Genomic DNA, 55,976 nt, shown 5'->3' with positions numbered 1-55,976 from the left:
ACCGTCGACAGCACCTCGTGACCATCGTCCAGTGGTCGGTCGCTCTCCTCCAGTCGTTCCTCGATCTTGGTACGTTCCTCCCGCACTGCCCGGATCTTGGCCGTCAGCTTCTCCTTGGGCCAGTCGGGATCGCCGACCAAGTCGAGCAGACCGTCCTCCCGGGTGTTCAGCTCCTTGAGCTTCCGGTCGTACTGCGTGCGGAGGCGCCGGGTCGCGTCGGTGGTGCTGGCCATGGCGTCATCCAGGCGTGTCTGGACGGCAGTACGGAAGTCGCTGGATAGCTGGACGTTGGCGTAGTGACCTTCAATGGCCGCCTCGACCTTGCTGACCGCCATGTACGGCAGGTCGCACTTGTGGTCGAGCCGCCCCTGGCAGATGAAGTAGAAGTACCGCACCCCGCTGTGGCTCTTGCCGGGCATGATGATCAGCCGCCGCCGGCAGCGGTGGCACCAGATCAAGCCCTTCAGGTAGTGTTGGTGGGTTCGGTGGCGGGTGCCGGCCCGGCGCTCGGCGTAGAGCACCCGCTGCGCCCGGTCGAAGAGCTCCTGGGAGATCAGCGGCTCATGGCGGCCCTGGTACTCCTCGCCGTCGTAGCGGACGTACCCGAGGTAATAGCGATCTTGCAGCATCTCGCCAATCTTGTTGATCGAAATCGGGCGAGTACCCCAGCGCCTAGTGGGCCTGGTGCGGAAGCCCGCCTCAGTCAGCGCCTCCTGCAAGCTGCGGAAGGTGTACTTGCCGGTGGCGTACAGCTCGAAGCCCAGCACCACAAACGGTGCCCGCATCGGGTCCAGCGCCACGGTGCGTACCTCGCGGCCCTCGAACTGCTCGCGGACGTTCAGGTAGCCCAACGGCGCTTGGTGGAGCGTGCCGCCGGTCTTGGCCTTGTGAGCCATCTTGACCTTGATGTCTTCGCCGCTCACCCCGACCTGGTACTCGTTGAAGACCGCGATCATGCCGTGCATGGCCCGGCCGGCAGGCGTGGTGTCGAGGTTCTTCTCGGTGGCCGAGTGCAGTTGTACGCCCAACCGTTCGAGCGTCATCATCATGATCGCGTCGTCGTAGCGGTTCCGGGCGAACCGCGACAGCGCGTAGACGAAGACGTGACCGATACTCCGGTCTTGCCGAACTCGGGCGATCATCTCCTGGAACGCCGGCCGCTGGTCGATCGTCTTGCCACTCTTCCCGGGGTCGATGTACTCGTCCACCAGGACGACGCCCAACTCACGGGCACGCCCGTTACAGGCCACGCGCTGGGCCGGCAGCGAGATGCCCTCCGGGTCATAGTCGGTGTTGACCTGTCCGGCCGACGAGACGCGGTAGTAGGCAATGGCCTGCTCGCCTCGCACCGCGCTTGATTTCTTATTACTCACCTCTTCTCCTTTCTTATTTACGCCGCCATATTCGGGCAGTCAAATCCAAACCCCAGGGACGACCCGTCGAGCCGGAAGTACTCCGACACCGGCCGCTCAGCTTCGTCGGTCAGACCAAGGTACTTGAGCCGGATTTGCATGGCCGACATGGAAACCTTGAATTGTTCGGCGAGCGGTTCGAGGTCCTGGAGGCCGCCCATCCAAAAGCGCTTGAGCACGCTGCGCGGCATCAGGAAGCAGGCCGCAAAGTGATCACAGATCCGCTCAATCTGACGTGCCCGGTAGTCTTCACTCCCGTAGCCGAGCTTGACATAGGCTGTCTTGACAATGGGGTCGTCGAGCAGGTGCTTGAGTTCGTGCGCCAAGCTGAAGCGGCGCCGGCCAACCGGGTCCTCGCGGTTGATCGTAAACACCGTCCTGCCGTCGGGCATGACTTGTGTGACGCCGCCAATCTCCGAGGTCTCGGGCAGTGCAGCTATCTCCGGCATCTCATGCCGTGGCTTTACCCGTACCTCGATGTTCGGCAGCTCACTAATCCGGAGGACGTCGACCGGAACCTCTCGAATATCAAGCATTCTCATAAGCAGCGACGCCTGTCGTTCCGCCAAGATCAGGGCTTCGCCCTGGGTTATCGCACGTGCCGGGATGACCTCCCGAACTTTGGTTAGAATATTGTCGTTGGTAGCCAAGGCGTACCCCCTTCCTGGTGTGCCTTACGTGTTGCATGCGGAGCAGATGGGAAATCTAGTAGCGGTCGACCTCGTACCTTTCTGCGATCTGGACGACCGCGTCTTCGGCCTCCCGAAGCGCTTCGTCTGGTAGGGCCGGGTAGGTCGTCCGGAGATAGGTACGGAGTGGCGGTGTAGCCCGAGGTACGGTCAGCCCGAGGTAGGCCAGTAGGTCAGCCTGGTCGACGTCCAGGGCGCGGGCGAGGCGCTGCAACAGCCCAGGAGTGGGGGACGCCGTTTCGCCGCTCTCGATACGGGAGATGTTGGAGGGATGGACGCCAGCACGCCGGGCGAGCTGTGCGCCTGAAAGCTGCCGGGCAAGGCGCGCCTGGCGGATGAAGGCACCCAGCGACCGTGGCCGCATCGCTTCTTCCATAGCCCTATCCCTCCTTTTACTCTGCCAGTATCCCTCAGTCATTGCGCGCTTGCAATACAGTTCATCAAGGTTTAATCATTCCCGCAGCACTTCCACCAGATACCCAACCGCCGAATTGAAGGGAATCGCCGCAAATAGCCGGTCGGTTGGCGGTGGAAGGCGAGCCAGTACGGCGCGGACGTCCTGGAGGCGCCGCTCGTGCGGCACCGTTACCAGGACCCGCGGCGTCACGCCGTCCGGCCCGAGCTGCCCGGCGCGGGCGAAGTCGACGTACCGGACCAGCTTCCGCCGCAGCGTCTCCGGCGACTCGGTCGCCCGGTCGACCTCCACGAACCACGAGTCCTCGAACTCGCCGAGGGCCACGCAGACCGAGGCGTCCGGCTTTAGGAGACCGCCACCGCCGTCCGGCCACCAGGCCGCCGGTTCGGCCTCGAAGCGGCCGAGCGTCAGCAGCCCGGCGCGGCACAGCTCCGTGAGCTGGACGTACAACTCGGAGATCGCCAGCGTGTGCTTGAGGAAGAGCTGGCCGGGCGTCCACGGGCGCCGCGCCCGAGCAGTCAAGCCCCCTCCGGTCTCCGCCGCAGCGTCGAGCAGCGCCAGCACACGCTGGCCGACGACGCCGAGGGCATAGACGTGACCCGAGCTGCCGGCCCGCACGCCACCGACGGTCCGCTCCAACCGCGACACGAGATCCAGCTCGGCCAGGCGAGCCAGCACACGTCGCCGGGTGCGGTCACGCGAGGTGGCGGCGAGATCGTGGAAATGGAGGCGGGTCAGATGGTCGCCGGTCAAAACTCGGACCCGGGCCAAGTCGACTAGTACGGAGCGGTCCCGCAGGCTCAGCTGGTCGACGAGCCGCTCGACAGCGGCCTGAGAGTGACGGGGGGCCGTCATGGCAGACCTCCACTGCGAAGGTCATCATGAGTCGTTGGACGCACAGGCAGCCGGTAGCGCCCTGACCAGGACAAACGGCGGGCGCCACTCGACGCGAGCGGGTGGGCGACCGGTGATGCGGCCGGGTGGGTAGTCATGCGGCGCCTCCACGCTTGCGGCGGCCAATGGCTGGCCCCATGCCGGGCTCGGCAGCCTGGTCAACCCGGGCGCGCAGGGCGGCCTCGACGTCCGCACGGGCCGTGCCGTAACGCTCGCGGCTCTGTTCGGCCAGCAGCCGGCCGTCGCGGTGCGCGTCCGGCAAGGGCAGCGTCATGCCGGTCACCGGGTGCAAGGTCGTGTTGCCGACGTTGAGTCGCAAGGCGACCTCGTAGGCCGCCAGGCCCATGAGATCTTCGCGGGTGAGCGGCCCGAAGCGCTGGGCCATCTTCTGGGCGTCGTCGTAGTCGAGCTGGAAGACGACCGACGAACGGGCGGTGCCGAGCACCGCAGCCTTAACTGCCTCGGACAACTGGCCGAGCTGCTGGTGGGCCAGCGTCAGCCCGACCCCCAGGCCGCGAGCCTGGGCCAGCATGTCGGCCACGTCGAGCGGCAGGCGCAGGACGTCCTGGAATTCATCGAGGTAGACCATGACCGGCCGCCGCTGGTCGGGCGGCACCGCGGCGCGAGCCAGCGTGGCCTGCCAGAGCGAGGCCACCAGCAGTGCCCCGAGCAGCTGCGCGGTGTCGGTGCCGATCACGCCCTTAGACAGCGGTACCAGCACGATGCGCTGCTTCGTGAACAGCTCCGACAGATCGAAGCCGCGGCTCTGGCCGAGCATCAGGCGCAGCGACGACCGCGTCAGGATGGCTCGGAGCTTGTTCATCGCCGGCCCGATCACCTGGAGCCGCTGGACGTCGCCCATCTCCTCGTAGGCATGCCAGAACGGCCTAACGCCCTCGGGCACGCCGGGCTGCGCGGTCACACGACGGCGGAAACTGGGATTGGTGAGCAGCTCGGGCACTTCAGCGAGGGTGAACGCTGAGCCGTCCGCGGCCGTCGTGTGAGTCAGCGTCAGCAGCGAGTTGCGCAGCACGTCGGTGGTTCGCGGCCCGAACGAGGTATGCCACAGCTCGGCCATGATGTGCACGACGTTGTCGACGACCAGCTCTTTGTCCTGCTCGGCTCGCAGCCCGCCGATGAGGTTGAAACCCACCGGCCGGTCGGTGGCTGAGGGGTCGAGCACGACGACGTCCTGGAGGCGGCCTTCGGGCAGCCGGGCCAAGACGTCCTCGACGAGATCGCTCTTGGGGTCGATGAGCAGCAGGCCCAAGCCGGCGGCAGCGTCCTGCAGCACCAGGTTGGCGATCAGGGTGGACTTACCGACACCGGTCGGGCCCAGCAGGTAGAGGTGGCGCAGCCGGTCCGGCGTCCGCAAAGCCAGCGGCACCTGCTCCATGCCCGGGTAGTTGCTGCGAGCCAGGACGGTGCCGGAGCGGGCCATGGCCGGCGAGGGCGCCACCAGACGACTGGCGGCCTTTGGCAACCCGGGCAACGACACCGCTCCCAGCAGGAAACCAAGCAGGCTGGGCAACTCCACCGTGCTCAGCAGCAATGGCCACCGCAGCAGCGGCAGCGCACGCCGCTCCATGCGCCGCGCCACGACCGAGGCGGGCAGCCAGCGGCGTACCAGCCTGACGCCCGGGGCATTCGGTCCGTGCAGGGCCGGCCAGGTGCGGCCGAACAGTGCCAGTGCCCGCGGCCGACTCGACGCCACAACCCCAACGCGTGCAACTCCATGGAGCAGCGGATTGGCTTCCTTGACCCGCTGGGCGCGGATGGCTTCGGCGTCGGTTGGCAGCGCTCCATCTACGAGGTAGGTGCTCCACCAAGTGTCCGCAGCTTTGGGTGAGGCGCTGTGCACGGGCAGCGTCGTGCCGGCACTGGTCAGCGCCCACTGCAGCCGCACCTCCTCCCTGGCGCCCAACGGCTGAAGCGACGCCAGAAGACCAGCAGCCAGGCTCTCGGCCCGGTCGGTCGCGAGCGGTCGGCGGCGTGAGGTCAAGGTCAGCTCGGCAGCGATCCGGACACGCGGCCGGTTCCGCAGGAACTCCGGGGCCGGCTCAATCCGCGTGCTGGGCAGGCCCGCCCTGAGCGTGCTCAGCAGCTTGGCTTCCGCGTTCTTCGGCAGCAGCACGTAGTGCGCGATGCCGCGCTCCGTGGCCACGATCTCCAAGCCCAGCGGCGGCATGACCAGCAGCGACCAGCGCGGCGGGTGCGTCGCGGCGGCCACCAGGGCAAGCCACTGAGCGACGTCGTCCGGCTTCAGACCGCTGGGCAGCGTCAGCCGGTAGGGCACGAGCGTGGCGCGCCACTGGCGCGCCTCCAGGGCACGAATGCCGACGACCGCAGCCAGCATCACGAGGACGCCAGCGACGACGGCGAACAGGACCATCACTGGCCGGCCTCCACGGCCAGTTGACGAGCGGGTTCGGTGGCTGCGTCCTCCTGGCTCGCGATCACCAGGGCCTGAATGAACTGGTCCAGGTCGATCTTCTTTTTGGGTGCACCGAACACCCGAATAACCCCATGTCCCGCCATGCGATTTCTCCCGATTACCTTGTCAGAAGAGCGTCGCGACGGCGGCAGGTGTGCCGAGGGCGGGCCAGGTACTGGCCCGCAATGATGGCGACGAAGCCTCTTCTTTTCCTTATGCATAAGCGCGACCATTTTGTCAAGCCCCAAATAAGAGGCGCGCCGACAGTCACCTCTGAAAATCCGTAGCGCATAACACAACAGTCTTCGACTATGTCCCGTTCGCAGCGCGGAGCTGCTGAACCAGCTGACCGGCCAGCGCATTGGAGACGCGCAGTTGCGCCCGGAGTTCGTCCCGGGTGATTGGCCGCCCGGTCGCCTTGCGGTGCGCGGCGTCGGCCTGGCGAGCTGCCTTCACGAGCCCGGACGGGAGTGCCGTCCCTGCATCGGGACGGTCCGCGCGGCGGCCTGGGACCGTCCCCGGGCCGTCCGGGACGATCTGCTGACCGTCCGCCGGAGCGTCCGGGACGGTGGACTGGTGCAGCAGCACCAAGAGACGCGGGGCGACCTCGCTCCAGCCAATCAGGAGCGTGGGGGCGACGGCATCGAAGCAGGCCCGTCCCCAGGCGCCGGTCAGCAGCGACATGGCGGTGTTGAGGGCGAAGGTCATGAGGCCGCACAGCACCAGGAGCATTCGCGCGCCGGTCAATCGGTCTTCGACGCCCTGGGCGCGCAGGTACTGCGTGACCGCCAGCAGCGCCATGACCGACAGGTCGACCGCTGGCGCAACCAAGGGCGCAATCCACGTCGCCACGCCGAGCCGGACGCCCAGGGCGAGGCCATTGCCGAACCCGAAAGCGAACGCCAGCAGGGCGATGACGAACACCACCGTTGTCGTCATGCGCCGCACGAGCACCGCGGCTCGGCCTGTGAACGGGCCGCCGGAGCTACCAGCCATGTGCTACCTCCGGCGCCGCAGTACCAGCGACGACAGCCCGAGCAGCAGGAGTACGACCAGCGCGGGCATGAGGAGCGGCCGGGCCGTCTCGTAGGCGAGTCGCGTGCCGAGGCTGACTGCCACCAAGAGCACGACGGCTTCTACCAGTTTGTTGCGCCAGCTCTGCACAGTCGTTCCTTCCTCGCAGGGCGTCTTCACTCGGCAGGCGGGGCGTCGTCGGCTTCGCTGTCCGGTGCCTGGGGTTCGGCCGGCGTCGAGTCGCGGGGCAGGTCCTCGCTAATGGCGACCAAGACCTGCGCCACCAGGTCGACGTCCACGTCGGACCGCTGCGACCCGTACACGCGGATACGCCGCCACGGCGATGCGGCCGGACGCCGCTTCACAGCGCCACATCGCTGTCGACCTCGTTGCCCCAGACGTGCCAGCCGGGACGGCGGCGCCGGGCGAACAGCTCTAGGTACGGTCCGGGCGAGCAGCGCTCGATGATCGCGAACTGCTCCTCCGGTTTGTGGCTGTGCTCCTGGAGCGGCGCATAGAACCAGCTGCCCTGACCACGGAAGCGGATGGGCGCACTGCCGCGCGTGCCAAGCAGGAGGTGTTCGGTCTGGTTCCGCAGGTAGATGCCGAGGCCGAACCGCGGCTTGATCCACGTCAGGATCGAGCGGTAGGTGAAGCCCCAGGCCGTCAGCACGTCTTGGCCGACGTGCACCGTGGCGTTGGTGACCCACAGCCAGCAGTGGGCACGGTCCTGCGCCAGCCGCCCGACCGGCAGCGTCTTGATCGCGTCCAGCGCCATGACCGGGTAGTGCCGGATCGCGCCGCGGGCGCCCTTCTGGAGGGTGTCCCAAGGCGGGTCGGCCAGGATCGTGGCATAACGATGGCCGTCGGCCGCGGGTGTTGCCGTGTTCGCTGGCACCGGTTCCTCCGATGCCCTGAAATGCGGAATGTGGAACTCGTTTCTCCTGGCGGCAGGCATGGCTACCGCCAGCCTGCCGCCAGGTAGGTGATTGGGAATTGGAGCGACCGCCGGCTACTCCGGCCGGTGGTCCTCATGGTTTGCATCGACCAGCGGGAACAGGTCGACGCCGTCGAGCGCCGCCCGCAGCCGCGCGGCGGCCAGCTCACGGCGCTTCTTCTCTTCGCCGTAGCAGGTCATGAAGAGCTGCTGGAAGTGATCCGTGAGGATCGAGATGGTCTCGGATCGGAGGGCGACCAGCGGCAGCCGGACGGCTACCTGGTCGGCCGTGTGTCGGGTCACTGCTGCCACGGGGTCTGATTGGTCATCCGGCGCATCTGCTCCTCAGCGTCCTGGCGCCGAGCACGGATGCCGTCGATGACCTGGCCCTCGTCGTAGCCGAACTGGCTCACGAGGTCACGAGCCCGCAGCTCGGACACCCGGTAGCACAGCCAGCCAACCACCAGGCCGAGTAGCAGCACGATGCACAGCAGGGCGATGGTCATCAGCCGAGCGTCTCCCCAAAGTAGGCCACACTGCGGGCGATGGCGTGCACAGTGGTGTTGGCGATGAGCGCCAGCGCCTCGCCGAGCTCTGGGTTGCCCATCTCCAGCTGCCGCTGGGTGCCCTTCAGGAACGCGATCTCGTACATGGCGCTCTCGCCGACACGGGCCTTGGCCCGAATCACGGCCTGGTTGGCCACGACCGACTCACCGACCTGCACGACGGCGCGCATGGTCGCCCGGGAGACGGGCTGACCAACAGTCGCGCGCCGCATGAGTTCACCGGCCACGAATCCTCCTTCGATTTGTACCTGAATGACCTATTAGCCCGGGAAACAACGGAGGGGTCCAGGCCGCCGCTCCGGGTGCCCGATCACGGGGATTACGCTGTTTCGTGTCGATCCCGTTCACTCGGGCTGGCACGACTCCACCAGGCAGGCCAACCCGACGGTCAGAAGTGGGACGGAACTGGGGTTCCGATCTTGGGAGGCCGACATACCCAGGCGACAAGGTCGCAGTGGCGAGCCAGACCTCGTCACCGACCTGATCTGGCTGCGCAAGGGCGCAGGCGCGACGCTCCCCCGGCTCGCCCAGGCCGGAGCCGTCGTCGCAGCCTGCGGCGGCGCAGACCAGCCCATTGAGTCGATCCACGAGCGGTTCATCGCGGCACTGCGATCGATGCACGACACTGAGGGCGGACGGGCGCTCTGGGCGGCGTATGGCATCGACGCCAGCGAGCCCGGTCTCCTGAAGGAGCGCCGGGCGGCGTACGCAGAAACGGTCGGACGGTCAGCTGACACGGTGCTCGACTGGGAAGAGCAGGCCGTCCACGAGTTGGCGCTGCGGCTACTCAGCGCGTTCTACGCGGGAGCGCCGACACCGGCGCAGCTGCCAATCCCCCACGGCGGCTACCTCCTGAGCAGCCTGGAGGTGGTCTGTGTCATCCAGGACCGCCGGTTCGTCGAGTCCCGGCAGGCCCGCACGGTCATCTCGCTGGTGGACGGCGCGCCGCACTTCACCTACGGCACCTACAGCCCGACCGAGCTGAGTCAGATTGAGGGCGGCACGCTCGCGCTGTCCAAGCGGATGCCGGGAGGCGTGCTCCACCGCATCGACTTCCCGGAGCCGCTGCGCCGCGGACAGATGCACAGGTTCAGCTTCCGGGAGAAGGTGCCAGAGGCCGAGCCGGAGCCGGTTGGCGACCAAGACTTCTCCGGGCAGTCGTTCGAGAGTCCGACGCTGCGCTACCGGGTGCTGGTGCACTTCATTGGAGACCAACCAGTGGTGGTCTGGGGGTACGACAAGCTGACGCGGATCGAGCGGCCGGGTGAGCCGAACGACGGGATCTTGCTGAAACCTATCGACGGTCGGGTCTCCGCTGAGTTTGCCGATCTGTATGGGGGCTTGTGCGCGGGGGTGGCGTGGAGGTGGACGTAAAATCTCGACCTCACGCAACATAATGCACCGACAGCGGTCGATCCCACAGAGAAAACTACCTCGCGCACCGTCACTCGCCCGCCTCACCTCTATCTCAGAACCGATTCCACCCGGGCAAAGACAAGATCAAAGGATAGGTTCCCCAACCTCTGGCCGCCATCCCCCTCTTCCAAGATATATCTCCGAGCCGTTAACACCGCCGTCTCGCTCCGGATGAACCTCCACAACGTAGCCTTCCCCCAGAAAAGGCAACCGGCCCAACTTCCGGCACCTACATCTCTCGTGCACATCAGGACAGGAGCTAGCGCAACTGCTCCAAACGGTCTACACATGACAGAAGCGAGCGGCGGCGCTCCGTCGCCACAGCCGCATCCAACCTGGAGGTGACGACAGGAGCCTCGGGCCCGGCCGTTACTGGCAGCCATAAGGCAACTACGCGATGACCTCACTCGTGCGACAACGACAGGCGGCGCCACGGCGACCCAGCCCGCACCCGCGCGCGAGCCGACAGGCTCTCATCGCATTGCGTCTCGACCCGACCTCGCCGGACAGGACCCCGTCCCTCAGGACCACGACCATTTGTCAAGCCGATCTTCGATTTGGGGATCCGGAGCCTAGGAACATCCGTGGAAGCCCTAAACGTAATCGCAACACTCTTAGCATCACTAACTGCTCTGTATGTCGCCGTCCTACAACCACGCCTTCGGCGGCCAAGTCTCTCTCTTCTTTCCGCCCGAGCCGATACCGCAGCAGTTACTATTCTCAACCGGCCGGAGACCGGAACTCAAGCATGGCTACGAATACGAGTAGAAAACAGGAGATCACGACGAGTCGCCGAAGACGTGCAGGTCCTCGTCGTAAGTGCAGCCGTATACGAGGCAGGATGGCGTAGCCTTGAACTCCTCGCAGGCCGATCGTTGAAATGGTCCGAGTACGCCACGAACCTGATCGCGATTCCCCCTGGAATGGCGCGTCGCATTGACCTACTAGAGATCGCAGTGACACATTCTGGTTCCGACACGCCCCGCGGACGCCCAACACTTCGACTACCCATCTACCCGCAGCCACAGACCGATCGTAACGTCCTAGGAACGATCGACACCTTGGGCCTAGTAGTCGCAATCTGCTCGAAGGATGCGCCCGCCATCTTTTACAGGATCAACCTTACCATAGATCTGTCCTGGTCAGGCGACAGGACGGATACGCTCCCTGCCTCCGTATCGGATTTTAACCGTATTCGCAGACTCTAGTATTCACGGCCGCTCCGACCCCTCTCCTCTGTGCACCTCAGATCCAAGCGATAGCATCCTCCGTTGTACTATCCCTTCCGGAAACGACTGATAACGCCAAAGGTAGCCACTGAATGGATCCAAAGAAGAGTCGCGACCATCGCCGCCACCACGTCGACGGCGGCCTCCTCTTCGAGGTAGACAATCAAACCTCTCAGGAGCTCGGGGACAGTGGTCTGGCCGAACTCGCTGCCAATCTCTGGCCGGTAGACTGCCAAACGTGTGGTCAGTCCCTGGCCGCTACGCGGCCTACCGTTGTTATCAATGAATTCGACGATTTTGCAGTAGCAAGCCTCCACCATCGCCGCTGCCGCGCATCTGGATGGCAGTTTGGAGGTCCTGTTACTACCGAGGCATTCCTATCTTACGACCTCACAGCGCTTGCGCTTGAGGCTCGATTTACTGACCACCATCAAGCGAAGCACGCACTCGTCCTCCTGAATCCATCATTGGAGCAGGTCACTCGGCGGAATCAAGCGGTCATGGCGACACATGACTTTCCAGCAGCTCGGTAAAGACCTCGAGCGGCGTCGCCCATTTGAGCGTCTGCCGTGGCCGCCCATTCAGCTGCGTGGCCACCATATCAAGTTCTTCCTGCGTGTGCAAGGACAGGTCGGTGCCCTTCGGGAAGTACTGGCGCAGCAACCCGTTGGTGTTCTCGTTCGAGCCGCGCTGCCACGGTGAGTGCGGGTCGCAGAAATACACGGGAATACCGGTGCGGACGGTGAAATCGGCGTGCCGGGCCATCTCCTTTCCCTGGTCCCAGGTCACCGAGTTCCGCATGAACTCGGGCAGGGTCTCCATCTTCTTGCCCAGCAGGTAGGCGACCTTGTCGGCGTTACGGTCGTACGGTATTCGCACCAACATCACGAACCGGGTCGTGCGCTCGACCAGCGTGGCGATCTGCGACTTGTTGCCCTTCCCGATGATCAGGTCGCCCTCCCAGAAACCGGGGACGGCGCGGTCCTCGGCCTCCTTCGGCCGCTCGCTGATGTTGACCATGCCGACGATCCCGCCCCTGGTCAGGGTGCTGCGCGACCGGTTGACCCGCCTGGCCCGGCCCTTACGCAGCGCGATCTTCAGTTCCGTCCGCAGCTCGCCGCGCGCCTGGAGGTAGAGGCACTCGTAGATTGTTTCGTGGCTCACGCGCATGCTCTCGTCGTCGGGAAAGTCCGTGCGCAGTCTCTCGCTGATCTGCTTCGGCGACCACTTCTCGACCAGGCCGGTGTTCACCGCGTCGTGCAGCTCCTTCGACGCGACGAGTTTCCGTTCCTTCGGGCGGGCGCACATCAGATCACACCGTGCCTGCGCATCCACCGCCCGATACGCCGCGGCACCGCCGTTACGCTCGATCTCCCGGGAGATCCCCGAATGATGACGACCGAGCACAGCGGCGATATACCGAGCCGAACGCTCCTGACTCAACTCCCGCGAGATGACCTCGCGGTCCTCCACCGTCAACCGCTCCCGTACGCCCATCCACCATCCAGCCCCTCGACACCATCGCGATCATCCTATCGGGGCGTCGCTATGACCGTTTGATGCCGCCCTCTAACGCGTGAACCGCTCGGCTGGCGTGTAAGCACCGTCGATGTATGGCAACGCCTCGGCCTTCACCATCCACCCACCGATCCAGTCACTTATCTACCTGTTCCGGACTTCACAGCCAGAATAGCGGACGACCAGATAAGCGTCACCTCGGCAACCATACGGCAGACTTGGACGACGTATTGCGATGCGAAGCTCCAAGAGACCGCCCGACACAACCGAAGCATCCTCTTCGGCGTCTCGACCGCCGTCATACCTAGCGAGCCTCAGAGCGCACATCAACTACCAGTCCTGATGCAAACCGGGGAGATCACCATGGCGTGGGTGGCCCTCGCCTAAACTTCAACACTCACGCGCCATCGCCGGCCGCCGTAAAAACGCCCTCAGTACAGCCACCGCTCGATATCTAGAGTGACCAGCTTGTGCGGCAACGCACCAGTCATCGACCTCTGGGCCTCGCGACCGCCCTGTGTACCAGCCCGCGACCGGACCGTCGCCTCCCCATCTTCGCCGCCCAGGGGACTGGACCGTCCGAACTAGTTGGCGTCCACGACCACCGCTCGCACTTTTCCAGCCGGACCCGTAGTCACAGAACCGATCCGATCGGGCCTCCCAACACGTCAGCGTCTACAACCCGAAGCAACACCAATCCAATTCGCGCATCACGTTCAGGTATCCAGGGCGTGCGTCCGTTAGACGACCAAAATACCCCGCACCAGAAGACTTCCAACAACTACACCGCGATCTTCCCTACCACCCAGACGAACTCGACCGAAACCAATCTATCGTCTGCATAAGACCTTTCTCCAATCCAACAGCCGGTATCCATCCCAAATATTCCCTGGCGAACGCTATATCGGGCTGACGCCGACTCGGATCCTCGCGCGGGCGCTCCACAAAGGAAAGGCTCAGGTCGCCACCGACGAGAGCACGGATCAGATTTGCAAGTTCGAGAACCGAGACCTCGTGGGGGTTACCTAGGTTGACCGGGCCCGACAGGCTATCGAGGGCCATCTTAAGAAAGGCATTGATCATATCATCCACATAACAAAATGATCTAGTCTGCTCGCCCCTTCCTGCTATCGTGAGTGCGTCACCCCGCAATGCCTGCGAAACAAATGTCGGAATAACTCTCCCGTCATCTGACCTCATTCGAGGACCGTACGTGTTGAAGATTCTAACAATGCCAGCATCAACACCTGCGGTTCGCCGATACGCTACCGTTAAGGCTTCAGCAAATCTCTTTGCCTCATCATACATTGACCGCGGGCCCACTGGGTTCACATTGCCCCAATAGTCCTCGGTCTGTGGGTGCATCAAAGGCTCGCCGTATACCTCCGAGGTAGACGCGAGGACAAAACGGGCTCTCCGTTCTCTTGCGAGTTCCAGCGCGTTCATCGTCCCAATGGCACCGACCTTCAGCGTCGCAATAGGAGACCTCGTATAGTCGACGGGCGAAGCCGGTGACGCACAGTGGAAGACAAGACTAACTTCGCCGTCGATCGCAACCGGATTTACGAGATCGCCACAAATTGCAGTGAAAGATCCAGCATCCATCAAATGACCGATGTTTTCGAAACGACCGCTCGAATAGTTATCAATCGAAACGACCTCGAATCCTTCGACCAGCAACCGTTCGCAAAGGTGGGAACCCAGGAAACCGGCTCCACCAGTTACCACCGCTCTCTGTCTAGACACGACGGGCCCCGTTCCCTTGTCGACGCGCTACCGACAATCACGACCACTCGCAATGCGGTTTACTACATACGGTATACAGCCAAGGCCAATACGCGACGCTAGCTTTTCGGCGGCGACGCCCATCGCCTACACAGAGTTGCCTCCGGTGTCCACTATTAACCTCCTACCTTGCCTTCGCGACAAGGCAGTGGCGTTCAGCTTGCGCGACGAGACAGGACCCGACACGACACATTCCAATGTCTCCTCGAAAGCATCAATCAGACTCACCGCTTCGCGCAGTTGAGCCAGCGTATACATGTAGTGATATGTGACTGTCACTTCACGTCTAAAGAAATCATAACTACCCCCGGTTTCCTTCCGCCAATCCGGGTTTCCTAGATCCATCCCCACTAGAAGGATTTGCCCACCCGGTTCGACAATCGTTTGAGCTATCCTCAGTGCTTCAACGCTACCAGAAGCGACAATCACTGCCGGAAACGACAAGGGCCGAGCCGATTCAAGGCGTGCAGTACCGAGACCGGTCCGAATTGCTAGGCCCTCCTGCCACTCGTGCCGGACAAAGGCCGTCACTTGCACCCTTCGCGTGCAAGCCGCCAATGCAGCGCCGATTCCGACCGCACCAAGGCCTATGACTGCAACCCGATCGGACGCAACTGAAGCACTCGCAGCCACTCCGGCGGCGGCCGGTTCTGCCAATGCGTATAGAAAGGGCCTCGTTGTCGCCGGCATCGGTATCAAGAACGTCTCGTTCGCAAGGCCTACGACTCCCCCAAGGCCTCCATGGCCACCCCATGAGAGGCTCGGACACTCGACCTCGATGCAACGTGAAAACAAACCAGCGGTACACGCTAAGCAGTCCCCACAAACCACGAACGGCGCCAAGACCGCCAGCACACCTCCGGCCTCAACGACCAGCTCATGCCCCAGGCCTACACCCCAGTCAGGAGCAAGTTGCTCCTCAGAAGGACATACGCTCGCAAACCTCACCTTCAGCAACTGTCCAACACCTGCTACGTCAACCTCCTCCCTAACTAACTCGCCTCGTCGCCACCTGATGATCGGCATCCGGGCCGACGTAGCTGGGTCACGTGCCGAGCGCGCGTCCACTACATCTCCCAGAAGGTCATAGCAATACGCAACGCCGACGACCTATTCGAGACTCTCCCGGCATTCGCCACATTCTGGAAGCTAACCGTCTCCACAAAGGAGTCCGCGGCGCTAAAGCCGACGAGGGCATCGATCGCTGCAGCATGATCGGTCGGCGGAGAATGCAGCCATATGGGCGTATCGTCTCCAGCCAGGCTCCGAACCGCGTCCAAGGGCCAGTCAGGATGCGTCAAGCAATAGACCCGTTCGGCCTTCCTTAACCAGTCAGCCAAGCTCGATCGCGACAGCGAACCAGTCGAGGACGCGCAGATCACTGTGTCGCCCCTTTCTATTTCGGCAGTCTGCCTGAACTCACAGCGCTGCACGGTCCTTGCCGCGATACCGATGCGCTGCATGTTCGGATCAACGCCCACCAGTTGATCGCGCCCGCTTAGGGACAATCCCCACAGCGTTCCCAGGCCGAGTGCCCCTAGGCCCACAACAACGATTCGTCCCTCCGTCTCCTGTAGCTGTCTGGCAAGGCCAAATCCCGGAGCGAATGAGTCCGCCAAGATGAATCGCGGTGCATAATACGGAATCGCTATCAGTGCCCAGTCCTCGACAATGCACATGGACCCCCAGCCACCATGGGATGTTTCTGAAAGCCCCATACAGCCGTAGGCTCCCGAACTTCTGCGCTCAGCGGGTATAACTGCGAAGAAGTCTTCAGCTGCACCCGGTGCGCCTAAACTCTGCACAATCACTTCGTGCCCGAGCGAGTTACACTGGCCCGCATCGCTCAGGCTTGGCGGAACGTCGACACCTTTGCGGCGAGCATCCACCAGGAGTACATCAGTGGAACAGACGCCCGCAGCGACGACTCTCATATAGAGCTGTCCCTCCTGCAGGTCAGGAAGGTGCTCGACGGCCTTGATCAGGTCGCCATTCGGCTCAAGCCGAAGGAACGATCGTCGCATCATCTCGCCCCGCTGGAAGATAGCCAAAACGCATCGAAGAGATCCTTGTTGCTTCCGATTCGCGCCAGCCATCCCATGAATCGGCCGGCCAGCCAAGCAGCTCTCTCATTGTCGGCGTCAGCCGCGAGAACGATGCGCGAAAACGATCCGAATCTGCCATTCGGGGCCACGCGCTCCATCCCATCCAGTGCGCATCGGCCCGCCGGAAGACAGCGTGTAGTGTCACCCTTCTTCCCGGCCGTGTAGGCCTGCAGGCCCTGTGAACGCCGAGGAGACTATGAACAAGGACCGAGCCGGCGGGACCCACGATCGGAACCGCGTGTCTATCCAGAGCCAGATATTCACCGTCGTTCAAAACAACTCGCCTAGGGTAGAGCGGGAGATTTTGGCCGACGGACCTCGGTAGGTAACGCGTAGGACCGTCCTCCAGGTCAATATCAGTCAGGTAAATGATGAATCCAAGAGCATCTGTGATACCTCGGCGAGCCACGAGACCGTTATCCGTATAATCCCGATGGAAAGAGGTATCTAGATCTTCCGAGTCGTCGGAGAGCCTGACCCACAGCATACAGCTATTCAGTAGAACGTGCTCCGCGTTAAGCAACCTTCGGGCAAGGCTTGCGATTCCCGCGACGTCTATGAGGTTGTCGAGGGGGTCCGAGCCGAAAGGGAAGTGCCAGATATGCAGACCTTCCTCAGTAGCCTCGTCAGGCCTTTCTAGAATCTCGGCGGACTGCGCGACTAGAGCCGTTGCGACGGATTCCTCCAAATTCCCCGCAAGCAACACAAAGTCCTCGTTTTGCAAGCGGTCTGATAGATTATTGTTTGGGGTATTTTCACGCAAGGCGTCTCCCGAGTTTCGCCAGCTTCCAGTGGGGAAGTAGGCCGTATCGTGCTGCAAAGGTCGACGCTCCGTCAAACCGTTCGGGACACGCAACGGTGATGGGGAGCTGGTCGAGAAGTGCATGCAGGTGTCGGTCTGGGCCGAGGGGCGGGCTATCAAGATCAAAGGGAACCTTTGAAAGGCCATCGTAGGCGGTTCGTTTAACTGGCAGTGCGAATAGGCGCCCCTCGTTGATCAGCGTGGGGTCGACCCAAGATGGCACTCCTGTGGGGCCGAGCTCACGCAGTACTACTTCTGCGCCTCGCGCTACCCAAGTCCGGTACTGCTCGTCCTCCCCGAGTCGGCCAAGAAGAGACGCTGCCGTCTGTTCCGACATCATGCCGTTGAAACCCATTACCAGCGGTTCCTCAGTCAACTCCTGAAACCATGTACGGCCATCGCACACCGTTGCTTCGATCGTCTCAGCGAGATCACTACGATCGGTAAGAATCAACCCCCCTTCCCCGCAACTTAGAATCTTGTTTGCTTGCAGACTCATGACGGAGATGTCGGCGGCGAGGCCGCCAGCTGGCGTCCTCGACGGATACTGAGAAAGACTCGCATCTTCAATGGTGGTGGGTACGAATGTCTTCAGTTCTGCCATCGATGGGCGGATTCCGTAACCGTCCACACTTACGACCGCGTCGAGATTCTCCGGTATTCCGGCGAAACTTTTCCGATTGAGGACTCCGGTATGCGAGTCCACGTCAAGAAGTCTCAAGTGTTTGGATCCGGAGAAGGCCACAGAGCTGAACACTCCACGCCACACATTACAAGGGGCACCCACCGATCCGGCCGGCAAAAGGTCGCGGAGCTTCAATGCCCACAATGCTGCGCGTATGGCTGTCGAGCCGTGGTCAACAAGCCACGCATGCCCGACGTTCATTTGATCGCGCACGATCTTCGAGGCACGCCGCACCGAGCCTAACTCTGAGGCCGGTCTTAGCCTAGATGTCACCGAATCGCGGTCCATTGAGTCCTCACGGGGATTCTGCCAGCTTCCGGCGTGAGGCGAACACGCCATGTGCCAAGCCTCGAATGCGCGTCAATGCACGACCGATGTCTCCACTCGCTGCCTCACTGACAGCGGTTCTCAATTCCGAGCACAGCCATCTAATCGCGGGGTCGGGGCCGACCCTGATCACAGCTAAGCGAAAATAGGTTCCGTTCCGCGCCCAGTAGTACGTTCGCGCATCACTCATCGCTCCGTCGAGGGACTGGTTGGGTTCGTGGTTTAGTTGTAGGTCGGGCCGGATGACAACAGACCCGCCGGCCCGAGTAAGGCGGCAACACCATTCGATATCGTCAAACAGGAAGTTGATCCACGCATCGAACTCGCCGACAATTGACCAGGTCATTCTATTTATGACGAGGCAAGCTCCCGGTGCCCAATCGACTCCTCGTGGAGGCTCGAGGCGATCAGGTCGTTCGGTAATTTGGCGCACACTTCCATCCGGTTGTATAGTCCCGCCCGCGCTCCATACTCGCTGTGCTTCCAAATCAAAGATCACCGGCGCATTCGCGCTCATGTCTCTTGGGGGATCACGTAGCAGCTTTTCTACGAAGTCCGGCGGCACGACAGTATCATTGTCGAGTATCACGAATGTGTTTAGTGTGGTATTTCGGGCGAGATAGTTGAGCCCGAGGTTTCGGCCGCCGGCGCAACCAAGGTTTCGTCCAGGAGCCAGGACGATCGTTTGAAGGCCTCTATCGATATCCAGATTTATCGGTTCGCGGCCGTTCAACACGAGTATGACGAGGTCGGGAAGTCGGTTGCCTCGCGCGATCGATCGGAGACAGCGTCTTGTGATCTCGTGTTGATCCAAGTCAAGGATGACGACCCCTAGACCGGGACTCATATTTCGCCTTGAGGATAATGATGAGCTGCGGGATGCTCACTGTGGAGTGGTTTGGACCGACTTTGGTTCGCGTCCCCCACCCAATCCGCTAATCTGGCGCCGCTGTGACTCGGATTATTCGAGTAACCTCCAAGAAAGTAGCGTAGAGTCGGCTGGCGCGACGATGGAACGGGTGTTCCGGACTGGACAATCTGATCAAGGAGCTTACTGTCTTCCGCCTTGGCATAGAGCCAATCATCTCTCGTATATACTTTGCAGAACTCAAGCGATCTTAAGAAGTTGGTTTGGAATAGCCATTCCGAGGTGTCGACCATCGAAAGATCGCGACGATGTGGCACCACTTGATCCCGGACGATTTCGCTGCCCCGCTTATAGACACCGATAGATTCGTAATGCCTGAATATACGGCGGGAATCTTCCCGGTCCTGACACCAAGGATGACTGTCGGTTAGAAGATGCCGTTTTCCAGCTGAAGACCAGAGGGATCTCCAGCTATGCGCGGCGGGCGCCTTGGCCTCGAGTATGACGCGGAGAAGGTTTGAATAGTGGCCCGGCTCCAACTCGTTGTCGTCATCAAGAAAGGCCGTCCAGTTTGTACTGGCTATCTCAAGACCTAGTTCTCGTAGGCGGGCCACTCGTGCGGGTCCACTTTGTTCTCGTGGGTCACGCTCTACGTAGAGATGGCGGATGCGTTCGATAGCTCCGGCCGGAGGAGAGGTATCTCTGAGAAAAGATGCGGTTTCCGGACAGTCATCGATTACCACGATGAGGTCGAGCGCGACCGACTGCTGCTTGGAGAGCGAGCGAAGCGCCCGCTTTAACTGATTTGTCCGACCTCTCGAGAGGATTATTGTCGTGACATTGATGTTTCGCGGCTGAGTCCCGGCTCGTATCTCAATAGTCATGCTGGAGGCCGGGTATGGCAAACTGCTTGACGTAGATGCGTTCGTTCGGAGTTCCCAGGGCGGCAAGCTGATATACGTTGGTACGGCTGCAACCCATCGCCTGGTCGCCGACGAGATGCCGCGAGCCCGACCCGGGGCCACTCTTGTAATTCCACTCGGCCGGAGCATGTTGTCATAAGGTTTGAGATTAGCAGGGGACGGAGCCACGCGGGGTTCATTTAGGACTCCGAGTCCGCCTTGTCCGCAATGTCAGAAATGGACCTTGTGTCCAGCGGCTGGCTTGAGTCGAGCACGGAGCTAGAGGGTGTCTCCTATGGCTGGTTGGATCTTGATTCATGATCTGAGGTGTGGACGACCGCCTTGCTCTGCGGCTGGTACCGGATGAACTCTGGGAGCTGGTGGAGCCTCTGGTTCCCGGCTTCGCCCCGCGTGAGCAGGGTGGAGGGACGGCTCCGGTGGCGGACCGGGCGGTGTTCACCGCGATCGTCTACGTGTTGACAGCGGGCTGTTCGTGGCGGCATCTGCCGCCGAACCTCGGGGTCTCGCCACCGACCGCGCATCGCCGGTTCCAGCAGTGGACCCGCGCGGGTCTGTGGCCCCGCCTGCACCGGGCGGTCCTGGATCGCCACGGCGCGGCCGGGGATATCGACTGGTCGTCGGCGATCGTGGATGCCGCGAGCCTGCGGGCGAAAAGAGGGGGCTCTTTGACCGGGCCGAGCCCGGTCGACCGCGGCAAGAAGGGCGCGAAGATCCATGTCCTGTCCCACGCCGACGGCCTGCCTCTCGTCGTGGCGATCTCCGGGCGAACCTGCACGACAGCCAGGCCCTGGTCGCGCTGGTCACCGGCATCCCAGCGATCCGTTCACGACGCGGTCCCCGCCGCCGGCGGCCGGTCGGACTGGCGAGTTGGCAGTTGAGGTGGACCTGGGTGCACGATCTCAGCACGAGATCCTACTGATTCCGGCGTGATCGGCGACTCCCGATTCACGTCACGGTCCGCTTGGATATTGAGGCTGATGCTGTTGCACTTCCGCGGTGCGGATCGCGGATCGGGTCGCGTTCGCAGCGATGGCACACCCGGCGCTGCTGCGCCCGGCGGTACAAGGTGACCGGCCCGGCCGCCAGCTCGACGGCCTGCACTACGCAACCCGGCGCGTGCTGGCGCAAGGCCAGGAGGAACAGCCGAACCTGCGTCCCGTTCCCCGGGAAGTTGTCGAAAAGCAGGGTGTCGGTCTCGCCGGCCCGAACCGTGGCGTCCAGGTAGCTGCGCAAGGCCGTGAGCACCGTGAAGTCGTCGATCCAACCCAGGCGTTCGGCGCTGGTAGCGGTGGCCGCCAGGATGGTTTCCGGAACGTGCTCGCGGAGGCGGAAGACAGCCCGTCCTGGCAGCTGACCCAACGCCACGGTCAGCGTGGTCTTGCCGGCCGCCGGCGGGCCGAATACCGATACGGCCTGGGTGAGGGGCATGGCCAACCCCTTTCGCGGGGATGGTGAGCGGTCTCGGTGGGACGGCCTCAGCCTCAGCGCCCGGCGCAGTCGAGACCATGCGCCCTGTGGGTAGCTGACATACGCGAGGCGCATAGACCCTGCTACGGACGGTGTTAGCGTCGTAGCGTTGACCTTGGCCGCCGACGCCCGCGCCGAACGGGAGGCAGTCCCAACCGTGACGACCCCGCCCCGACGCCGGCACTGTGCGCGCTGCGGGCACCGGCTCGCCGCTGACAATCCGCGGCCGATGTGCAGCCCGTGCCAGAGCACGGCGCTGGAGGCCCAGGCCCGGCCACCGGCCGTGCCGCCGGACTTCTGGCGGCTGGACCAGATGCGCGATGCCCTGGCCACCTGGCACATGGGCCGCGTGCTCTTCGCTTACCGCAAGCACTCGCACCACGGCCAGACGCTGTCGCAAGAAGTGGTAGCCGGTTGGCTGGGTATGACCCAGGCCCAGCTCAGCCGTATCGAGAACGGCCGGGCGCCCGAAGAGCTCAGCAAGCTGATCCGCTACAGCCAGATTCTCGGTATCCCGGCGGAGGTGCTGTGGTTCGACCTGCCCGGCGAACCGCGCACCCGCGGGCCGTCCGACAGCCAGCCGCCTGTTCTGTTGCCCGTCGTGCTCGCCGGCCGCGAGGTCATGCTGCCGCTCGACGCCGAAGCCGCCGCGGCCCGAGGGCTGGACGTCATGGCTTCTAAAAGAGCCAACGTCAGCGGCACGCCTGGTGACCGTCAGGCCGCGCGCCTGCTGCCATTCGCCGGTCTCGACGAACTGCAGCACATGGCCGCGGCGCTTGCCGACGCCCGGCGCTACCTGGACGGTTCGGTCGTCGGCTTCTTCGCCCGGCAGTTCGAGCGCTGCAAGGCCGACGACGGCCAGCTCGGGCCGCTGCGCGCGTTACCACTCGTGCTGGGCGTCCTCGGCGCCATCCAGCAGTACGCCCGGGAAGTACAGCCGAACGTCCGCCGCGACCTGCTGGCCGTCGGAGCGGACGGCGCAGAGTTCGCGGGTTGGCTGTACCGGGATCTGCACGACCCCGGCTCGGCCGCCTACTGGTACGACCGCGCGATGGAGTGGGCACAGGAAGCGCAGGACGCCTCCATGCAGGCGTATGTGCTGGTCAAGAAGTCACAGATGGCCTACGACGGTCGCGAACTGGCCCGGATGCTGAACCTGGCCGAAGCCGCCGGCCGGGCCTGTCCAACCGCACCACCCCCACTTCGGGCCGAACAGGTGCAGCAGGAAGCGCTAGCCTTGGCGACACACGGCGCGGCGCTGTCGGTCATTGAGCGGAAGCTGGATACCGCTCGGCAGGTGTTGGACACCAGCGCCGAACCCGCCAATTCCACGCTGACCGTCGTCACGCTCCAGCTGCGGGACGCCGCCGTCTACACGGAGGCTGGCGTTCCCGACCGGGCGGCCGGGATCTTCGCCGAGATCCTGAGCCGGAACTCCTTGTCTCGACGGGACACGGCGCTGTTCGGAGCGCGGCGGGCAGCAGCCCTCGCGCTGAGCGGCCACCCGGATGAGGCTGCTGCGGTAGGCCTGGACGCCTTGCAGGTCGCACGGGACACCAACTCCAGCCGAACCTCGGCCATCTTGGGAGACGTGGCACGAAGCCTGACGCCGTGGCGGTCTCGGCCGGGGCCGCGTGAGTTCCGGGACGCGGTGGGAGCGTCCTAACGCCGCATTTCCGGCTTGGTCCGGTCGCTCGGCGGCCATCTCTATGCGGCGCGGCGAGATCTCATCTGCAGCTTCGGCTGTATGCGGCTCATACCCCACGTGCATGGCACTGGGCCTTGCATCCATCCACGGTTGCTCCAGGCCCCCGTGCCGGGCCACGGTCCTGGTCCCGGCACGGGGTGCCCTCCATGCCGAGCACCGGGAGGGACGGATGCCCACCACCGTCTATGGCTACATCAGGCGGGAAGACGACAACGAGGCCGAGGTCGACCGGCTACACGACCAACTCACGGCGCACGCCGCGACCGCGGGCTGGCACTTGGCCGAGGTCTTCGTCGACCGGTGCATGCCGCCGGCCCGCATCGTGCGGCCCGGCCTGGCCCTACTCGTGGACACCATTCGCGCTGCCGAAGACTGCGCGGTCCTGGTGGTCGACGACTCCCACTTCTCGACGCTGCTGCCGGTTCGCCGGGCCATCGAGGAGGAGATCGCTGGAACAGGCTGCCCGGTGCTGGCGGTCGCTGCGCCGGACAGCAATACAAGCCCAGTCGCGCCATGAGCACGACCACCCTGGTAGCCCGCCAGATGGAGGTCTGGCAGTTCGCCACGACCGAGCACGCCGCCCGACAGGCCCGACATGCGGCGACCGAAAGCCTCCGGTCCTGGGGCTTGGACCACACCATTGAGGTCATGGAGCTGCTGGTTTCCGAGCTGGTCACCAATGCGTGGAAGGCCACAGCGGATCGAGACGACACCGTGGCCATGCGTCTGACCGCTACCCCGACCGATCTCTTCCTCGAAGTTTGGGACGCCAACGATGCCACGCCCCAGCGCACGGCCGCGGACGTCGAGGCAGAGGGCGGACGCGGGCTGGTCCTGGTGGAAGCCCTCACGAGCCAGTGGGCCTTCTACCGCCCGCGCTCCGGCGGCAAGGTGGTGTGGTGCTGTTTATGAGCGTTATTGCATCGGATACAACACTCGCCATTGCCCGATAATGCTGATTATGGGTCGGGTCTGCCTGGGCGCTGTGTTGCGACACGCGAGAGTTCTGGGTGGTTGAGCCGGGATTTCGTGAACGCTAGCGTCTCCGCATCAATGTTGCGTCTGATGCAACGGGAGGTTCGGGTGAGTGCGACCGGGTTGCCTGGTTCGGCTCGTTTGGAGATTGTGGAGAACGTTGTCCCTTTGGATCAGGCGGGGACGACGTTTGAGGCGATGCTGTCAGGCTGGGCACGTCAGCAGCGCGCGCGGTTCCTGCGGGAGGCGGAGACGATAGCGCCGCGGCTGGCGCTGGTGAGGCGGCTGGTGGCGTTCAGCGGGCTGTTCCCGTGGGAGTGGACGCCGGCGGAGGGCGAGGCGTTCATCAGCGATCGGCGGTCCGGTTCTCGCCCGGTATCCGTGTCGACGGCGCGCGGGTACGAAGTTGCGCTGCGGATGTTCTGCGAGTACGTCACGGACCCTCGCTACGAGTGGCCGCGGGTCTGTGAGGAGCGGTTCGGCCGGTGCCCTGCGCAGATCTTCCATGAGTGGAACAGCGTGGCGCATGTCGTCGAGTACGAGGGGTCGGCGGGCAGGCGGCCGTTGACATACGACGAGGTGCAGGCGTTGTTCGACGCCGCGGACGGGCTCGTCGAGGAGATCCGGGGCCGGGGCCGCAAGGGCGCGTTGCCGGCGATGCGTGACGCCGCCCTACTCAAGACGATCTACGCGTTCGGCCTCCGGCGCCGGGAGGCGCGTGGTCTGGATCTGACGGACCTGCGGCGGTCTCCGAAAACGGCGCAATACGGGCAGTATGGCGCGCTGTTCGTCCGATACGGGAAGGCGTCCCGTGGCAGCCCGCCGAAACGGCGAACGGTGTTGACGGTTCCCGAGATGGACTGGGTCGTCGAGGTGCTCGCGCACTGGGTCGGCGAGCTGCGGCCGTTGTTCGGGCCGGGGCCTCTGACGGCGCTGTGGGTGACCGAACGTGCGAGCAGGATCTCCACGCGAGGCGTCAACGAGGCGTTCGAGACCGCGCGGCGGGCAGCGGGGCTGCCCGCGGAGCTTGACCTGCACTGCCTGCGGCATTCCTACGTCACGCACCTTGTTGAGTTCGACTATCCCGAGCGGTTCGTCGCCGAGCAGGTCGGGCACCGGTGCACCTCGACGACCGCGATTTACACGGGTGTCTCGGACGAGTACCGCAATCGGTTGGTGCGTCGGTCGCTGGAGCGGCACGAAGAGTTGTGGGAGCGTGCCCAGTGATACGGAAGATGGGCTATCGCTGGAACCTGCGGAAAGTCATGGCCGACCGTGGCCTGTTCCAGACAAGTGACCTGGTGCCGCTGCTGGCCGAACGGGGTGTTCACCTGTCTCGGGAGCAGGTCTTCCGGCTGGTGACCCAGCCGCCGCAGCGGCTGTCGATGGATACTCTCGCCGCGTTGTGCGACATCCTCGCCGCGACTCCCAACGACCTTGTCGACATCGAGGTCGTCAACGTTCAGGTCGCCAAGGCGGCCGGGCAGGCGCGGCCGGTGCCGACCGGCCGGCGCACCGTCGTCCGCCGACCGGGCCTGCCGTGACTGGCCGACCGGGCCGACCGGCTCGGGACGAGGGCGCGGTGACCCGCGTCGCGACCGCGATCGTGGGCACGACGACCGGGCTGGGCCTGACCGCGGCCTGCGCTCTGGTGGACAGGGCGGCGCCACGGCCCGCGGCGCTGCGTGCCCTCGACGAACATCTGGCCGCTCACCCGGACGCGCTACGGTCTGGTGCCTCCGACGTCCCCAGCAGCCTGATCGCGTTGACCCGCCTGCTGGTCGAGGCCGGTCAGGGTGGCGTCCGTGCGCCGCACTGCCTGCGGTGCCTGCGGACGGCGGACCTACGTCACCGCGCTGCGGGCGGGCGGCTCTGCGACACCTGCTACCGCACGTCGACCCGCAGACCGTGCCACCGCTGCGGCCAGACCCGCAGGGTGGACACCGCGTCGGCGCAGGGCCCGCTGTGCTCGGCCTGCGCCCGGCCCGTCAGGCCCTGCGCCCGCTGCGGCGAGCTCTGCCGTCCGACGGCCCGCGACCACGACGGCGGGCCGCTCTGCCGGAACTGCTACCAGCCACCCCAACACACCTGCGCCTCGTGCGGCCAGGTCCGCGCCGGCTACGCCCGGACGCCCGCGGGGCCGGTCTGCCGCGCCTGCTACACCCAGCCAACCCGGCCCTGCGGCGTCTGCGGCCAGCAACGCCCGCTGTCCCGCCGGGGCCGCGACGGCCAGCCAGACACATGCGATCGCTGCCGTCGGCGCCCGCTGGTGACCTGCACCCGATGCGGGCAGCCACGCCGCTGCGATCCCTGGATGCTGGCACCGGTCTGCCTGACCTGCAGCGGCGAACCAGAACCACAAACCCGACGCCGTCGCTACAGCAACGAGCGTGAGTATCGCGTCGCACGCGCCCGCCGGCTCGTGCCCGAGCGTCTGCACGCCCTGCTCGCCGACTCCGTGGGCACCATGCCCGAGCAGCTGACGCCCCTGGCCACCGCACTCGCCGCCGCGCCCAACCCGACGTCAGCCCTGGACTGGCTGACCCGGTGCTCCGGCGGCCGACTGCTCGCAGACCTCGCCCGCCGCGCACACCACGAACCGGTCAGCCACGCCCTCCTCGACAGCTACCCCCAGACCTACGACCTGCACCACCTGCGCGGCATGCTCGTCCGCGCCGGTGTCCTGCCCGAACGTCTCGAGTACCTTGAACGCCTCGAACCGTGGCTCGACCAGACCCTCAGCGGCTGCCCTAAAGCGCACGCCCGGGTCGTGCGCCCGTTCGCGCAGTGGCACCTCCTACGCCGCGCCCGTGCCCGAGCCGCCCGCCAGGGCTTCACCTCACACGCCGCGCGCTGGGCGCGGACCCACGTCCTCATCGCCCTGGAGTTCCTCGCCTGGCTCGATGAACGCGGCACCAGCCTCGCCGACGCCCGCCAGGCCGACATCGACGACTGGCTGCACGACGCCGCTCAAACTCGCTACCTGGTGCGCGCCTTCCTCGCCTGGACCAGGGCCCGCCGACTGACCAGCGACCTCCAGGTGCCGACGCTGCCCCACTCCGAGCCGGACACCTTCCTCGACGAGGCCAGCCGCTGGCAGCTACTCGAGCGCTGCCTCAACGACGGGCAGATGCCCCTCGATGTCCGCACCGCCGGCGGACTGCTCCTGCTCTACGGCCAGATGATCTCCCGCCTGACCCGTCTGACCAGCGGCGACATCCACCACAACCAGGCCGAGACCTACCTGCGGCTCGACAACGTTCCGGTGCTGATCCCTGGCAAGCTCGCCACCGTCGTGCGCGCACAGCAGGACGCAGCCACACGACGACGAAACTCCGCAGACCCCGACCGGCCGCTCTTCCCCGGCCGCGCCCCAGGAGCACGAGCCTCCAACGAGGTCCTGACCCGCCGGCTCCGCCAGCACGGCATCGAACCTCGCCACTCACGCAACCGCGCCCTCGCGGACTGGGCCAGCGAACTCCCCGCCCCGGTCCTCGCAGACCTCCTCGGCATCCACATCACCACAGCCGCCCGATGGGCACAGCGCACCCGCCACGACTGGACGAGCTTCATCGCCGCCCGAGCCGACCAGGGGATGTCCACCAACCAACGAAGATCGATATCTAGGAATACCGCATGGTCCGATTAAGTGATCTCCACCAGTGCTGCCGCTGCCCGCGCTGACGATCTTTGGCAAAGAAACCGAACCCCTGCCGCAGCGCGCAGCGCCGCTCGGGCCGTCTCATCCCACTGAGGTCTTCGGGGACGTGGCGGTCCTCCAGCGCGTGGCAGATGGCCTGCGCGCCCTTGACTGGGATCTTCCCGCCAGCGACCAGGACCGCCCGCACCGAACCGAGGCGCTGGTCGTCAACCAGCGTCTGCCCGAGGATGACAGCGACGACATGAAGCCTGAGGGAGTGCCATGCCCGCGCACGAGACGGTGACCTCGTTCCGCACGCTGGACGGCTTGCGCCTAGCGGCCACGCTGACCAGGCCGGACACGCCAGCCGGCCGGGCGGTGGTCCTGGTTCACGGCGGCGGCGTCACCCGCGAGGAGGGCGGATTCTTCACCCGGCTAGCCGCCGGGCTTGCCGAGGCCGGCGTGGCCTCGCTGCGCTTTGACCTCCGCGGCCACGGGGAGAGCGAGGGCCGGCAGGAGGAGCTGACGCTGTCGTCCATCCTCAACGACATCCGGGTCGCTCTGACCGCGGTGCGCGAGGCCACCGGCATGGACCACATAAGCCTGCTCGGCGCGAGCTTCGGCGGCGGCATCTGCGGCTACTACGCGGCCAAGCGGCCAGCGGACGTCGCACGGCTCGTGCTGCTCAACCCGCAGTTCAACTACAAGTGGCGCACGATTGACAGCCGTCCGTACTGGCACGACGACCACATAGACGACGAGGCCGCCCGGACGCTGAACGAGCAGGGGGCGATCACCTTCACGCCGACGCTCAAGCACGGGCGCCCGATGCTGAACGAGGTCTTCTGGCTGCGGCCGGACGAGGCCATCGGGGAGATCGCCGCCCCAACGCTGGTGGTACATGGCACCAAGGACACGCTGGTGCCCATTGAGTCGTCGCGCGCCGCGATGGCCAAGTTCACGGCCGAGGCCCAGCTCGTCGAGGTGGAGGGCTCGCAGCACGGCTTTGCCGTGCACGACGACCCGCAGTATCTCCAGCCGCAGAGCAAGGAGTGGCAGGCGTTCGTGATACGGACCGTCGTTGACTGGGTCACAGCCGGGGCGTAGAACGTGCCTCGCCTGCGCTCACATGCAACAACAGACTACGCTCGGGTCCGCGCCGACCTCCGGCGGCCACCAGAGTCCTACGACATGCCACCGTCGAAGTGCCGGATTCCACGGTGCCACGGTGCCCGAGCGTCACGCCACGCGGAGCGCGACCAGGCCCTCCAGCCTTTCGTCTGCGCCCCAATCTCACGCCCCACCGATCGGTCACTGCTGGCACTCATAGCGAATCGACTTACCTGTTCGCCAAATCTTAATCAGGCCCTCTACAACCCCACGCACGCGCGCACTCACCCACGGCCAGCGCATATTCAAGATATCATTTCCAAGCGAATGGGACTGATCCACAAGCCAACGCCCGACCGCGCGGTCAGTCCACCCACACATTCGCGCAAGAAACACCAAGCCGTTCCGGGACCAAAGTCGGACCCGCGCCGGACTCCATTCCCCGCCCAGAGACTGGTTCGCCTCGTGGTAGATTTCTACTGACGGCCATATTTGAACACTACCGCCCGACCCGCGCACTTTGCAACACCAGTCAATATCCTCAAAGTAGAAGTTCAGCCAGTCATCGAACCGTATACCTAACTGCCAAGTATTTCGGCTGAAAATCAGGCACGCTCCTGGCGCCCAATCCACCTCCCGGGCCTGATCCGTCTCGATCGCCGAGGTAAGTTGTGAAACGATTCCGGCCGGGCTAATTATGCCCCCCGCGCTCCAAATTCCGTGCGTGCCGAAGTCACGAATGACCGGCGCCACCACACCTACCTCAGGTACCACACCAGCACCTACATTCGCTATAAACTCCCGCGGCGCTACCGTATCGTTGTCGAGGACAACATAAACCTGCGCGTCGGTGTTCGATTCTAAGAAATCGAGACCGAGATTCCTCCCTCCAGCGCAACCGAGGTTCGCGCCGACCGGCAGAAACATCGTCTGAAAAGCGAAGCGCCGGTCCTCACTCGGGACGACCACTTTCTCAGAACCATTTTCAACAACAACGACAATATTCGGCAGAACGCTCCCTCGGTCGAGCGACTCGAGGCATCGAAGCGTCATGTCACGCTGATTAAGGTCAAGAATAACCACCCCAATCTTCATGCCATCAGCCTTCCAAGGCCGGCAGTTCCGGCGACGGCACTGGGATACCATACCCCCACTCTGGCAACCTTGCCAGATTATGCTTCTCACACAGGTATTGAATGTTCTGCCGCTCTCCTAATTTGCGCACTTCGGGCCGCATTATGGCGCGATAGCGCTCCTCATCGTAGGAATCATGAGCAGGATGGTAAACACCACACTTCACGTCGTATATGCATTCCGCCCCCGCCCTCAGGGCACGATATGCAAACTCCGTTTCGTGGTAACCCCAACCAGTCATTCTTTCATCGAATACCTCGTGCGACCCCGACTCATTCAACGCCAGCGCCAGAGCCTTTGAATAGCTCATCGACTTCGCGAAAATCGCTTGAAAACTGCAGATATAGGCGTCACTTTCACCTCCCGACCTCATAAGCTCCCAACGCGAGCAGAACGCCGGATCGAACGTCACACATGCGCTCTCACACATCGGGCCGGTCACAAGTCTCAGTTCGGACCCGCCATGCCACTTCACGTGTTGCGAAATATAGTCCATCGGCAATCGGGCATCTTCTACGTGAACAATCACCGAAGCCGCTTCGTCGCTCAGCGAAAGGAGCCTGTTAAAGAGCGCGGAATGCGAATACGATGAATTGTTGGCTTCCCTCCGGACCGTCAGCGCAACATCATCACGAAATCCTGCGACGGCGAGTAAGGCACTGATGTCGCGGCTTCCATCATCGAGGACAACGAGCTCCCACAAGTCACACGGATAATCTTGTGCAGCCAGGTCTTGGAGCGTCAGCAGGAGAACACCCGGCTGTCGAAAGGTCGGCATAACCACTGAAACCTTAAACCCGGCCACCTTAGGAGTCACCCGCCACAGACAGCAGGGAATTCATCAGATCGGCAAGGCTCGAATCGCCACCACTTTTACGAATCAATCCCCACGTCCATTCCACCTCTCTCTCGCCCCATGTTAGAAAGGACTCAACGTCAGGTAGCCTACAGACCATGCTATACAACTCTTGTATGTGCGCTGTCGACGGACGGCTGAACGTACCCAAATCGGTCGCGTGCTGCGCTGGTACCCAATCGAGATCGTCAAGGACAAGAATACCTCCAGGCTTCAAATATGCCCATGCAGCGAACACAAGAAAACCGTCCACTTCGAGTGTGTGGCTAGCATCTATGTAAACCAAGTCCAGAAATGGAACCCGATTGCGCACGAGATCAACTAGATACCAACGAGCGTCTTCTCCCTTGGCCAATGTGCATGACGTCTCCAGATCGAGCGCTGCGAGTAGATCCTGCGCCGTACGCCCGAGGTGCTGCGGTTCCACTCTGTCGACGGCGTGCAGCTGTCCACGGACGGCCTGCGCCGCACTCGCGAGGTAGGCCGTTGCCTTGCCATATGCATAGGCAACCTCGACCACTGTGGGCGATTCAAAGGTCATAACGAGGTCGAAGAGGAGGTGGCAGACGCGGTCGTGGCTGTACGGAACGCCACGCGTAACCTCGTCGAGCCTTCTCAATATCGTAGCTCGATCATCAGAATTCACGGTCGCAACGCCCTTCCAGGTAGTAACATTCCACTCCGAGTAAAGCCTGGCTGATAAAATCGGTCCCGAAGGCTGCCCTCAAAGCCCCGATCTGCGAGGTGTAACAGGTCAAAAGCTCGAGCTTTCTGGCCCACTCTTCCTCGGACAGCACCCATGTCGATCCGCCAACAGGCCTTGGGCCACGGGCACATACACCATCTTCGCATCGCACGTAAGGTCGGTCACAGGTCGTGATGAGTGGAATCTCTAATGCTTGAGCGACGTGCCTCGCCAAAATATGCGCTGCCTGGTGGTCGGGATGGTAAGAATGCCTCTGATGGCTTATTACGCTGTCCGCTCGCCAAACCTCAGCCGCCGCCCTAGCGGACGCAAACAACTCACCCTTTTTACCATCCCAAGGCGCGCCGGCACCATATTGCCTATCGATCCCCCCAAGGCAAACGGTCGTCATACCTAGCGTCTCGCACGCCATATTGTGCTCCTGAAGCCGTACCGACATCGCCGCAGCCGGCAAGCCTAACCCACACTCCGTATCCCAAGAGCCGGGGCTGCTCGCATCGACAGGAACTGCGCTACAAAGAAGCAAGTCTAAGCCCCCGCCGGCGACCCCAAAGGCGGCTACAGAGCCACACATCGCCAGATCGTCGGCATGCGCGAACAAGAAGATTGGCCTCTTCCCGGCGGCCCAAAGAGCTGCGCCTGCCTTGCCGAAATATGTGTCCACGCGAGACCATCTCATCTTCCAGTTAGAGTCTGGTGTTTGCAGCGCGGACAACTTTCTGCTTGACACTGGCAGACTTTCCGGCCTGCCCCCGACTTATCAGTCCGCACTACGGCATGATTCAATGAGAAGAGTCGTTCACCGAGCCATTGGGCGGTAGCCGAAAGCCGCCAAGACGCACAGAATCCGAGAGCCTTTTTATGCCCAATTAGTTCTCGACGCGCAGGAAGGTGACCATTGCATAACTGATGCCTGCGCAGCAACTCACCCGACCACCATCCCCATCTAATTCGCTGCCGTATTTCATCTAAATGTCCGCGGGCTTCTACTTCCACGATCGCGCCCGGCTCAACCAGGACCTTCAAACCCAACGCATGAGCTCGCCAAGCTAGATCTGTGTCCTCACAGCACCGCAATGTCTCGTCAAAACCCTCTAGCACCTGCCACGCTCGGATGCTCACCGCTAGGCTTCCGCCGAATACCGCCTGCGCATGCCAGTAGTCTCTTCCTGGGAGTACCACGGACGCCGAGCCATCGTGACGTCGGAAGGACAGCGCTCCTCCTACCAGGTCTGCTCTTCCGGCGACAAGCTCTTTCACAATCTCGTCAAGCCATCCTGGAGCGACTTGATCGTCGCTGTCAACAAAGGCGACGATGTCACAATCATTTAGACGAGATACACCCAGGTTACGCGCCGCCGCCGCTCCAATTGGTTTCCGACCCGCATCGATTTGCTCGACTTGGCAGACTTGACTATCTCTCGGTGTACACCGATGCGTAGCTTTCCCGTTTCGGACTATAACTAACTGTTCGCGATAGCCCAGTTGTGGGATCAGTGCATTCAACTGTCTGCACGCGCAATTTACGACCGGTATTACAACTCCGATACGACCCTTCATCATTTTCCGATCGACCAGGCTTTTAGCCTACCCGGTGGTCCATTATAGTCTTCGATTACCGTGCTTGAATGGTGACAATCGTTGGCGTTTGGCCGAGGAGTCCAATCTTCTTCTCGACAACCTGTATCTCACTCGTTACTCGCCTTAGCGCCGCCTTCAGCCTTTCTGGGTCAGTCGTGAGAATAGCCGCGACCCCTCGTCGCTTTAGCGTGAGTTCTGCGCAGCCAGCCGCGAGCGATTCGTAGAGCGCGCGAGCACTCTTAATATCGACTTGCTTTCCCCAGGGTATATTCGTAATGATGACATTGCACTTCTCATGCCGCTTCCACACAGCGTTGTTTGTCGAATCGCCGACGGATACGCTACTCCAAAGTTCGCGACGGACTGCTCCGAGATTCTCTCGCGCTACAGCGATTGCCTCAGCGGAAATGTCGGTACCGGCCACCTCGTTGTTCTTCAACGCGGCTTCAGCCAGGATGGTACCGCTTCCGCAGAAAGGATCCCACACCCGATAACCTCCTGCGTGGCTCCCAGTCAATCTAACCATGGCGGCCGCTACCGTCGGACGGAGCGCTCCCGGCGTTGCATGAAGTCGATATGATCGATTTGAAAGCGGCTCCTCGAACATTCTCCTCGACAACATTACCCAGCTCTGGTCCGCAAATAGCCGTAGATCTAGACTCGCACGCTCCCGTACCAGCGGCTGCCATTTCATAAGCGAGGTAATGTGTTCTTCCAGAATCTGCTGGAGTTGACTTGCATTTCCCGCAGGTGATCTTGCGGCGGTAACCGTCACGGAGAATTGGTCATCAAAGCCGCGCGTTCGCAGCGCTGCAGCCTCTAGATTCTCCTTCGTCAGTGACGCAGCAATATATTCGCTGAGCTGCCGTTGATCATTCACCTGTCCCGGTTCCGCGAGAACCTCGCCAGCATCATCGACAGTGCGCAACTTGCGAATGGCCTTCGACGTCACCTGCGCAGTCGTCAGCACAAGCTTTGGCCGGACTACAGCCTCGAAGCGCGTTGCATTGAGGGTGGCTTCGATTTCATCCAAACAGACATCTTCCAACCCCTTAGTCACAAAAAAGGCATAACCATTCAAGCTCATCTGTTTATTATAACACGAATTGGGGCTCCATTTCCCGGAGTTGAGACCACCGATAAGTCGGTCCGTGGCTGCCGGTGCAGGTAGCCAGCCAGGGTGCAAATTTGCTCTCCTTGAAACCGGCCTGGTCTATTAGGGCGAGCCGGGGTCGTATGAAACTAAGCTCCCAAAACGGCCCTGAGGACTCGATCGTAACCTTCCACCATGCTCTCGTAGGAAAGGAGTTCGGTTACAGATCGTCTTGATGACCCGTTCGAGCCTCTTGACAACTCACCCGACAGCGATTTGAAGTGAGAGTACCATTCAAAAGGATCTCGAATTTCACGCAGGAGCGGGCTGTCGCCAACGACTTCACGTATAGCGGGCTGCGTCCTGGTGAACGCCGGGCGTCCAGCAAGCAGGCTCTCGACCACAGATAGTCCAAATGACTCCTCGAATGTCCCCAACTGCAGCACCCCACAGCTTCTCGTCAAGGCGTTCCAGCGGTCGTCACCATCAAGCCAGTCGGTAAAGTCAACCCGACTGGCGACGCCCAGGTACGCAGCGCGATCCTCGAGTTCCTTTCGATAAGCCGAGTATCGAGGCTCCTTCAACCAAGAAATCTCGAGTTTCATATTGTTGGCAATGGATCCGGCGCGGGCGAGACCCTCGATCGCAGCCAGATGTCCTTTTCTCGAATCGGGGCGATGAGGAAGTCGAATAATTTGCTCATCTGACTCCCACGTCGGTGGTGGCAAATTTGAGATCCGGGCAGTCAAGGTAGGCGGAAGGCCGTAGTGAACAACCGACACCCGGATACCTTGTGCTACCTGCTGAATCCGACGAGCGAAGAAACGCGTTGGTGCGATTACCTGCGACCATCCTCCTGCTAATATCGCGGTCGCCTCGTCGTAGTAGGAAAGCGTATTTGACATGAGGACTTTCGGCGCCCCAACTACGGACGGAATAAATCGATCGATGCTTAGTACGACATCAGCGCTGTCGGCCATGCTATGGATTATTCGGGAGGAGGCCTCCAAATTGGTGAAAGAGACGTGATCTTCATGCCGTCGACCCCGTGCCGATGGAAGAACTTCGTGCCGCTCACAACCATCGCAGTCCTCGGTATGACAGACCCTTACCTGCCATCCCTTTGTCGACTGAAGGCCCTCCAAGAGAGGGCCGACAATTTGTTGGACGCCGCCATGGCGTTTCGAGGTTGACGGACAAAAGTATGAATATACAAAAAGGGTGCTCACCGGAGGCAACACCGATCACATAGTGCACCCGTGCGGCGGCGCGTAATCAAAGATACCAGGTACACCCGGATGGTTTCCTCCACTGCGAGAAAGGCAAGGGAGCGAAGATGCAGCGAGATCCGATCGGTTCCTCGGGTGGCCCTAGCGGTACCGACCAGAAGGTGAAAACAGTAGTTAAAAACTGTGCGGAGCGAGGATATCCCCTTTGCGGTTCCGGACAAGCACGCAATTGCACGACCATACTGTCGAAACTTTCGGCCTACTTCGGCATATTGGTTTGCGACTGGATGTGAGACTGTAACCGTACCATCGTATTCCACTGCAGTATGCCGCGACGCATGCCACAGAAACTCTAGGTCCTCGGCGCCCCCGTATTTGCAACCGGCGCCTAGGCGATCCTTGAAGCCACCAATTTCATAGAGGAGATCTCTATGGACCAACATAGCGGCGCCCGCTCCGTACCGCCAAACTTCCGATAGGATGAGCGGCGAACTTTGAGTATTTCGCACATCACCACCCCGGTCCAATGAGATTAGCCGCTGAATGGAGCCTCCATCACAAACTTTGTAATCCCGCAGTCTAAACGTGCTGACAGAAGCACCATCCGATAAGGCCTTGTCGCGCATTCGCGCAACGAAGTTTTTCTCAATGCAGACGTCGTCGTCAAGGAACATTATCCAGCAGTTCGATGCAGCCCGCCATCCGACGTTCCTCGCTCTAGCGGCGCCCGACTCGCTACTGAGGAGACGGAGAAATTGATGATTCCCAGCCATGTCATAGGGGGCGCTAGATGCGGTGTCGGTCACCGGACGCGCTTCGTTTTCTCGCAGGCCGGTCCATCGCTCCTTTCCGCCGCCTGATCGATTCTGGACGACAATTAGCTCGTCGCCTTTATACAGTTGCGGCGTGATCTGCTCGACCAGGGGCGTCGGAAAGGCTCTACCGTTCGGGATGACGATTGATATCGACGGCGGAGCTGAGCGGACGGCTTTGCTCATCTCTTCGAATGAACCTCAATCCGTCCAGATGGATAGATCGTCCGGTCGTATTCATAGCATTCGTTCCATGCATCGGCGTTGGACTCCAGAGCGATGAGAAAATCGACGTCTACCGCGGCGCCAGCTAGCTTCTTTTGCATCTTTTTCCATCCGCGCTGGTGCGGGAGCAGCTTGCCGACAGATCCGAGGCAGTCGACGCACGTCTCCAACGGCGTACTACGGTCGAGCAGCCGGTGTAGAGCACCCGAAATGTCACCTGGCTCGAGGAGATTGATTCCGTCTTCGCTGTCGCCCCACGTCGCCGCTGGGGGGCAAGGAAAAAACCATCCATTTCGGACTGTATGGCACTGCCAGTTATGAAACAGCTGGCACGCATTGAACACGCGGTTCATCGTCTGGCGGCTATGGGCGGTTGGGCTTCGGTGCCATCGAAAATATTCAAAGGACTGAATTGTGATCGAAGCGCGGATACTGGCCGCGATTTGTTGCAGTTCATCATCTGAGGGAATGTCGATGCCCGCGTAGGCTGAAATGTGGATTTCGTCGATACCCCGGAGCATTCTGTGTCGGCGGTTGAGAAGGGCTCCGTTAGTGACGATGCGGATACGGGCATCGGTAGCTGCGCGGACCTCCTTGATGATCTCGTCGAGGTTCGGATGGAGGAGGGGTTCGCCCCCTAGTAGCTTGATGATCGGGGCTCTGTAGTACTGCCATAGTTTGGACAAAGACGGTCCCAGCGCCTCGGGATTTTCCAACCGACGAGGCATGAACGGAGATTCATGCGAGCATGCGACGCAATCTAGGTTGCACTGGTCTACGACGTGAACCTCAAGGCTCTTAGAATGATGCAGGGCGGTTGGCATCGCCTCTCCCGTTTTGAGCGGTCAGTTCTTTGATAGTAGCTTGGCGGCGGCGGGGAGGTGCCTTTTTCAGGATACGCTAGCATATATTTCACGATCGTGGCCCGTTGCAGGGCGGTGATCAGGCTGTCCAGGAGGGCATCTTGTGGTTGCTGCCCAAAGACGTGCGTGCCGACCCCGTTGTTCGAAGTATCCCGGGTAGATGTGATGGCGACATCTGCGGGATCGGCAGGCGACCGCGGTCTGACCAGCGGCTGCACGAGATGCAGCTGGCCAGGCGCAACGCCGCCGGCTAGGAGACTGCTGAATAACTCGGGACGCGCCCGAATTGTTCCAGTTTGCCCTGATCAACATATGTGGACAAACTCGGACGAGTCGGGCCGCCGAAGCCACTTTTTCAGCGGTCTCCTAGCTGGACCCGGACCTAGGCGCTGACCGACTGCTACCGCATCCAGGCCTCAAAATGGGGGCGTAGACGGGTCCGAGCCGGGTCATCAGCAAACACCATGTGATCCGCGACGCGGCCCGGGGTACCGCTCGCGGTCGTCTCCACGGGGCAACGACCACGCCACTCAGATGCACCGCCTGTAGGTGCATCTACTCCGCAGCCGGTGCCCGTAGCCCCCGCACCAGCTCCGAGGGATCGACCTTCAGCGCCTCGGCCAACTTCAGGATGTTGTGCAGCGAGATGTTCCGCTTGCCTCGCTCCACCTGGCCCACGAACGTCCAGTGCAGCCCGCACTCGTCGGCCAGCTGCTCCTGGCTCAGGCCCAGCTCGTGCCGCTGGGCGCGCACCCGTTCGCCGAACGTCTGGGCAGCTGCTGAGAGTGGTGGGGTCGCCATGACGACCCCAAGCCCATACGTCTAGCGCGTCCGCATCCAGAGCGCATGCGTCCCATGTATATACGTCCCATGACTTTGCGCCTAGCCTGAGGCTCATCCCGGCGTCGGCCGGGACTGGCTGGGCCGTCAGCGTCGCCGGCCACGTCGTCAACACCGGGACTGCTTAGGAGGTGATCGCGATGACCAAGCTCCGCGGAGGCGAGGGTGGCGGCGGGGGTACGGGCGGCTGAGTCCGCCTCCCCACCACGCCGCGGCACGGCGCTCCGAGTCCCAAGGACACGGGCGCCGTGCCGTTCGCATGTACGAGCAAGATCGACACATGTTAAACTGATCTTGCAATTCCATGACCCCGCTCCAACGCCTCTACCGCACCAAGCTCACTCTGCTGGCCGTTATCCTCACGGTGTTAGGTGTGGCCTTCCTCGTCTTGAGCCGACAGGCGAACCTCGCCACCAGCGTCCCGTGGCTGGCGTGGCTGCCACTGTCCGAGATCGGCTCGACGCTCTTCGGCAGCGGCCTGATCGTGGTGGCCTTCAACTACGTCAGCGAGACCGACGCTGACGAACGGGCCAACGAGCGCCTCCGCAAGGTCTTGAAGGAAGAGGCACCAGCCATCCGGGACGCCGTGATCGACGGCTTCGCCTTCGCGCCGGACGCCCTGACCGATGTGGCCTCCCCGCAGACGCTCGACCGGGTGGTCCGCAACACCTTGGCCATCCGGCTCGGCGACCAGGCGCTCGCCGACGATGTCTACGCGGATCTGCAGGCCCAACTGCTCCGGACCCGTGAGCGCCACGAAGGCGAACGAATCACGGTCAGCCTCGCCCCGTGGGACAAGGGGCCAGCGGGTGGCGCAGGCTCCATGTTCGTCGCAACCGTCCGGCGGGAGTACACCGCCCACGGTATGCAGCCGGCGCTGCGGTTCGAGTGTGTCTCCGACCTGGCCGAGTACCGGGAGCTGGCAGCGGACCCAGGCGGCACGAGAGCCTGGTACTTCGAGCCCATCGCCGGCCTCGACGCCGCCTCTCCCGAGGTCTTCCAGCTACTGGAGTTCACGATTGACGGTCGGCCGCGGCCGACCCGCCGGAGCAAGCGCTCCGGCGGACAGTCCTACACCGTCACGCTGGACGGCCAGACTGGCAGCGACGGTACGGCCGAGATCGCCTACACCTACCGCGTCCTCGTGCAGCAGCATGGGCACCTGCTCTTCCTTGACTTCGACGCACCCTGCAAGGGCGTCGACATCGACTTCACCTACGCCGACTGCGGCATCCGGCACGTCAACGTCCTGGACTTCATCGCCAGCTCGCAGCCAACGCGGATCACACGCAGCCCGAAGGACGTCAGTCCGCCGTCGGTTGGCGTCCGCTACGGCGGGTGGGTGTTCCCGACGAGCAGTGTGGCGTTCGCGTGGGTGCTAGAGCGGGAGCTCGGTCCGGACGGGCCACTCGTGCCGGGACACAGCCGCGCGCACCACACCTCGGGGGTTAGCACAACCTAACCATCACAGGCCCCTCAGTTGTGACTACGATCACTTGATCGGAACGTATTTCTGTCGACTAGCGGACGTAACGTGACCGACACCGTTCCGTGCTGAGCCTCCCGACCCAGCGGCCATGAACGGCGAGCTTCGTTGTTGCGGAGGCATGCGGTGCCACTCACGGTGCACTTCCTGAACGTCGGTCACGGCGACTGCACGATGATCGATCTACCCTCAGGCCGGCTGATGATGATCGACATCAACAACTCGAAGTCGCTGCCGGACGACGACGTCGACGCCCTTGCCGAAGCGCGGGGAATGTCACCGTGGATCTTCAAGAGTGTGCGGCTCGCGGAGGGCGGGCGCGCCAGCTGGGAGGAGCACTACCGCTCCATGCTGGTCGACCCCTTCGATTACTACCAGGAGCACTTCGCTGGGCGGTCGATATTCCGGTACGTCCAGACCCACCCGGACATGGACCATATGAGCGGGCTCCACAGGTTCTTCTGGCAGGAGAAGGTTACCCTAGAGAACTTCTGGGACGTGGCTCATGGCAAGACCTTCACCGAGAACGACTTCAAGGGCCCGCGGTTCTCGTACGATGACTGGCTCGCGTACACCGCACTGCGCGGAGGCAGGGGTCCCGATAACAAACAGCAAGTCATCCACAATCTCAGAGGTGCTCAGGCACAGTACTGGCTGGAGGACAAGATCACAATCTTGTCTCCGACAGCAAGCCTCGTCGACGGCTGCGACGACAAGGAAGGCTACAACGACTGCTCGTACGTCCTGAAGATCACCCATGGCGGACGGAGCATCATTCTGCCTGGTGACGCTGAGGCTGCGTCATGGGATTCGATGCTAGAGGAACTCGGTGAGGACGCGCTGAAGTGTGACCTCCTCAAGGCATCGCACCACGGGCGGAAGAGTGGCTATCACGAGACGGCAGTGAAGGCCATGGACCCCAGGATTGTGCTCTGCTCCGTCGGGAAGAAGCCCAGCACCGACGCCTCCGAGGAGTACGGGCGGGTTGCCGATTCCGTTCTGTCGACTCGCTACCACGGCACGATCAAGGCCATCATCGAGGACAACGGTCGGGTAACGGTCACCAATTGCGATGGCGAGGAAATCGCGACATTGCCAGCCATTGTTGGCCGGTAAGCCAAAACGAAACTGACGGCGGACTGCATGGACATCTCACTGTCGGGCGGCGGGCTCAGTCGGTTCGACTCCTACAGCAGGCGCGCTCGGCTGACGCCGCTGTTCCTGGTGGTGGCGCCGATTGTCGTCCTCTGCGTCGCGGTCATCCCGCAGCTCACAGCCTGGTACCGGCTGGCGCCAGTCGCCGTCGCGGCTGGCGTCTTGTTCCTGCTTGACCAACTCGGCCGGGACCGCGGGCGGAAGCTCCAGGATCAGCTATGGATCACCTGGGGCGGAGCCCCGACTACCGTTGCGTTGCGCCATAAGCGCAACAGCAACGACGTGCTGCGCGGTCGGCGTCACGAGCAGTTGAAGGCGCTAACCGGACGTGATCTGCCGACGCGCCGCCAGGAACAACAGAATCCGGCGAAGGCCGACCAGGAGTACGAGACGTCGGTCGCCTATCTGCGGTCCCGCACGCGCAATCCGGACGAATTTCCACTGGTGTTCAAGGAAAACTGTAATTATGGTTTTCGGCGGAACATGCTTGGGTTGCGCCCGTTCGGGCTGAGCGCCACGCTGGCAGCCTTGATCGGTGCGGCTGTGGTACTCGCCCTTCGAGGCATGAGCGTCACGCTCATATCTCCACTCGGGTTTGCGGCAGTGGTCCTGTTTTCACTTGCTGCCTTGGTTCTCTGGCGGAGAGTTGTAACACCCGACTGGGTCAAGGTAGCGGCGGATGCGTACGCCGACCGCTTGCTTGAGACCACCGAGACGTTGACTCCGAACGGCCCGTAGGCCGAAAACGGTGCCCAGGGCCACCGGCCTTGCAAAATGATCATGGTGCACTCATACTAGAGTTCGTTATGTCAGACGACCAATTCACCAAGTTGTTCAAATACGTGGAGCAGCGCTTCAATGAAGTAGAGGCTCGTTTTGACACACGCTTTGACAGCCTGGACTCGCGCATGGATTCCATATTCGGTGCTATGGATACCGTCACCAAGGATCAGGAGACCGAGGAAACCGAACGCCTGGCCATGTCTCACCAACTGGACCGGCATGAGCGCTGGATACAACAGCTGGCGCGCGGCGCCGATACTGAACTCGCTATCGAGGGGTGATGTGCCGGCGTGAGCACCTGGCGACCGTGCTCGCCAGCAGCGGACCCAGAGCCTAAGATCACGAGAGCACCATACGCAGACGAAACAGATTGCACGAACTAAGCTTGATTTTTAACCTTCTCGCTGTTCGTGGGCGGTCATGGTCAGTTCCCGCTTGACGGTCTTGCCCACGTCGTGGTGGGGCGCCGGTCTGCGGTTGCGTGTGCCGGGTGGACGTCCGGGGCCGGGTCTGGCGGGTTTCGGCGCGCTGGCGGGCAGGGGCATGGCCGCACGGATGTTCCGGAATCCTCGCCGGACCCGGGCGGGTGTGAGCCGGCCGGGTGGGGCAGGTTTTTCCCAGGGGCGGCGCAGGTCCCTGGCCAGGGATCGGGCAAGGCGGAGCTGGGCGTGAGCGGCGACGAGCAGCCAGGTCCAGCGGTCGGCGGCCCGTGGGCCACGGATCTTCGGGCGGGTCCAGCCCAGGGTCTGCTTGAACATGCGGAAGGTGTGTTCAAGATCGAATCTTCGGAGGAACGCCTGCCACCAGCGGTCCACCTGTGTCGGGGTGGCACCGGTGGTCGAGCACCACAGCCATAGCGGCTTCGGGGTGCGGTCGCCGGGCAGGTGGTCGACCTGCAGGCGGATGAGGGTGCCTTCGATGACGGGCAGGTCGCCGAGGTGGTCGATCCAGCTGGTGCGGTGGGTGAGCCGGGGGTGCAGCCGGTCCCAGCTCGCGGCGGTCGCGGTGCCGTAGCGGGTGGTCTCGGTGACCGTGGTGTGCTGGGGTTCGGGCCAGGTCGCCGGCTTGTCGAGGGCGAACTCGGGGCCGTGTTTGGGCGGACGGCCGTTGACGCCTGGGCGTCTGGGTGGTTTCGGGAGCCGAAGCACCCGGTCGCAACGGATCCGGCCGAGCAGTTCGACAGGCAGGTCAGCCAGGACGTATGCCAGCCGGGTGACGTCGTAGCCGGCGTCCATCACGACCAGGACGTCCGGGTCACCGTCGCACCAGTGCCCGGCGGCGACCAGCCGCCCGACGACCGCACGGATCTGCCCGGCGGTCACCGCGGTCGCGTCGTCGGCGGGGCCGAGCCGGACCACGTCCAGGATCGCGGTCCACGACGTGCGGCCGGGTTCGAGGGCGGCGACGAAGGAGTACGGCCAGCCCGGGATCAGCTGGGACTGGCTCCTCGCACGGCCGTACACATGGCAGAACAGCCGGTCGGAGCTGGTAGGCGCGTCCGGGCGCAGCCAGGAGGTGACATCGACGGCCAGCACCAACCGGCCGTCAGCCATACGTGGCAACGGCAGCCGGTCCACTGCCCGACGCAGCCGGTCGACGTCGAGCCGGCCATGGCTGACCGCGTCATACAGGGCGCCGTGACCGCGGCGGTGTTCCGGCGCCAGCGACAGCCCCACCAGCGACCGCACCGGTCCTTCCGTGCACAGCACGGCATCGGTCAGCTCGAACAGCGCGTCTGCACGCGCGGTAAGACAGTCGTAGAACTCCCGGCGGAACACCGGCAACACCGCCGCGGCGTCCTCGACTTCGGACGCGATGTCCGGCAAGCTCTCCTCCACGGCCTTCTGCGGATCATGGTGACTTTGGCGAGAAACCACGATCGGCAGGAGGCCGTGCCACGTCACGGCGACAGGCCGGGCCGCCTCATGCCACCAGCACCTATCACAGGCCGTGAGCGGCAGAGGTTAAACGACAAGCTAAAGACGCGTCTGGAAGAAGCGACCTGACGGACGAATCAACCGAACGGCTTGGAGTCTTCGACTCCGATAGCGCCCTTTTGATCGACAGCGAGAAGCTTTTCGTTCGGAACTATTTTTCGACTAACTACCTCTACACGGCACGCTGGCTGAGTGAGGAAGCGCGGCAGCTTGAAGAGAAGCTCGCCGGGGTAACGCACTATCACCCGCAGCATCGGGGCGCCGTGATCAGCTCGATCACCTCGGCCTGCGCCTTTCTCGAAGCGCACATCAACGAGATCTTTCTCGACGTCGTGGACGAGCAGCCTCCGTGGGTTGATCACCTCACGGCTGACGTGCGGGACAAGATTTGCTGGCTGTGGACCGACGGCAAGGCGGAAGAAAACAGAGCGCTCGCGAAGTACAACGCGATACTTATCGCCGCATCCCTACCCATCCTGGACAAAGGCCAGAACCCGTACCAGGATGCGCAGTTGGTGATCGATATTCGCAACGTGCTCACACACTATAAGGTGTACTCGCTGGGCGAGAAGAAACCCCATACACTCTCAAGGAAGTTCGCGTCACCGCAGTTTCCCCTGAACCAGTTGATGGTCGGCCACAACGCCGAGCGCTTTCCCGATCACATCCTCGGTCACGGTTGTGCGGACTGGGCCTGGCGTAGTTGCAAGAAATTTGCCGATGAGTTTGGCCGACGGCTCGGCATCAGCCTGAAATACCAAGCGACGGATCTTTGGGCGGAATATGGGCCGGTCGCCGATCAGGGAAACTAGGTCGAAGGCGGCCGGCCACTACTGCACTTCGAACACCCACACCCCGCCCTCAGGGGTATCCGCGATGTGCAGGTCACATGCAATGTCTTCGGCGTACTGCTCCACATCCACGGTCACGTAGTGCCGTATGTCGTCCGGCAGGTCGTCCAGGAAGCGGTAGAAGTCGATGTTCTGCAAGGAGTCCTCGGCGTAGTCCGTGAGGGAGCCCCACTCGCCCCGGTAGTGCTCGTCGAACCGATCTACTAGCTCGTCGTCTGCCCGGCCGACGTACGCCACCCAAGCGCCGTAGGCGAGGCCGTGCTCAGCGATGCCCTTGGCTACCTTGCTCAGGTCGTCCAGTGACGGCCACTCGCCTAGGACACGAGTCACGTCTTCCTCAAAGCCGTCGTAGTCGTGGACCGCCCACTCCTCGGCCTCCTCGCCGCGTCGTCGGGCGGGTGAGGTCGCCAGGACGCGGGCGACCGCAGCTTGCAGATCTTCGGCATTCCGATCGGCAGCCACCCAGCGGCCGTGCAGGACGCCGCTGGTGTAGTCCGCCAGGCTGGCGATCCAGACCCGCGGGCCATCCCCGTTTGCGTCATCGCCGTCAGCTTCGTCGGCCAGAGGTACAACCTCACCGTCTCGCCAGACGCCGGGCTGAGCTGGTTCGTAGCCGGCGCTGCCGACCATCGGGCAGAGCGGTTCGCCGGCCTGGTGCGTCCAGGTTGCCGGGTCGAGCCCTTCCGCTCGCTCGACGATCGGCTCTTCGCACTCCGGACAGGCGTATCCGACCCGCTCGTGACGGGCTTCCAGTCCGCGGCGTTCGTGCTCGACTAGTGCATCTTCGTAGACGCCGTACTCGCGGAGGATGGCCTGCCAACGCCGGTCAAGCGCCTCGCCGTCCTGCGTCTCCCAGACGTAGCGGAATCCCTGATCGTCCTGGGAGATGATCGTTCCGCCGCCGGTGCCGTGGTTCACGATCAGGCCGAACCAGCCCAGCTCGTCTACCCGGCCGACCTCCTCGTCGGGCGGCTCGCCGAACAGCTCGTCGAGCCGGTCCGGGGGTGTTACGCAGTCGGCCGCCGATCCCCCGTCGATCGCGGCTACTTCGGGTGCAACGGCGATGCCGCCGAGCAGACGTGCTCGCTCCCGCGCGGCGTCGATGCGGTCAAGGGCTGCGGCGTTCTCGGCCCAGCCCTGCACCCGTCCCTTGTCGGGCCGGGCCTGGCAGTAGGCACGGAGTGCCTCCACCCAGGAGGCGACCTCCGGAGTCTGGTCCTCAAGGTCGGCATACAGCTCGTGATAGACGTCCTCCTCGATGATGTTGCCGGTGCTCGCCAGGCTGTAGAGGGCGCTAGCCTGGCCGCTGTGCAGCTGCCCGGCGATGTAGCGGGCAGTGCGGTCGTCGATGGGCCGCTCCTGCTGGGCGGCTGTCTCGATGCCTTGTTCGATGAGGCGCTCGTCACGGGACGGCTGCCCGGGCGTCGGGTTTACGTTTCTAATTGTCCCTTCGTGTGAAGTGGTGTGTTCCATGGTTCAGGTTCCTGTTTACAAATTTTATTGTCGAATCGGGTAGGGCAGGGCAGAACAGCCGACCCTCTGCCTTTCATGCGAGCGCATCGATTACGTTGATCGACACGGAGCCCCTCTAGGTTCACTCAGTGAGTTTCCGCAAGACACCGCGACGTATCGCGAGAGTCATTGGTGCCGTCATCACACGGTTCTCAGGCAGCGCCGTGGAAGTGCAGCAGCGCGAGAAGCATGCCCGCTGCGATTCCGCCGCCGGCGTGCTCCAAGACGCTCTTGATCGATGAGAGGGTGTCCGTGAGGATGTGCCTCTCAGGCTCCGGCGATTCGATCTGCTTCTGCACGGTCGCGACACGGGGAGCAAGCTCCGCCAGGGCCTCCGGCGAGATCTCCTGCTGCAACTCTGGCAGCCGGCGGATGTACTCATCGACGAACTCACGGATCTGGTCGAGGGCATCGCCGCCTGTGCTACCGCTGTTCGTGATCTCGGCGCGCTGAGTCGCACCGGGGCTCCCGATCTGGAGCGCCGAGCCGCTCACGTTCGCGATGTTGATGGTCATCGAATTGAACGGTGGAAAGTACTGCGTCGCCTGGTCGGGATGCTCAGTGGACTCTTCCATCTCACGGAAGCCGTAGTGCGTGATCGAGGCATGCATCGGGGTACGCTGTCCGGCGATGGTGCGGAGGGCCTTAATCAGTCCTTCCCCTTCGAGATAGTCCACAGCCCTCCCCATGTCCTCGTCGTGGAGCCCCAGGGAGTCACGAATGGCCCATAGGTGTGCGAACCGCTGGGTGTCGTCCCCGACCTCCTGGTAGATCGCGTTCATGACCCGCAGACGGGTCTGCTTGTTCTGCTGCACGTCCAACACCTGAATGACCTTTCTCAGCGCTCACACGAGTAATCCTTGGAGTGCGAAGCCGAGAAAGGTGGGCAGTCGAACCAGAACGGTACCCACGGGTACGGTTCCGAGTGCGCCTGGGAAAGCGCGCGGAGAGCCCGGCTCGGCGTCCGAACTCGGCACGGAGGCCGGGGTTCTCGCACTTGTTAGAACGATACAGCGTCAGACTGGCATGGCCGTACGACAGAACACCGACCCGTTCGGCCGGCCCTTGTCGCGCTCCTGCCGCCTCGACCCTGTCTGCTTGGGTCGACGGCAGGTGGCAGTCCCCAGCTCAACCCCTCCAACGGCCGGCCGCAGGTGAGCACGGCCGGGCTTCGGAAGTCGGTCAGGTGGACTTGGGCGGGTGGCCGCGGCGGGGGACGCCACGGTTGCGCAGCAGGGCGTTGACTGCCGACTCACAGATCGAGTACTTCTCGGCGAGGCTGCGGATGGTCATGCCGGCGAGGTAGAGGCTGATCAAGGAGTCGATCTGGGCAGGCGTGAGGCGATCAACGATGGCGTGGCGGCGAGGTAGCTGGCCCGAGCCGGTGAGGCCGTTCAGTCCGGGAGGGGCTTCTTGATCCTTGCCGTCGGAGACGGCTGACCAGGTCTTACGGAGGTCATGGAGGTACTCGGGCCGGTTCAAGTAACGGCCAAGGAGGTGCACCGGCCTGTCTAGCAGGTGCTCATGCACGGGTGAGCCGTCGCTGGTGGCCGTCGAAGACCCGCGTGGAACTCATCGTGGAAGATGGGCCGCTGGATCATCTACCGCCCGCGCGTGACCCAGGCCGCAAACCTTCGATCTTGCCGAAGCCGCCGAAGTGAGCCCAGTCAGGGCCACCATCCGCTTGGTGCACACCTGTCGTCACGGCAGGCTCCCTGCCGCACGGCGTAGGACGCTGGACGAGGCACAGCCATCCCACACGCCCTCGTGGCTCGCCTGAGCCCGGTGCGGCTGATGCCGCAGGGTGGTTCTAGGCGGCGCAGCAGCGCGCCGCCGCTACCAGGCGTCCACCAACTGCTCGGTGAGCGCACCGGCGATCAAGCCTCGGCGGCTGCGTCCCCACCGAGTGATCGGTCCCCGGAGTCGTCGGGGCCAGCGAACCACCGAGTCGCTGCACGTTGCGCCGGATCAGTTCCTCGCACACCGCGGCCTGAAGCCGGTTCGCGATACCAAGTACGCCCGCTGCACCAGCGCCCGGGAAGGCCGGGAAGGCCGGGAAGGGCGGCAGAGCGACCGGCCGCGCGCCGGCGCCGCCCCTCCTCGGTGCCATTCGCGACCTGTGAGCAAACTTCCGCGTCAACAGAAACATCGTTCTGAACGGGCGGGCGCCACCGGACGAACCGGTGGCGCCCCGGACGATGTCGGTCTTCAGCGGGAATCAATTCTGTCCCAGTCCTGCCGAAGATCGGTTGTTCTTCCAAACCGCTACGCGGCTGGAGCCTGCGCCGGCGTGGCCGGAACGGACGGTGTAACCAGTGCAGCCGTGGTCGCCGGCGCCTGTCCCGCAATAGATGTCGACGGCGAGTTCATGTCGTTGTCGTACCCCCGCTTCGAGCCGAACCAGATCACCCTCTCGCGGGTGTACGAAATCTTCTTCTTGATTACGTTCTTGTGGCGCTTGCTGGTGTCGGGGTGGTAGCTGACCGGCTGGCTCGCATCCGTTCCCCCGGCGCCGGTGGCCCCGGGGTCCTGGTAACCGGGGTACCCACCGTCATCGCCGTAACCGTTGTGATTGTCATTGTTGCCGAACCAGACGACCTTCTCCCACCTAATCGATTCCTTCTTCTTCTCGATGTTCTTGTGCTGGTCCTTCTTGCCGTAGTCCGCCGTAGGCGCCAGTGCCGTTCCGACGAGCGTGGCGGGGGCAGTGGGCGCAGCCGGGCCGGCCGCGTCCGCCGGGTCGACGAGAGTGGCCGGGCCGGCCGGGTCCGCCGAGTCGTCAAACGCGGCCGGGGCCGCGAACGCGGCCGGGTCGGCCGCGTCCAGCGAGTCGTCGTACGCAGCCGGGCCGGCCGCGTCCGCCGAGTCGACGAGAGTGGCCGGGCCGGTCGCGCCCGCCGGGCCGGCGTCGCCATCGTACGATTGTCCGTGCGGCTTCTTCTTGTCCTTGTCGCCGAACCAGACGACCTTCTCCCAGGTGACGGAGTCCTTCTTCTTCTTGATGTCGTTGTGGTCCTTCATTTCTCTCTGCGGATCCTGGTACGAAACTGGAGCGGTAGCGTCGGAGACCGCCTCGTCGAGGCCGCTCAGGCCGGCCCCTCCTGCCTCGTCGCCGTACCTGTGTGGCTTCTTCTTGTCCTTGCCGTCGAACCATATGACGCGCTCGTGAGTGAAGGACTCCTTCTCCTTCTTCACCGTTGGGCCATGCGTCGGCTCCACGGCCTGCGCGGCCGACGCGCCCGTACCAATGGCAACGGCTACGGACACGAGGCTCGATGCGGCCAGCAGGGCGGCGCGCCGCCCAATTCCCCCACTCATGCTGTACCTTTCACGCGGGTCGTTCTCCAGTATCTGTGAGCGACAACATAACCGGCTGGAGCCCTGGCAACGGCAGCGCAAAGCAGGCGTGTCGCCGGGGACTTCACGACGTCTTCTCTGCCGCGCTTCGGTGCTTAGAGGAATGCTGCGAGCCGTGATGTCAGCATTTCCAGCTGTCGTTGGGGGGCTCTCAAGAAGGGCGTGTTCGGCACGCCGAAGGAGACGGTGTCAAGTATTGACAGCCCGATCGAAAGACCCGTTAATCATGCCGCGGATTAATCGCGAAATAGGTCGCCGATCCGGAGCTGCCGTCCGCTTCCGCCGGCCGCCAGGGGGCGGCCGGGGTTCTGACGCCGGTCAGTTGGAATCAGTTGGTCGCCGGCGGCGCCGGATGCCACGCCTGCGCGGCAGCGCCTTGACCGCCGTCTCGCTGATCGAGTAGCGCCCGGCCAGGGCACGGGCGGTTGCACCGGCTTGGTACGCGGCGATCAACGCGTCGATGTCCGCGGCCGGAAGCCGGTCAACGATCGCGTGCCGACGCGGCACCTGGCCGGAGCCCGTGAGGCCCGGCAGCTCCGGCGCCGACCTCATGGCTGGTCGATGGCTGACCGTGGCGGCCGAACTTCCACACCCCGGTCGGATGGCGCCTGGAGCTGCTGGCTATCGTCGGTCGCCTCGCGGGCAGTCAGCGGCTGATCGGCCCGACGAGCGCATTGCGTTGTGACATGGCCCTCGATGCGCCGTCATCCCAGGTCAACCGCGCAGATCGGCCCGAAGCACCTGTGGAAGGTGGTCCATGCAACGCGATCGTGACTCTCCTGGCGTGCCGCCCGGCGCGTCAGCGGACGCCCTGCCGGTGGCGGACGTCATGGCCACGACTGCGGCCGCAGTGTCCCGACCCGCCGGCGTCGCGCTCGTGACCGGCGCCTCGTCGGGGATTGGCGCGGCATTCGTCCGGGAGCTCAATCGCCGTGGCTACGCCCTGATCCTGGTGGCCCGGGACCGAAACCGCCTGGAGGCCATGGCCCGGACCCTGGCCTGCTCGGCCGAGATCCTCCGCGCCGACCTCACCGACGCCGACGGGCTGGCGGCGGTCGAACGCCGCCTCGCCGACCCCGCACGTCCAGTCGACCTCCTGGTCAACAATGCCGGGGCCGGAACGTACGGCCGCGTCACCGAGACCGAGGCCGAGTCCCTGGCCGCCACGGTCGACCTCAATGTCCTCGCCGTGGTCCGCCTGACCCGCGCGGCCTTGCCTGGCATGCTCAGCCGCCACCACGGCGGCGTCATCAACGTGTCGTCCGTCGTCAGCACCAGCGCGGCTCCCGGGATGGCGGCCTACGCGGCGACCAAGGCGTTCGTCGACAGCTGGACGCGGTCGCTGGGCGGCGAACTCGACGGCACGCCCGTCACCGTGACGTGCGTGCGGCCCGGTTGGACCAGGTCCGAGTTCCACGACCGAGCCGGGCAGACGGTGGGGGACGTCCCGGGCACACTGTGGCACGATCCCGACGCTGTGGCCCGGATCGCGCTCGACGCCCACGGCGCCGGACGGCTGTTCTGCGTTCCCCGCCTGCCGCCGGCGATCGAGGCGCGCGTGCTCGCCGAGAAGATCGGCCGGCGTGGTCTCCGCGAGGTCGAGCGGTTGGCGTCTGCGGTACGGCGCTCGTAGGCAACGTCGGTCAGGTCGCTGTCGAGGAGCCAGACGGTCAGCTTGCCCGCGCGGCGCGGGTACTGGGCGGTCTCGAGGTCCAGATCAGCGAAGCAGCGAGCTGGGCACCGAGCCCGCTGCCGTGTGCGTGGTTACCGGGTTTCGCCGGCGAGCGGGGCCGGCCAGGGGAGATCGGCCGGGCGCAGGGGCTTCCAGTTGAGGGTGCGGGCGCTTACGGCGGCGAGCAGTCCGGCGACCGTGGCGGAGTTCTGGATCTCGCCCGCGTGTACCCGCGCGACGGCCTCGTCGAGGTCCAGCCACTCGGTGTGGAAGTCGGCCTCTTCGAACTCGCCGGCCTGCCCGAGCTCGTAACGCTCGTCCTCGGGCACGGCGGTCAGGTCGCGAGCGAGATAGACACGGGCCAGCTGGTTGACCGCTCCGGGGGATACGCGCATGTCCGCGAGGATGTGCCAGGTCGCGGCCCGCAGGCCGGCCTCCTCGTACAGCTCCCGCCGGGCCGCCTCGAAGGGCGTCTCCCCCGGCTTGTCAGCCAGTCCAGCCGGTAGCTCGATCAGGAATCCGCCGACCGGGTGACGGTACTGCGACAGCAGGAAGACCCGTCCGGCGTCGTCAAGCGCCACGATCGTCACCGCCGCTGGCCGGTCGAGGACGGCTCGCTCGGCGACCTGGCCCCCGGGCATCCGGACATCGTCAACCCGCAGGGACATCACCTTGTCCGCGTAGACCTGCCGCGACGCGACGGCCTGGTAGCCCGCACTCATCGGGTCCGGCTCCTCCTCGGGGTGGTGGTGCGCGGGGTTCATGCTCTCAACAAGCCGACCGCGACGGGCCGCCGGCCAGGTAAGGCCCGTTCTCTTTGGGGCGGGATGACGAGAGGGCGAGCAGCATGGGCGACGGCTACGAGACGGTGCACTCGCGGCTGGTGCACGAGAACCACATCATGTCGATCCGGGTCGAACAGGTCCGGGTGCCCGGAGGCCAGGTCGCCGAGCGGGACGTCATCGACCGGATGGGAGCGGTGGTCATCGTCGCGCTCGACGACGACCAGCGGGTCTTCCTGCTGTCGCAGTACCGGCATCCGGTGGGCGGGTTCGTCGTCGAGCTGCCTGCCGGGCTGCTCGACAAGCCGGATGAGTCGCCGTTCGAGGCGGCCCGGCGGGAGCTGTACGAGGAGGCCGGGCTGCGCGCCAGGACCTGGCACACACTGCTGGACCTGCGTCTGACTCCGGCGGCCATGAACCACCGGGTGCGGGTCTACCTGGCCCGCGACCTGACTGTCGTCCCGGACGACGAACGTTACGAGCTCGGTCAGGGCGGCGAGTTCGAGGAGTCCGATTTTCGCTCCGAATGGGTCGCCCTCGGCGAAGCCGTCGGCCGGGCACTCGCCGGGGAGATCCAGAACGACGCCGCCGTCGCCGGCCTGCTCGCGACCGCCGCCGCCCAGACCAACGGCTGGCGTCCGCTGCGTCCCGCCGAGCTCCCCTGGCCACCCCGCCTCGTCACCGAGCAGGCACCTTGAATGTCCAGGCAGGCTGACGTGGCCGGTGTGGCGAATCCAGTCAGACGTCATGGCGCCACGGACGGGCCGATCAGGCACCACGGGGCAGGACTCAGCACTGGCGAGCCGCGCCGGGCCCGCCACAGCCCCAGCTCCAGGCCAAGGGCCGGCCCAGGACGGGGCTTCAGGCTCGGGCCCGCGCAGCCCGAGCGCCGAACCAAGGGCGAACCAAGGGCGAACCAAGGGCGGGCCAAGGGCCAACCCAGAAAGGGACTCAGGCCCAGAGCTGGCCTTCGAGGGCGGCTTCGGCCTCCTCCAGCGTGCCGGCGTAGGCGCCGGTGGAGAGGTACTTCCAGCCGCCGTCGCAGACGATGAAGGCGATGTCGGCGCGTTTGCCGTCCTTCACCGCCTTCTCGGCCTGGGCGAGCGCGGCGTGCAGGATCGCGCCCGTGGAGATGCCGGCGAAGATGCCTTCCTGCTCGACCAGCTCGCGGGTGCGCCGCAGCGCCTCCCGCGGCCCGACCGAGTACCGCGAGGTCAGCACCGACGCGTCGTACAGCTCGGGCACGAAGCCCTCGTCGATGTTGCGCAGGCCGTAGACCAGCTCGCCGTAGCGCGGCTCGGCGGCGATCACCGTGATACCGGGCACCTGCTCCTTGAGGTAGCGGCCAGTCCCCATCAGCGTGCCGGTGGTGCCGAGGCCGGCGACGAAATGGGTGATGCACGGCAGGTCCTCGAGGATCTCCGGGCCGGTCGTCTCGTAGTGCGCCTGGGCGTTCGCCGGGTTGCCGTACTGGTAGAGCATGACCCAGTCGGGGTGCTCGGCGGACAGCCGCTTGGCGACGGCGACCGCCTCGTTCGAGCCGCCGGCCGCCGACGAGTAGATGATCTCCGCGCCCCACATCGCCAGCAGCTGCCGACGCTCGACCGAGGTGTTCTCCGGCATCACGCAGATCAGGCGGTAGCCCCGCTGGCTGCAGACCATCGCCAGCGAGATCCCGGTGTTGCCGGAGGTCGGCTCCAGCACGGTCGCGCCGGGGCTCAGCACGCCGCGCTTCTCGGCGTCCTGGACCATCCACAGCGCGGCCCGGTCCTTGATCGAACCGGTCGGGTTGTCCTGCTCCAGCTTCGCCCACAGCCGCACGTCGGCGGACGGCGACAGCCTCGGCAGGCCGACCAACGGGGTTCGTCCTACCGAGTCCACCAGGGATTCAAAACGCATGTTCCGCTACCGATCCTTGTGGCGCCGGGTCGACGTCAGCCGCCGGCGACGGCGGGCAGGATGGTCACGCTGTCGCCGTCGGAAAGCTTGGCGTCCAGGCCACCGAGGAACCGGACGTCCTCGTCGTTGATGTAGACGTTGACGAAGCGGTGCAGCTCGCCGGCGCCGTCACCGGAGATCAGCCGGCCGCGCAGCCCGGGGTGGCGGGTGTCGAGGTCCGTGAACAGCGCGGCCAGGGTGTCCCCGGAGCCGTCGACGACCTTCGAGTTGCTGGTGTAGCTGCGCAGGATGGTCGGCACGCGGACCTGGACTGCCATGGTGCTCCTCTTCTCAGGGGCCGCGGCCCGGCCGGGCTGCGGCATCTCGGCCGGGCGGCCAGGCGCGGAACGGTCTAGCTAACGAATGTGGCGCCGCTCGGGGCTCCGTGGCCTGACCCGGATCGTCTGACCCGGATCGTCTCACTGCACGGCGCCGTGCAGTCAGCCTGACGGCATCGTGCGGTCAGACCAAACGCCGCGAGCGCCCTCCAGTGTTCCAGGCTTGGCCGCCGCTGGGCGCTCTCCTGGATCTGGCCGTCAGTCGGGACCAGCCGACAGGCCTTCAGCGCAGGCGGCGGGGCCAGCCAGCGGGCTTTTCAGACAGGCAGTTGGTGGCGCGACGCGGTCCGGCGGCGAGCGTCAGCGGACGCTACGACAGCGGGCGCTGGCTACCCGGAGCAGGTCGACGTGCAGCCGGGCGACCAGGAACAGCTCCGGAACGCCCACGGCCACGGTGTCGCGCGAGTGGCGGGGCGCAGTCATGTCGCCATCGTTGCACATGTGTGACGCTTGGCGGGGCCCAACGACTGTGACGCTGGTGGAACCAGAGACGCTGGTGGAACCAGAGACGCTGGTGGAACCAGAGACGCTGGTGGAACCAGAGACGCTGGTGGAACCAGAGACGCTGGTGGAACCCAGGCGCCTGCCAGCACCGCGGTCGGGCCCGGCGGCTCAGCCGATCTCTACCGGCTCCTCGGTGATCACGCCGTCGACGATCCGGAACGAGCGGAACTCGGTGGTCTCCGGCTCCCGGGTGGACGCCAGCACGTAGTGCGCGCCGGGCTCCGACGCGAACGACACGTCAGTCCGGGACGGATAGGCCTCGGTAGCGGTGTGCGAGTGGTAGATGACGACGGGTTCCTCGTCCCGGTCGTCCATCTCCCGCCACACCTTGAGCTGCTCCATCGAGTCGAACCGGTAGAACGTCGGCGAGCGCTCGGCGTTCTCCATCGGGATGAAGCGCTCCGGCCGGTCCGAGCCGAACGGTCCGGCGATCACGCCACAGGCCTCGTCGGGATGGTCCCGTCGGGCATGATCGATGATGGCCTCGTAGAGGGCGCGGTCGATGCGCAGCACGCCGACCACGGTACGACGGATCTGCCCCCGCACGGCCAGTCCAGGGTGCGCAGCCAGTCCAGGGTGCGCAGCCAGTCCAGGGTGCGCAGCCAGTCCAGGGTGCGCAGCCAGTCCAGGGTGCGCAGTCAGTCCAGGGTGCGGATCAGGTTGTCGACGAGGATGGTCAGCAGCTCGTACATCTCGATGACCGGCAGCCGCCGGTCATCGGGGGGCAGCGTTCCGAGCTCGTCGAGGTAGTCGTCGTCGGTGATCCCCAGCCGGGTCCCGAACACCAGCCGCAGGTCGTTCAGGGTCGTCAGCCAGTCCTGCGCCACCTCCTCGTCGAGGAGCAGCACCTCGCCGGGGCCGGGCACGGTCGCGAGCACCCGGCGGGCCGCGGCGCGCTTGTGGGCCAACGCGTCGTCGGTGCGCCGCCGGCGGAAGTCCCCGGAGGCCATCGGGTCCTCCGGGTACGGGTCGGGCAGCAGCCGGGCCAGGGCCGGGTCCTCCGGCGGCGGCGGCGCGGTGTCACGCAGCCCGACCAGCGCCTCCAGCGGGTCGTCGACCGGAGGCGGCTCCAGCATCCGGTCCATCTGCCTGACCAGCTCGATCAGCACCGAGCCCTCCCACTGGGGGAGCCGGAGTTCGATGCCATGGCGAGTGCGCCGGAAGCTGTCCGGCAGCCGGTCGTACTCCTGCGCCACGTCCCCGTCCTCGTCCAGCGGTGTGCTCATACCGGCTCTCAGTCCTGGCGGACGGTGGCCCAGAGGCCGTAGGTGTGCAGACGAGCGGCGTCCCGCTCCATCTCGTCGCGGGTGCCGTTGCTGACCGACGCCCGGCCCTTCTCGTGGACGTCGAGCATCAGCTTGCGCGCGGTAGGTCGGTCGTAGCCGAACAGCTTCTGGAAGACA

The 55,976-nt window shown here is 64.1% G+C and carries 60 protein-coding genes and 1 pseudogene (1 of these 61 running past the window's edge); 17 read left to right on the top strand and 44 right to left on the bottom strand.

Going from position 1 to position 55,976, the window contains the following annotated elements; genetic code table 11:
• Positions 1-356 precede the first annotated feature (356 nt).
• The 13 genes and pseudogenes from FRADC12_RS35045 to FRADC12_RS19325 form a co-directional block, all read right to left on the bottom strand.
• A pseudogene (locus tag FRADC12_RS35045) lies at positions 357-1,349 on the bottom strand (recombinase family protein); the annotation flags it as partial.
• Positions 1,350-1,390: 41 nt separating this feature from the next.
• A complete protein-coding gene (locus FRADC12_RS19365; protein ID WP_157488941.1) occupies positions 1,391-2,062 on the bottom strand; it encodes an ImmA/IrrE family metallo-endopeptidase in 672 nt (223 codons plus the stop codon).
• Positions 2,063-2,117: 55 nt separating this feature from the next.
• Complete coding sequence (locus FRADC12_RS19360) at positions 2,118-2,477, bottom strand: helix-turn-helix domain-containing protein (protein WP_198152974.1); 360 nt, start codon at positions 2,475-2,477, stop codon at positions 2,118-2,120.
• A 75-nt stretch (positions 2,478-2,552) separates the two neighbouring features.
• Positions 2,553-3,371, bottom strand: coding sequence for a replication-relaxation family protein (locus tag FRADC12_RS19355; protein WP_045877692.1), 819 nt, complete (start codon positions 3,369-3,371; stop codon positions 2,553-2,555).
• Between the two features lie 133 nt (positions 3,372-3,504).
• Positions 3,505-5,802 carry a type IV secretory system conjugative DNA transfer family protein gene (locus tag FRADC12_RS19350; protein ID WP_045877691.1) on the bottom strand — a complete coding sequence of 766 codons (2,298 nt, stop codon included), beginning with the start codon at positions 5,800-5,802 and terminating at the stop codon, positions 3,505-3,507.
• On the bottom strand, positions 5,802-5,924 hold the full coding sequence (locus FRADC12_RS33870) for a hypothetical protein (RefSeq protein WP_255355210.1): 123 nt from the start codon (positions 5,922-5,924) through the stop codon (positions 5,802-5,804). Before FRADC12_RS33870 ends, FRADC12_RS19350 begins: the two co-directional genes overlap by 1 nt.
• Positions 5,925-6,153: 229 nt before the next feature.
• Entirely contained in the window at positions 6,154-6,783 is a 630-nt protein-coding gene (locus tag FRADC12_RS19345; protein ID WP_045879878.1) for a hypothetical protein, read from the bottom strand.
• A gap of 60 nt (positions 6,784-6,843) precedes the next feature.
• Entirely contained in the window at positions 6,844-6,972 is a 129-nt protein-coding gene (locus FRADC12_RS33865; protein WP_255355209.1) for a hypothetical protein, read from the bottom strand.
• Positions 6,973-7,034: 62 nt separating this feature from the next.
• Positions 7,035-7,157, bottom strand: a complete 123-nt coding sequence (locus tag FRADC12_RS33860; RefSeq protein ID WP_255355208.1) for a hypothetical protein — start codon at positions 7,155-7,157, stop codon at positions 7,035-7,037.
• A gap of 62 nt (positions 7,158-7,219) precedes the next feature.
• Entirely contained in the window at positions 7,220-7,816 is a 597-nt protein-coding gene (locus FRADC12_RS19340) for an MT-A70 family methyltransferase (RefSeq protein ID WP_084011034.1), read from the bottom strand.
• Positions 7,817-7,870: 54 nt separating this feature from the next.
• Positions 7,871-8,107, bottom strand: coding sequence for a hypothetical protein (locus FRADC12_RS19335; protein WP_198152973.1), 237 nt, complete (start codon positions 8,105-8,107; stop codon positions 7,871-7,873).
• A complete protein-coding gene (locus tag FRADC12_RS19330; protein WP_045877688.1) occupies positions 8,095-8,301 on the bottom strand; it encodes a hypothetical protein in 207 nt (68 codons plus the stop codon). Before FRADC12_RS19330 ends, FRADC12_RS19335 begins: the two co-directional genes overlap by 13 nt.
• Positions 8,301-8,588, bottom strand: coding sequence for a hypothetical protein (locus tag FRADC12_RS19325; RefSeq protein ID WP_157488939.1), 288 nt, complete (start codon positions 8,586-8,588; stop codon positions 8,301-8,303). Before FRADC12_RS19325 ends, FRADC12_RS19330 begins: the two co-directional genes overlap by 1 nt.
• Before the next feature lie 388 nt (positions 8,589-8,976).
• Between FRADC12_RS19325 and FRADC12_RS19320 the strand changes: the two genes are divergently transcribed.
• The gene (locus tag FRADC12_RS19320) at positions 8,977-9,735 is read left to right on the top strand and encodes a hypothetical protein (RefSeq protein WP_045877686.1); all 759 of its coding nucleotides are present in this window, start codon (positions 8,977-8,979) and stop codon (positions 9,733-9,735) included.
• A 1,769-nt stretch (positions 9,736-11,504) separates the two neighbouring features.
• Here FRADC12_RS19320 and FRADC12_RS19310 read toward each other — a convergent pair.
• From FRADC12_RS19310 to FRADC12_RS35030, 7 genes are all read right to left on the bottom strand, one after another.
• Positions 11,505-12,503: an IS30 family transposase gene (locus FRADC12_RS19310; RefSeq protein ID WP_045875091.1), complete on the bottom strand. Its 999-nt coding sequence runs from the start codon at positions 12,501-12,503 to the stop codon at positions 11,505-11,507.
• 819 nt (positions 12,504-13,322) lie between these two features.
• Positions 13,323-14,270: a UDP-glucuronic acid decarboxylase family protein gene (locus FRADC12_RS30180; RefSeq protein WP_084011032.1), complete on the bottom strand. Its 948-nt coding sequence runs from the start codon at positions 14,268-14,270 to the stop codon at positions 13,323-13,325.
• A gap of 1,106 nt (positions 14,271-15,376) precedes the next feature.
• Positions 15,377-16,360 carry a hypothetical protein gene (locus tag FRADC12_RS31530; RefSeq protein WP_157488938.1) on the bottom strand — a complete coding sequence of 328 codons (984 nt, stop codon included), beginning with the start codon at positions 16,358-16,360 and terminating at the stop codon, positions 15,377-15,379.
• Positions 16,308-17,120, bottom strand: a complete 813-nt coding sequence (locus FRADC12_RS35040; protein WP_502685316.1) for a phytanoyl-CoA dioxygenase family protein — start codon at positions 17,118-17,120, stop codon at positions 16,308-16,310. The genes FRADC12_RS31530 and FRADC12_RS35040 overlap by 53 nt, the downstream gene beginning before the upstream one ends.
• Before the next feature lie 49 nt (positions 17,121-17,169).
• Positions 17,170-18,102 (bottom strand): DegT/DnrJ/EryC1/StrS family aminotransferase, encoded by a 933-nt coding sequence (locus tag FRADC12_RS30175; RefSeq protein WP_232304178.1) that lies wholly within the window; start codon positions 18,100-18,102, stop codon positions 17,170-17,172.
• 94 nt (positions 18,103-18,196) lie between these two features.
• Complete coding sequence (locus FRADC12_RS35035) at positions 18,197-19,075, bottom strand: glycosyltransferase family 2 protein (RefSeq protein ID WP_084011028.1); 879 nt, start codon at positions 19,073-19,075, stop codon at positions 18,197-18,199.
• On the bottom strand, positions 19,072-19,980 hold the full coding sequence (locus tag FRADC12_RS35030; protein ID WP_198152969.1) for a glycosyltransferase family A protein: 909 nt from the start codon (positions 19,978-19,980) through the stop codon (positions 19,072-19,074). Before FRADC12_RS35030 ends, FRADC12_RS35035 begins: the two co-directional genes overlap by 4 nt.
• Positions 19,981-20,327: 347 nt before the next feature.
• On the opposite strand from FRADC12_RS35030, the gene FRADC12_RS30160 reads away from it, so the two are divergent.
• A complete protein-coding gene (locus FRADC12_RS30160) occupies positions 20,328-20,897 on the top strand; it encodes an IS5 family transposase (RefSeq protein WP_084011024.1) in 570 nt (189 codons plus the stop codon).
• A gap of 67 nt (positions 20,898-20,964) precedes the next feature.
• On the opposite strand, the gene FRADC12_RS19295 is transcribed toward FRADC12_RS30160, so the two are convergent.
• Positions 20,965-21,447 carry a hypothetical protein gene (locus FRADC12_RS19295; protein ID WP_045877683.1) on the bottom strand — a complete coding sequence of 161 codons (483 nt, stop codon included), beginning with the start codon at positions 21,445-21,447 and terminating at the stop codon, positions 20,965-20,967.
• Between the two features lie 352 nt (positions 21,448-21,799).
• Between FRADC12_RS19295 and FRADC12_RS19290 the strand changes: the two genes are divergently transcribed.
• The 8 genes from FRADC12_RS19290 to FRADC12_RS19255 all read left to right on the top strand — a co-directional run bounded on the left by FRADC12_RS19290 (position 21,800) and on the right by FRADC12_RS19255 (position 28,916).
• On the top strand, positions 21,800-23,152 hold the full coding sequence (locus tag FRADC12_RS19290) for a helix-turn-helix transcriptional regulator (RefSeq protein ID WP_045879876.1): 1,353 nt from the start codon (positions 21,800-21,802) through the stop codon (positions 23,150-23,152).
• Positions 23,153-23,363: 211 nt separating this feature from the next.
• Positions 23,364-23,711 (top strand): serine integrase family protein, encoded by a 348-nt coding sequence (locus FRADC12_RS19285; protein ID WP_045877682.1) that lies wholly within the window; start codon positions 23,364-23,366, stop codon positions 23,709-23,711.
• Complete coding sequence (locus tag FRADC12_RS19280; RefSeq protein WP_052711012.1) at positions 23,708-24,106, top strand: ATP-binding protein; 399 nt, start codon at positions 23,708-23,710, stop codon at positions 24,104-24,106. Before FRADC12_RS19285 ends, FRADC12_RS19280 begins: the two co-directional genes overlap by 4 nt.
• Positions 24,107-24,337: 231 nt before the next feature.
• Positions 24,338-25,396 carry a tyrosine-type recombinase/integrase gene (locus FRADC12_RS19275; RefSeq protein WP_198152783.1) on the top strand — a complete coding sequence of 353 codons (1,059 nt, stop codon included), beginning with the start codon at positions 24,338-24,340 and terminating at the stop codon, positions 25,394-25,396.
• 8 nt (positions 25,397-25,404) lie between these two features.
• A complete protein-coding gene (locus tag FRADC12_RS19270) occupies positions 25,405-25,713 on the top strand; it encodes a helix-turn-helix domain-containing protein (protein WP_198152784.1) in 309 nt (102 codons plus the stop codon).
• Between the two features lie 38 nt (positions 25,714-25,751).
• Positions 25,752-27,818, top strand: coding sequence for a hypothetical protein (locus FRADC12_RS19265; protein WP_045875816.1), 2,067 nt, complete (start codon positions 25,752-25,754; stop codon positions 27,816-27,818).
• Between the two features lie 13 nt (positions 27,819-27,831).
• Positions 27,832-28,113 (top strand): hypothetical protein, encoded by a 282-nt coding sequence (locus FRADC12_RS19260; protein ID WP_045877681.1) that lies wholly within the window; start codon positions 27,832-27,834, stop codon positions 28,111-28,113.
• A complete protein-coding gene (locus FRADC12_RS19255) occupies positions 28,092-28,916 on the top strand; it encodes an alpha/beta hydrolase (protein WP_045877680.1) in 825 nt (274 codons plus the stop codon). The genes FRADC12_RS19260 and FRADC12_RS19255 overlap by 22 nt, the downstream gene beginning before the upstream one ends.
• Before the next feature lie 204 nt (positions 28,917-29,120).
• Here FRADC12_RS19255 and FRADC12_RS31520 read toward each other — a convergent pair whose 3' ends face one another.
• The 10 genes from FRADC12_RS31520 to FRADC12_RS19250 form a co-directional block, all read right to left on the bottom strand.
• Positions 29,121-30,014 carry a glycosyltransferase family 2 protein gene (locus FRADC12_RS31520; protein WP_157488934.1) on the bottom strand — a complete coding sequence of 298 codons (894 nt, stop codon included), beginning with the start codon at positions 30,012-30,014 and terminating at the stop codon, positions 29,121-29,123.
• Positions 30,015-30,018: 4 nt separating this feature from the next.
• Entirely contained in the window at positions 30,019-30,858 is an 840-nt protein-coding gene (locus tag FRADC12_RS30155; RefSeq protein WP_084011022.1) for a glycosyltransferase family 2 protein, read from the bottom strand.
• Between the two features lies 1 nt (position 30,859).
• Positions 30,860-31,555 (bottom strand): class I SAM-dependent methyltransferase, encoded by a 696-nt coding sequence (locus tag FRADC12_RS30150; RefSeq protein ID WP_157488933.1) that lies wholly within the window; start codon positions 31,553-31,555, stop codon positions 30,860-30,862.
• On the bottom strand, positions 31,545-32,294 hold the full coding sequence (locus FRADC12_RS35025) for a PIG-L family deacetylase (protein WP_084011018.1): 750 nt from the start codon (positions 32,292-32,294) through the stop codon (positions 31,545-31,547). The genes FRADC12_RS30150 and FRADC12_RS35025 overlap by 11 nt, the downstream gene beginning before the upstream one ends.
• Positions 32,291-33,175: a glycosyltransferase family 2 protein gene (locus FRADC12_RS35020; protein ID WP_502685272.1), complete on the bottom strand. Its 885-nt coding sequence runs from the start codon at positions 33,173-33,175 to the stop codon at positions 32,291-32,293. The genes FRADC12_RS35025 and FRADC12_RS35020 overlap by 4 nt, the downstream gene beginning before the upstream one ends.
• 55 nt (positions 33,176-33,230) lie before the next feature.
• Positions 33,231-34,283, bottom strand: coding sequence for a TRM11 family SAM-dependent methyltransferase (locus tag FRADC12_RS30135; protein WP_084011014.1), 1,053 nt, complete (start codon positions 34,281-34,283; stop codon positions 33,231-33,233).
• 155 nt (positions 34,284-34,438) lie between these two features.
• Positions 34,439-35,269: a glycosyltransferase gene (locus tag FRADC12_RS31515; protein ID WP_157488931.1), complete on the bottom strand. Its 831-nt coding sequence runs from the start codon at positions 35,267-35,269 to the stop codon at positions 34,439-34,441.
• Positions 35,270-35,514: 245 nt separating this feature from the next.
• Entirely contained in the window at positions 35,515-36,291 is a 777-nt protein-coding gene (locus FRADC12_RS35015) for a glycosyltransferase (RefSeq protein ID WP_502685315.1), read from the bottom strand.
• 221 nt (positions 36,292-36,512) lie between these two features.
• Entirely contained in the window at positions 36,513-37,379 is an 867-nt protein-coding gene (locus tag FRADC12_RS30125) for a radical SAM protein (RefSeq protein ID WP_084011010.1), read from the bottom strand.
• A gap of 594 nt (positions 37,380-37,973) precedes the next feature.
• Positions 37,974-38,219: a helix-turn-helix domain-containing protein gene (locus FRADC12_RS19250; RefSeq protein ID WP_084011008.1), complete on the bottom strand. Its 246-nt coding sequence runs from the start codon at positions 38,217-38,219 to the stop codon at positions 37,974-37,976.
• A gap of 343 nt (positions 38,220-38,562) precedes the next feature.
• Between FRADC12_RS19250 and FRADC12_RS19245 the strand changes: the two genes are divergently transcribed.
• The 4 genes from FRADC12_RS19245 (at position 38,563) to FRADC12_RS19230 (ending at position 41,963) form a co-directional block, all read left to right on the top strand.
• On the top strand, positions 38,563-39,720 hold the full coding sequence (locus FRADC12_RS19245) for a hypothetical protein (protein WP_198152966.1): 1,158 nt from the start codon (positions 38,563-38,565) through the stop codon (positions 39,718-39,720).
• 150 nt (positions 39,721-39,870) lie between these two features.
• Positions 39,871-40,860, top strand: coding sequence for a ComEC/Rec2 family competence protein (locus FRADC12_RS19240; protein ID WP_052711011.1), 990 nt, complete (start codon positions 39,871-39,873; stop codon positions 40,858-40,860).
• A 27-nt stretch (positions 40,861-40,887) separates the two neighbouring features.
• On the top strand, positions 40,888-41,637 hold the full coding sequence (locus tag FRADC12_RS19235) for a hypothetical protein (RefSeq protein ID WP_045877678.1): 750 nt from the start codon (positions 40,888-40,890) through the stop codon (positions 41,635-41,637).
• A 68-nt stretch (positions 41,638-41,705) separates the two neighbouring features.
• Complete coding sequence (locus FRADC12_RS19230; protein WP_045877677.1) at positions 41,706-41,963, top strand: hypothetical protein; 258 nt, start codon at positions 41,706-41,708, stop codon at positions 41,961-41,963.
• A gap of 111 nt (positions 41,964-42,074) precedes the next feature.
• On the opposite strand, the gene FRADC12_RS19225 is transcribed toward FRADC12_RS19230, so the two are convergent.
• Positions 42,075-43,508: an NF041680 family putative transposase gene (locus tag FRADC12_RS19225; protein WP_045879872.1), complete on the bottom strand. Its 1,434-nt coding sequence runs from the start codon at positions 43,506-43,508 to the stop codon at positions 42,075-42,077.
• A gap of 230 nt (positions 43,509-43,738) precedes the next feature.
• Here FRADC12_RS19225 and FRADC12_RS19220 point away from each other — a divergent pair, with 230 nt between their 5' ends.
• A complete protein-coding gene (locus FRADC12_RS19220; RefSeq protein ID WP_045877676.1) occupies positions 43,739-44,431 on the top strand; it encodes a hypothetical protein in 693 nt (230 codons plus the stop codon).
• An 18-nt stretch (positions 44,432-44,449) separates the two neighbouring features.
• Here FRADC12_RS19220 and FRADC12_RS28575 read toward each other — a convergent pair whose 3' ends face one another.
• The 5 genes from FRADC12_RS28575 to FRADC12_RS19195 form a co-directional block, all read right to left on the bottom strand.
• Complete coding sequence (locus FRADC12_RS28575; RefSeq protein ID WP_052711010.1) at positions 44,450-45,943, bottom strand: antirestriction protein ArdA; 1,494 nt, start codon at positions 45,941-45,943, stop codon at positions 44,450-44,452.
• Between the two features lie 191 nt (positions 45,944-46,134).
• A complete protein-coding gene (locus FRADC12_RS19210) occupies positions 46,135-46,797 on the bottom strand; it encodes a hypothetical protein (RefSeq protein ID WP_157488930.1) in 663 nt (220 codons plus the stop codon).
• A gap of 367 nt (positions 46,798-47,164) precedes the next feature.
• Positions 47,165-47,512, bottom strand: coding sequence for a hypothetical protein (locus tag FRADC12_RS19205; RefSeq protein WP_157488929.1), 348 nt, complete (start codon positions 47,510-47,512; stop codon positions 47,165-47,167).
• Positions 47,513-48,247: 735 nt separating this feature from the next.
• On the bottom strand, positions 48,248-49,300 hold the full coding sequence (locus tag FRADC12_RS19200; protein WP_157488928.1) for a hypothetical protein: 1,053 nt from the start codon (positions 49,298-49,300) through the stop codon (positions 48,248-48,250).
• 357 nt (positions 49,301-49,657) lie between these two features.
• Positions 49,658-49,891, bottom strand: coding sequence for a hypothetical protein (locus FRADC12_RS19195; protein ID WP_045877672.1), 234 nt, complete (start codon positions 49,889-49,891; stop codon positions 49,658-49,660).
• Between the two features lie 277 nt (positions 49,892-50,168).
• Here FRADC12_RS19195 and FRADC12_RS19190 point away from each other — a divergent pair, with 277 nt between their 5' ends.
• Positions 50,169-50,972, top strand: a complete 804-nt coding sequence (locus FRADC12_RS19190; protein WP_045879870.1) for an SDR family NAD(P)-dependent oxidoreductase — start codon at positions 50,169-50,171, stop codon at positions 50,970-50,972.
• Between the two features lie 131 nt (positions 50,973-51,103).
• Here FRADC12_RS19190 and FRADC12_RS19185 read toward each other — a convergent pair whose 3' ends face one another.
• On the bottom strand, positions 51,104-51,775 hold the full coding sequence (locus FRADC12_RS19185; protein ID WP_084011004.1) for an NUDIX domain-containing protein: 672 nt from the start codon (positions 51,773-51,775) through the stop codon (positions 51,104-51,106).
• An 83-nt stretch (positions 51,776-51,858) separates the two neighbouring features.
• Here FRADC12_RS19185 and FRADC12_RS19180 point away from each other — a divergent pair, with 83 nt between their 5' ends.
• Positions 51,859-52,491: an NUDIX domain-containing protein gene (locus FRADC12_RS19180; RefSeq protein WP_045877671.1), complete on the top strand. Its 633-nt coding sequence runs from the start codon at positions 51,859-51,861 to the stop codon at positions 52,489-52,491.
• A 253-nt stretch (positions 52,492-52,744) separates the two neighbouring features.
• Here FRADC12_RS19180 and FRADC12_RS19175 read toward each other — a convergent pair whose 3' ends face one another.
• The 6 genes from FRADC12_RS19175 to clpS form a co-directional block, all read right to left on the bottom strand.
• Entirely contained in the window at positions 52,745-53,692 is a 948-nt protein-coding gene (locus FRADC12_RS19175) for a PLP-dependent cysteine synthase family protein (protein ID WP_045877670.1), read from the bottom strand.
• A gap of 35 nt (positions 53,693-53,727) precedes the next feature.
• A complete protein-coding gene (locus FRADC12_RS19170; RefSeq protein WP_045879868.1) occupies positions 53,728-54,009 on the bottom strand; it encodes a MoaD/ThiS family protein in 282 nt (93 codons plus the stop codon).
• Positions 54,010-54,369: 360 nt separating this feature from the next.
• Entirely contained in the window at positions 54,370-54,492 is a 123-nt protein-coding gene (locus FRADC12_RS33855) for a putative leader peptide (RefSeq protein ID WP_255355207.1), read from the bottom strand.
• Positions 54,493-54,681: 189 nt separating this feature from the next.
• Entirely contained in the window at positions 54,682-55,119 is a 438-nt protein-coding gene (locus FRADC12_RS19165) for a M67 family metallopeptidase (protein WP_502685271.1), read from the bottom strand.
• Positions 55,120-55,211: 92 nt separating this feature from the next.
• Entirely contained in the window at positions 55,212-55,799 is a 588-nt protein-coding gene (locus FRADC12_RS19160) for a DUF2017 domain-containing protein (RefSeq protein WP_045877669.1), read from the bottom strand.
• Between the two features lie 8 nt (positions 55,800-55,807).
• Positions 55,808-55,976: the 3' portion of an ATP-dependent Clp protease adapter ClpS gene (clpS, locus tag FRADC12_RS19155; RefSeq protein ID WP_013426957.1), read on the bottom strand. The gene runs 122 nt beyond the window's last position; only the last 169 of its 291 coding nucleotides appear in the window; its start codon lies off the right edge, out of view; its stop codon occupies positions 55,808-55,810.

The organism is Pseudofrankia sp. DC12 (assembly GCF_000966285.1).
Taxonomy (GTDB): Bacteria; Actinomycetota; Actinomycetes; order Frankiales; family Frankiaceae; genus Pseudofrankia.
The sequence above is the reverse complement of the archived record's forward strand: the minus strand, read 5'-3'. Positions and strand labels throughout refer to the sequence as shown.

Excerpts from the sequence above, each read along its gene's own strand:
- FRADC12_RS19250 (WP_084011008.1), bottom strand. The coding sequence starts at position 38,219 with ATGGCGACCCCACCACTCTCAGCAGCTGCCCAGACGTTCGGCGAACGG.
- FRADC12_RS19185 (WP_084011004.1), bottom strand. The coding sequence starts at position 51,775 with ATGAACCCCGCGCACCACCACCCCGAGGAGGAGCCGGACCCGATGAGT.
- FRADC12_RS35035 (WP_084011028.1), bottom strand. The coding sequence starts at position 19,075 with ATGAGTCCCGGTCTAGGGGTCGTCATCCTTGACTTGGATCAACACGAG.
- FRADC12_RS19340 (WP_084011034.1), bottom strand. The coding sequence starts at position 7,816 with ATGCCTGCCGCCAGGAGAAACGAGTTCCACATTCCGCATTTCAGGGCA.
- FRADC12_RS19230 (WP_045877677.1), top strand. The coding sequence starts at position 41,706 with ATGTCAGACGACCAATTCACCAAGTTGTTCAAATACGTGGAGCAGCGC.
- FRADC12_RS28575 (WP_052711010.1), bottom strand. The coding sequence starts at position 45,943 with ATGGAACACACCACTTCACACGAAGGGACAATTAGAAACGTAAACCCG.
- FRADC12_RS19310 (WP_045875091.1), bottom strand. The coding sequence starts at position 12,503 with ATGGGCGTACGGGAGCGGTTGACGGTGGAGGACCGCGAGGTCATCTCG.
- FRADC12_RS35025 (WP_084011018.1), bottom strand. The coding sequence starts at position 32,294 with ATGAGATGGTCTCGCGTGGACACATATTTCGGCAAGGCAGGCGCAGCT.
- FRADC12_RS19180 (WP_045877671.1), top strand. The coding sequence starts at position 51,859 with ATGGGCGACGGCTACGAGACGGTGCACTCGCGGCTGGTGCACGAGAAC.
- FRADC12_RS19285 (WP_045877682.1), top strand. The coding sequence starts at position 23,364 with ATGCCCACCACCGTCTATGGCTACATCAGGCGGGAAGACGACAACGAG.
- FRADC12_RS31515 (WP_157488931.1), bottom strand. The coding sequence starts at position 35,269 with ATGGCCGACAGCGCTGATGTCGTACTAAGCATCGATCGATTTATTCCG.
- FRADC12_RS33855 (WP_255355207.1), bottom strand. The coding sequence starts at position 54,492 with ATGACTGCGCCCCGCCACTCGCGCGACACCGTGGCCGTGGGCGTTCCG.
- FRADC12_RS19290 (WP_045879876.1), top strand. The coding sequence starts at position 21,800 with ATGCGCGATGCCCTGGCCACCTGGCACATGGGCCGCGTGCTCTTCGCT.
- FRADC12_RS30125 (WP_084011010.1), bottom strand. The coding sequence starts at position 37,379 with ATGCCAACCGCCCTGCATCATTCTAAGAGCCTTGAGGTTCACGTCGTA.
- FRADC12_RS19235 (WP_045877678.1), top strand. The coding sequence starts at position 40,888 with ATGGACATCTCACTGTCGGGCGGCGGGCTCAGTCGGTTCGACTCCTAC.
- FRADC12_RS19320 (WP_045877686.1), top strand. The coding sequence starts at position 8,977 with ATGCACGACACTGAGGGCGGACGGGCGCTCTGGGCGGCGTATGGCATC.
- FRADC12_RS35015 (WP_502685315.1), bottom strand. The coding sequence starts at position 36,291 with ATGGCTGGGAATCATCAATTTCTCCGTCTCCTCAGTAGCGAGTCGGGC.
- FRADC12_RS19270 (WP_198152784.1), top strand. The coding sequence starts at position 25,405 with ATGGGCTATCGCTGGAACCTGCGGAAAGTCATGGCCGACCGTGGCCTG.
- FRADC12_RS19200 (WP_157488928.1), bottom strand. The coding sequence starts at position 49,300 with ATGAGTGGGGGAATTGGGCGGCGCGCCGCCCTGCTGGCCGCATCGAGC.
- FRADC12_RS19190 (WP_045879870.1), top strand. The coding sequence starts at position 50,169 with ATGGCCACGACTGCGGCCGCAGTGTCCCGACCCGCCGGCGTCGCGCTC.
- FRADC12_RS19195 (WP_045877672.1), bottom strand. The coding sequence starts at position 49,891 with ATGAGGTCGGCGCCGGAGCTGCCGGGCCTCACGGGCTCCGGCCAGGTG.
- FRADC12_RS19160 (WP_045877669.1), bottom strand. The coding sequence starts at position 55,799 with ATGAGCACACCGCTGGACGAGGACGGGGACGTGGCGCAGGAGTACGAC.
- FRADC12_RS19170 (WP_045879868.1), bottom strand. The coding sequence starts at position 54,009 with ATGGCAGTCCAGGTCCGCGTGCCGACCATCCTGCGCAGCTACACCAGC.
- FRADC12_RS19350 (WP_045877691.1), bottom strand. The coding sequence starts at position 5,802 with ATGGTCCTGTTCGCCGTCGTCGCTGGCGTCCTCGTGATGCTGGCTGCG.
- FRADC12_RS19255 (WP_045877680.1), top strand. The coding sequence starts at position 28,092 with ATGCCCGCGCACGAGACGGTGACCTCGTTCCGCACGCTGGACGGCTTG.
- FRADC12_RS30135 (WP_084011014.1), bottom strand. The coding sequence starts at position 34,283 with ATGAGCTTGAATGGTTATGCCTTTTTTGTGACTAAGGGGTTGGAAGAT.
- FRADC12_RS19355 (WP_045877692.1), bottom strand. The coding sequence starts at position 3,371 with ATGACGGCCCCCCGTCACTCTCAGGCCGCTGTCGAGCGGCTCGTCGAC.
- FRADC12_RS19280 (WP_052711012.1), top strand. The coding sequence starts at position 23,708 with ATGAGCACGACCACCCTGGTAGCCCGCCAGATGGAGGTCTGGCAGTTC.
- FRADC12_RS19295 (WP_045877683.1), bottom strand. The coding sequence starts at position 21,447 with ATGCCCCTCACCCAGGCCGTATCGGTATTCGGCCCGCCGGCGGCCGGC.
- FRADC12_RS19175 (WP_045877670.1), bottom strand. The coding sequence starts at position 53,692 with ATGCGTTTTGAATCCCTGGTGGACTCGGTAGGACGAACCCCGTTGGTC.
- FRADC12_RS19360 (WP_198152974.1), bottom strand. The coding sequence starts at position 2,477 with ATGGAAGAAGCGATGCGGCCACGGTCGCTGGGTGCCTTCATCCGCCAG.
- FRADC12_RS35030 (WP_198152969.1), bottom strand. The coding sequence starts at position 19,980 with ATGACTATTGAGATACGAGCCGGGACTCAGCCGCGAAACATCAATGTC.
- FRADC12_RS31520 (WP_157488934.1), bottom strand. The coding sequence starts at position 30,014 with ATGAAGATTGGGGTGGTTATTCTTGACCTTAATCAGCGTGACATGACG.
- FRADC12_RS35020 (WP_502685272.1), bottom strand. The coding sequence starts at position 33,175 with ATGAAGGGTCGTATCGGAGTTGTAATACCGGTCGTAAATTGCGCGTGC.
- FRADC12_RS19330 (WP_045877688.1), bottom strand. The coding sequence starts at position 8,301 with ATGACCATCGCCCTGCTGTGCATCGTGCTGCTACTCGGCCTGGTGGTT.
- FRADC12_RS19345 (WP_045879878.1), bottom strand. The coding sequence starts at position 6,783 with ATGACGACAACGGTGGTGTTCGTCATCGCCCTGCTGGCGTTCGCTTTC.
- FRADC12_RS19245 (WP_198152966.1), top strand. The coding sequence starts at position 38,563 with ATGACCCCGCTCCAACGCCTCTACCGCACCAAGCTCACTCTGCTGGCC.
- FRADC12_RS30175 (WP_232304178.1), bottom strand. The coding sequence starts at position 18,102 with ATGAACGTCGGGCATGCGTGGCTTGTTGACCACGGCTCGACAGCCATA.